The 44087-nt window shown below is 61.5% G+C and carries 42 protein-coding genes, 3 pseudogenes and 1 riboswitch; of the genes and pseudogenes, 27 read left to right on the forward strand and 18 right to left on the reverse strand.

Going from position 1 to position 44087, the window contains the following annotated elements:
• Positions 1-378: pseudogene (locus F3J24_RS24490) on the reverse strand (hypothetical protein); the annotation flags it as partial.
• A gap of 72 nt (positions 379-450) precedes the next feature.
• Positions 451-855: a hypothetical protein gene (locus F3J24_RS25250; RefSeq protein WP_167011467.1), complete on the reverse strand. Its 405-nt coding sequence runs from the start codon at positions 853-855 to the stop codon at positions 451-453.
• 58 nt (positions 856-913) lie between these two features.
• On the opposite strand from F3J24_RS25250, the gene F3J24_RS25255 reads away from it, so the two are divergent.
• The 3 genes from F3J24_RS25255 to F3J24_RS24510 all read left to right on the forward strand — a co-directional run bounded on the left by F3J24_RS25255 (position 914) and on the right by F3J24_RS24510 (position 3072).
• Complete coding sequence (locus F3J24_RS25255; RefSeq protein ID WP_370527776.1) at positions 914-1171, forward strand: hypothetical protein; 258 nt, start codon at positions 914-916, stop codon at positions 1169-1171.
• A 484-nt stretch (positions 1172-1655) separates the two neighbouring features.
• Positions 1656-2420 (forward strand): response regulator transcription factor, encoded by a 765-nt coding sequence (locus F3J24_RS24505; protein ID WP_167011469.1) that lies wholly within the window; start codon positions 1656-1658, stop codon positions 2418-2420.
• A 268-nt stretch (positions 2421-2688) separates the two neighbouring features.
• Positions 2689-3072, forward strand: a complete 384-nt coding sequence (locus F3J24_RS24510) for a hypothetical protein (RefSeq protein WP_167011471.1) — start codon at positions 2689-2691, stop codon at positions 3070-3072.
• Between the two features lie 87 nt (positions 3073-3159).
• Here the strand turns inward: F3J24_RS24510 and F3J24_RS24515 are convergent, their stop codons facing one another.
• Positions 3160-4104 (reverse strand): LysR family transcriptional regulator, encoded by a 945-nt coding sequence (locus tag F3J24_RS24515; RefSeq protein WP_167011473.1) that lies wholly within the window; start codon positions 4102-4104, stop codon positions 3160-3162.
• Positions 4105-4298: 194 nt separating this feature from the next.
• Between F3J24_RS24515 and F3J24_RS24520 the strand changes: the two genes are divergently transcribed.
• Both F3J24_RS24520 and F3J24_RS24525 read left to right on the forward strand, forming a co-directional pair.
• The gene (locus tag F3J24_RS24520; protein ID WP_043004262.1) at positions 4299-4916 is read left to right on the forward strand and encodes an FMN-dependent NADH-azoreductase; all 618 of its coding nucleotides are present in this window, start codon (positions 4299-4301) and stop codon (positions 4914-4916) included.
• 223 nt (positions 4917-5139) lie between these two features.
• A complete protein-coding gene (locus F3J24_RS24525) occupies positions 5140-5541 on the forward strand; it encodes a hypothetical protein (protein WP_167011475.1) in 402 nt (133 codons plus the stop codon).
• Positions 5542-5581: 40 nt separating this feature from the next.
• On the opposite strand, the gene F3J24_RS24530 is transcribed toward F3J24_RS24525, so the two are convergent.
• The 6 genes from F3J24_RS24530 to F3J24_RS24555 all read right to left on the reverse strand — a co-directional run bounded on the left by F3J24_RS24530 (position 5582) and on the right by F3J24_RS24555 (position 11662).
• Positions 5582-6379 (reverse strand): SDR family oxidoreductase, encoded by a 798-nt coding sequence (locus F3J24_RS24530; protein ID WP_167011477.1) that lies wholly within the window; start codon positions 6377-6379, stop codon positions 5582-5584.
• A 156-nt stretch (positions 6380-6535) separates the two neighbouring features.
• Positions 6536-7534, reverse strand: a complete 999-nt coding sequence (locus F3J24_RS24535; RefSeq protein WP_167011479.1) for an ABC transporter substrate-binding protein — start codon at positions 7532-7534, stop codon at positions 6536-6538.
• A gap of 22 nt (positions 7535-7556) precedes the next feature.
• The gene (locus F3J24_RS24540; RefSeq protein ID WP_167011481.1) at positions 7557-8345 is read right to left on the reverse strand and encodes an ABC transporter permease; all 789 of its coding nucleotides are present in this window, start codon (positions 8343-8345) and stop codon (positions 7557-7559) included.
• Positions 8342-9115 (reverse strand): ABC transporter ATP-binding protein, encoded by a 774-nt coding sequence (locus tag F3J24_RS24545; RefSeq protein WP_167011483.1) that lies wholly within the window; start codon positions 9113-9115, stop codon positions 8342-8344. Before F3J24_RS24545 ends, F3J24_RS24540 begins: the two co-directional genes overlap by 4 nt.
• Positions 9105-10571 (reverse strand): acyl-CoA reductase, encoded by a 1467-nt coding sequence (locus F3J24_RS24550; RefSeq protein WP_167011485.1) that lies wholly within the window; start codon positions 10569-10571, stop codon positions 9105-9107. Before F3J24_RS24550 ends, F3J24_RS24545 begins: the two co-directional genes overlap by 11 nt.
• Positions 10568-11662: a long-chain fatty acid--CoA ligase gene (locus F3J24_RS24555; protein WP_167011487.1), complete on the reverse strand. Its 1095-nt coding sequence runs from the start codon at positions 11660-11662 to the stop codon at positions 10568-10570. Before F3J24_RS24555 ends, F3J24_RS24550 begins: the two co-directional genes overlap by 4 nt.
• 70 nt (positions 11663-11732) lie before the next feature.
• A riboswitch (TPP riboswitch) is annotated at positions 11733-11824 on the reverse strand.
• Between the two features lie 311 nt (positions 11825-12135).
• On the opposite strand from F3J24_RS24555, the gene F3J24_RS24560 reads away from it, so the two are divergent.
• The 8 genes from F3J24_RS24560 to F3J24_RS24595 all read left to right on the forward strand — a co-directional run bounded on the left by F3J24_RS24560 (position 12136) and on the right by F3J24_RS24595 (position 20290).
• Entirely contained in the window at positions 12136-14265 is a 2130-nt protein-coding gene (locus tag F3J24_RS24560) for a TonB-dependent receptor (RefSeq protein WP_167011489.1), read from the forward strand.
• A gap of 55 nt (positions 14266-14320) precedes the next feature.
• Entirely contained in the window at positions 14321-14536 is a 216-nt protein-coding gene (locus tag F3J24_RS24565) for a hypothetical protein (protein ID WP_167011491.1), read from the forward strand.
• Positions 14537-14883: 347 nt separating this feature from the next.
• Positions 14884-15633: an energy-coupling factor ABC transporter ATP-binding protein gene (locus F3J24_RS24570; RefSeq protein ID WP_167011493.1), complete on the forward strand. Its 750-nt coding sequence runs from the start codon at positions 14884-14886 to the stop codon at positions 15631-15633.
• Positions 15626-16219 carry an energy-coupling factor transporter transmembrane protein EcfT gene (locus F3J24_RS24575; protein ID WP_167011495.1) on the forward strand — a complete coding sequence of 198 codons (594 nt, stop codon included), beginning with the start codon at positions 15626-15628 and terminating at the stop codon, positions 16217-16219. Before F3J24_RS24570 ends, F3J24_RS24575 begins: the two co-directional genes overlap by 8 nt.
• 10 nt (positions 16220-16229) lie before the next feature.
• Positions 16230-16823 carry a biotin transporter BioY gene (locus F3J24_RS24580; protein ID WP_167011497.1) on the forward strand — a complete coding sequence of 198 codons (594 nt, stop codon included), beginning with the start codon at positions 16230-16232 and terminating at the stop codon, positions 16821-16823.
• Positions 16820-18331, forward strand: a complete 1512-nt coding sequence (locus tag F3J24_RS24585; RefSeq protein ID WP_167011499.1) for an AMP-binding protein — start codon at positions 16820-16822, stop codon at positions 18329-18331. The genes F3J24_RS24580 and F3J24_RS24585 overlap by 4 nt, the downstream gene beginning before the upstream one ends.
• Before the next feature lie 5 nt (positions 18332-18336).
• Positions 18337-19551, forward strand: coding sequence for an acetyl-CoA C-acyltransferase (locus F3J24_RS24590; protein WP_167011501.1), 1215 nt, complete (start codon positions 18337-18339; stop codon positions 19549-19551).
• A gap of 25 nt (positions 19552-19576) precedes the next feature.
• Complete coding sequence (locus F3J24_RS24595; protein WP_370527777.1) at positions 19577-20290, forward strand: nitroreductase; 714 nt, start codon at positions 19577-19579, stop codon at positions 20288-20290.
• A gap of 229 nt (positions 20291-20519) precedes the next feature.
• On the opposite strand, the gene F3J24_RS24600 is transcribed toward F3J24_RS24595, so the two are convergent.
• The 4 genes from F3J24_RS24600 to F3J24_RS24615 form a co-directional block, all read right to left on the reverse strand.
• Positions 20520-21320, reverse strand: a complete 801-nt coding sequence (locus F3J24_RS24600; RefSeq protein ID WP_167011503.1) for a MetQ/NlpA family ABC transporter substrate-binding protein — start codon at positions 21318-21320, stop codon at positions 20520-20522.
• 205 nt (positions 21321-21525) lie between these two features.
• The gene (locus F3J24_RS24605; RefSeq protein WP_230629988.1) at positions 21526-21831 is read right to left on the reverse strand and encodes a single-stranded DNA-binding protein; all 306 of its coding nucleotides are present in this window, start codon (positions 21829-21831) and stop codon (positions 21526-21528) included.
• Between the two features lie 146 nt (positions 21832-21977).
• Entirely contained in the window at positions 21978-22643 is a 666-nt protein-coding gene (locus F3J24_RS24610; RefSeq protein WP_003055731.1) for a methionine ABC transporter permease, read from the reverse strand.
• A gap of 5 nt (positions 22644-22648) precedes the next feature.
• Positions 22649-23695: a methionine ABC transporter ATP-binding protein gene (locus F3J24_RS24615; RefSeq protein WP_167011505.1), complete on the reverse strand. Its 1047-nt coding sequence runs from the start codon at positions 23693-23695 to the stop codon at positions 22649-22651.
• Positions 23696-24023: 328 nt separating this feature from the next.
• Here F3J24_RS24615 and F3J24_RS24620 point away from each other — a divergent pair, with 328 nt between their 5' ends.
• From F3J24_RS24620 to F3J24_RS24635, 4 genes are all read left to right on the forward strand, one after another.
• Entirely contained in the window at positions 24024-24434 is a 411-nt protein-coding gene (locus tag F3J24_RS24620; RefSeq protein WP_167011541.1) for a hypothetical protein, read from the forward strand.
• A 420-nt stretch (positions 24435-24854) separates the two neighbouring features.
• Positions 24855-26240 carry a DUF1329 domain-containing protein gene (locus F3J24_RS24625; RefSeq protein WP_043004243.1) on the forward strand — a complete coding sequence of 462 codons (1386 nt, stop codon included), beginning with the start codon at positions 24855-24857 and terminating at the stop codon, positions 26238-26240.
• 123 nt (positions 26241-26363) lie between these two features.
• A complete protein-coding gene (locus F3J24_RS24630) occupies positions 26364-27761 on the forward strand; it encodes a DUF1254 domain-containing protein (RefSeq protein ID WP_167011507.1) in 1398 nt (465 codons plus the stop codon).
• Positions 27762-27778: 17 nt separating this feature from the next.
• Complete coding sequence (locus F3J24_RS24635; protein WP_240154469.1) at positions 27779-29260, forward strand: MBL fold metallo-hydrolase; 1482 nt, start codon at positions 27779-27781, stop codon at positions 29258-29260.
• On the opposite strand, the gene F3J24_RS24640 is transcribed toward F3J24_RS24635, so the two are convergent.
• Positions 29261-30166, reverse strand: a complete 906-nt coding sequence (locus F3J24_RS24640) for an MBL fold metallo-hydrolase (RefSeq protein WP_167011511.1) — start codon at positions 30164-30166, stop codon at positions 29261-29263.
• A gap of 94 nt (positions 30167-30260) precedes the next feature.
• On the opposite strand from F3J24_RS24640, the gene F3J24_RS24645 reads away from it, so the two are divergent.
• Genes F3J24_RS24645 through F3J24_RS24655 form a run of 3 tightly spaced genes read left to right on the forward strand, consistent with a single transcriptional unit; the run spans position 30261 to position 31484 of the window.
• Complete coding sequence (locus F3J24_RS24645; RefSeq protein WP_167011513.1) at positions 30261-30605, forward strand: helix-turn-helix transcriptional regulator; 345 nt, start codon at positions 30261-30263, stop codon at positions 30603-30605.
• On the forward strand, positions 30602-31045 hold the full coding sequence (locus F3J24_RS24650) for a YeeE/YedE family protein (RefSeq protein WP_167011515.1): 444 nt from the start codon (positions 30602-30604) through the stop codon (positions 31043-31045). Before F3J24_RS24645 ends, F3J24_RS24650 begins: the two co-directional genes overlap by 4 nt.
• 19 nt (positions 31046-31064) lie before the next feature.
• Positions 31065-31484 (forward strand): YeeE/YedE family protein, encoded by a 420-nt coding sequence (locus tag F3J24_RS24655; RefSeq protein WP_167011517.1) that lies wholly within the window; start codon positions 31065-31067, stop codon positions 31482-31484.
• A gap of 130 nt (positions 31485-31614) precedes the next feature.
• Here the strand turns inward: F3J24_RS24655 and F3J24_RS24660 are convergent, their stop codons facing one another.
• Positions 31615-32535, reverse strand: a complete 921-nt coding sequence (locus F3J24_RS24660) for a LysR family transcriptional regulator (protein ID WP_167011519.1) — start codon at positions 32533-32535, stop codon at positions 31615-31617.
• A gap of 175 nt (positions 32536-32710) precedes the next feature.
• On the opposite strand from F3J24_RS24660, the gene F3J24_RS24665 reads away from it, so the two are divergent.
• Together F3J24_RS24665 and F3J24_RS24670 are read left to right on the forward strand one after the other, a co-directional pair.
• The gene (locus F3J24_RS24665; RefSeq protein WP_167011521.1) at positions 32711-33382 is read left to right on the forward strand and encodes an orotate phosphoribosyltransferase; all 672 of its coding nucleotides are present in this window, start codon (positions 32711-32713) and stop codon (positions 33380-33382) included.
• Complete coding sequence (locus F3J24_RS24670) at positions 33379-34635, forward strand: hydantoinase/carbamoylase family amidase (protein WP_167011523.1); 1257 nt, start codon at positions 33379-33381, stop codon at positions 34633-34635. Before F3J24_RS24665 ends, F3J24_RS24670 begins: the two co-directional genes overlap by 4 nt.
• A gap of 160 nt (positions 34636-34795) precedes the next feature.
• Here the strand turns inward: F3J24_RS24670 and F3J24_RS24675 are convergent, their stop codons facing one another.
• Complete coding sequence (locus F3J24_RS24675) at positions 34796-36421, reverse strand: FAD-dependent monooxygenase (RefSeq protein WP_167011526.1); 1626 nt, start codon at positions 36419-36421, stop codon at positions 34796-34798.
• 24 nt (positions 36422-36445) lie between these two features.
• A complete protein-coding gene (locus tag F3J24_RS24680; protein ID WP_167011528.1) occupies positions 36446-37444 on the reverse strand; it encodes a tripartite tricarboxylate transporter substrate binding protein in 999 nt (332 codons plus the stop codon).
• Between the two features lie 68 nt (positions 37445-37512).
• On the opposite strand from F3J24_RS24680, the gene F3J24_RS24685 reads away from it, so the two are divergent.
• From F3J24_RS24685 to F3J24_RS24705, 5 genes and pseudogenes are all read left to right on the forward strand, one after another.
• Entirely contained in the window at positions 37513-38442 is a 930-nt protein-coding gene (locus F3J24_RS24685; protein WP_370527778.1) for a LysR family transcriptional regulator, read from the forward strand.
• Between the two features lie 199 nt (positions 38443-38641).
• Positions 38642-39121, forward strand: coding sequence for a sigma-70 family RNA polymerase sigma factor (locus F3J24_RS24690; protein ID WP_167011543.1), 480 nt, complete (start codon positions 38642-38644; stop codon positions 39119-39121).
• A gap of 1 nt (position 39122) precedes the next feature.
• Entirely contained in the window at positions 39123-40076 is a 954-nt protein-coding gene (locus F3J24_RS24695; protein WP_167011532.1) for a FecR domain-containing protein, read from the forward strand.
• Positions 40077-40216: 140 nt separating this feature from the next.
• A complete protein-coding gene (locus F3J24_RS24700) occupies positions 40217-42766 on the forward strand; it encodes a TonB-dependent receptor (protein WP_167011534.1) in 2550 nt (849 codons plus the stop codon).
• Positions 42767-43068: 302 nt separating this feature from the next.
• Positions 43069-43852, forward strand: a pseudogene (locus tag F3J24_RS24705) (IS5 family transposase).
• Here the strand turns inward: F3J24_RS24705 and F3J24_RS24710 are convergent.
• Positions 43849-44087, reverse strand: a pseudogene (locus F3J24_RS24710) (hypothetical protein); the annotation flags it as partial. The pseudogenes F3J24_RS24705 and F3J24_RS24710 overlap by 4 nt on opposite strands.

A 44087-nucleotide genomic window follows, 5' to 3' on the forward strand; every position in this document is an offset into this window, starting at 1 on the left:
GCCGCTGCTGCTGCCCATGCAGGTGTCGTTGCTGGTCGTGAGGTTGGGGCCGTTCACGCTGGGAACGTTCTTCATGGTGTAGGTGCCCGTGTACTCCACGATGTTCTTGGAAGTCCCGGACACCGTGTTGTTCAGATTCTGGGTTGTCGTTCCGTTCGTTGTAATGTTCTGGTCGGAGGTTGAAGTGGACCGACTCTCCATCGTGCCCGTAGAACGGCTCTCCACCGGCGCCACCACCGGATTGACAATGGTGACCGACTGATTTTGCTGTGCCCCCACGGAAGAGGCTTCGGTGGAGCTTTGCGCGCTGCTGCCGGCACTTTGCGCATAGCTGCACAAAGGAACGCAAAGACTTAACAGAGCTATTGAGAGTTTCATGCTTGGCTCCTATGTCGCCCGAGCCTGGCTGGCCAGGCCCGGGACAAACACAGCTATCTTGGGATAGCTTGCTTAGTTGGCATTGGCGGCAGAGCCTGCACCAGCAGTACCGGAAGTGCCTCCACCGTTGGAGAGGTAACCGGCATTACCCCATGCCCCGGCGTTCTGATGGACGGTACCTACAGAGCCCGCGTTCGATGTCGTATTGGTCAGTGCGCCCCAGGGTGAGGAAACGGCTCCCGATGTAGCGTTGTAGCCAGACGTGGTGCCCGCATTGCTGTTCACATAGGACAGTCCACCGCCAGGGCCGGCACCGGTTGCGACGACGTTGCCGGTGTGGGAAGTGGCTGCACCACCGGCGCTACCGCTGACGGGGCCGGCGTTATAGCCTGCTGCCGCTGCAGAACCTGCGTTGGCATTGGTCGCTGCGCCACCACCGGCAGCGGCATTGCCCGAAGTTGCCGAAAGGCTCTTCACGTTGCCGAAGGTAGTTGCGCTGCCACCGGCAGTTGCGCCACCGGCGCCGAAAGGTCCAATGGCGAAGCCACCACCAGATGCATTGGCATTGGAAGTCGCACCGGAGGTTGCGCTATTCGAACTCAGCGCGGCACCGTTGCCCGAGCTGGCTGCACCCGACACCGTGCCGGAAGATGCGCTCGACGTTGTGTTTGTGGCCGCAACGCTTGAGCTGCTCACTGCAGCAGATGCAACACCAGCCAACGCAATAACCGCCATGGCAATCAGAGACTTTTTCATGATCGTTCCTTTGAATAGCGAGTTTGAAGACAACTGAAGTATGTGAAAGAGACCTGTGCCAGGTATTAAGCAAAGGCCGGTTTTAACCGTCTTCAAGTTCTGGATTCAATTTTCACGGTCCACAACATGATTTCGGTAGCAGCAGTTTCAGAAAATGTCTGGGAAACAGTAATACCCTATTTGCAATTATTTTTCATCCACGAAGATAATTTCAGGGAATGATTAATACGCTGTGCCTGATGCAGGGTGTGCTATTGAAAAAATAGCATTGTGGAAGATCTCCTACAATGTTAAGAAAAGTAATCCATATTTCTATTTTTATTACTTCTCTTATGTTTCAAAAACAAAGGGTTTTCATCTAACTTTTACGGATGCTTTTCAATTCGCTACCCAATATTGAAGTGAATAAATGTAAAAATTTAAACCATATTTTTCGTTATGGATTTTTAATAGATTTTTGCAGGATGAAATTTTACTTTTCAGCAGATTTTTCAATTTCCATTACATAGATCGGGTGTCACATGTATCTCTCCGACTTGCCCAAGGGGCCATACTTTGATGCGGACAGCATCGAAGTCACATCCTCTGTCACGGGATACAGCTGGCCATCCGACATGAAAGGTCAGCAGAACCAGCCAGTTCGGGTTTTTCTGGCTGACGAAGACAGACACAGCAGGAGCGTGATCTCGCAGGAGCTCATGCGTGACCCTCGGACCATCCTGATCGGGCAGGCATCCTCCTACCGAGAAGCGCGCAAGGGCATCTTGGCCGAGGAGTTCGACGTGCTTCTCGTGGACCTGTCTCTTGGCGAAGGACAAGGAGCCGATTTGCTGGAGTTAGTCCAATTGAGAATGCCCACTGTATTGAGCATCGCCATTTCTTCCAGCGAAAAAGGCGATGCTGCCATGGATGCTTTCAAAAAAGGGGTGGTCGGATATCTATTAAAGAACTCATGGTTTGGAAGTTATTCCCAGGCAGTACTGGAAGTGGCCAATGGCGGAGCATCCATATCTCCGATTGTTGCGAAAAAAATTCTGCCGAAAATATTCCAATACTCTGCACCCAACGAAATTCCTCTTGAACACAAGAAATTCGAGAAACTGACGGATAGGGAAAAAGAAGTCTTACGATTGATTGCTCAAGGAAAAAGAACCCATGAGATCGGGGACTACATGGAAATAAGTGCATTGACTGTATCGACGCATGTGAAAAACATCTACCGAAAGATGCAGGTAAGGACCAGAGCACAGGCCGTCAGGTATGCAGTATTGAAAGGCATCATTTGAAAGCATCGAATATTCAAACGCTTTGGGTCGACAACAGCGCTTTGGCCTACAGAATGTACTTAACCTGTATTGGGATTTGAAATATTGGATGGGCCGCATTTTGATAAGCAATGCTCAACCGCACCGCTCGTTGTCCAACAACACCATGTGCCTCGAACCAGCGTCTGAGCCTCCTTCATCTGATTCCTGATTCGCCTGCTCGCAGGAAGACCACACGAAATTTCAACGGTGTCACACGCCTCTGTTACATTCATTCACAGGAGTGAACATGCAAACAACTGCCGTCGAACAGCCGATATCCAAGCCGCTCTCATTTCCTCATCATCTGACCGGCATGGGCATCGTGGCTTTGGCCAACCCGTTGATCTACTACAGCCACAATCCGACGCGTGCGTGGCTTGAGACTTGGCTGTCGCCTCTTGCAATGGCGCTTGCCGCATATGGTCTATACGCCCTGCTTGCGATCCATCGTGCAAAGAGTGCATGGCCCAAAGGCTTTCTGGTACTCGCCTGGCTTGTGCTTTCTCTGTCGGTAGCCAGTCCGTGGATCAACCCACCTCGCTCCAATCCGTATGCGACACAGGCCAAGCAACCTGCCCCCATCCCCGCAATCACCAGCCTTGGCACAGCAGCAGAAGACTCCGAGTGGTGAAAAGCGGCTTCACCCTTGGCGATTGGTCGAACCATCTGCTTAGCTACGGCTGATGACTCAATAGCCTGGTATCTGGAGATGCAGAAGCTAACTTGCCACCGGAACTGATGCAGCCGCCTTCTGCACCGCGGAAATGCTGCTGCCAGGCATGCGCTCCCCGAGAAAATCCAGAAAGTGCCTGACTGCCGGTGCCAGCCCGCGCCGCGAGGGGAACACCGCATGCACGATGCCGCGCGGGGGCGCCCATTGCGGCAATAACTGCACCAGCGTGCCCTGGTTCAAGGCATCCTGACACATATAGTCAGGCAGCCAGCACATGCCGCTGCCGGCCAATGCAGCAAATTTCAGGGTCAGCAAATCATCGACCACATAGCGCGGCTGCAGTTGCAGCCGGTGTTCCTTGCCTTCGGGTCCGACCAGCAGCAGGCTGGAATGGCCGTCGACCGCCGTCATTGCCATGCTGTCCAGCAGTTGCAAGTCCTCCAGGGTGCGGGGCGTCCCCTGGCGCTGCAGCAGATCGGGGCTGGCCACCAGGATCTGGCGCGAGCTGTCGAGTCGCTTGACGACCATGGAGCCGCTGTCCTCCAGCGTGGCACGTACGCGCAATGCGACATCCACACCCTCCTCGACCAGATTGACGGGGCGGTTGGTGACCTGCATCTCCACCTGTACCAGCGGGCAGCGCTTGAGAAACTCGGGCATCAGCTCACCCAGCACCGTCTGCGCCAGCGTCACCGGACAGGTCACGCGGATGGTGCCGCGCGGCTCGGTCTGGACTTCGGCCACGGCATCCGAGGCAGCCAGAGCGGCATCGCGCATGGCCTGACCATGACGCAGAAAGGTCTCTCCTACTTGGGTCAGAGACAGCTTTCGCGTGGTGCGCTGCAGCAAGCGCACGCCAAGATGGGCCTCCAGCTCGGCAACACGGCGCGAGAGGCGCGACTTGGGAATGCCCAGCGCCCGCCCCGCAGCAGCAAAGCCGCCACGCTCGACCACCTCGACGAAGTACAGCATGTCGTTGAGATCCACCATGCACATTTCCTTGGAATCGATTGAATTGATATTTGGAACGATCTATCGCATTTTTGCAGACTTATTGGCGAATCTAAACAAATCTACAATCTATTCCATTGCAATTCAAAACCAATCACTGTTTTGCCGCAACGCAGCATCGGGGCTGGGCAAGAAGTGTTTTCTGACTCATTTCTAGAGGTATAGATACCAACATGCAAATCCTGCACATCGACTCTTCCATCACTGGTTCCAATTCCGTGACCCGCGCCCTGACAGCCGATATCGTTGCCAGCCTCAAGCAGACCAATCCTGAAGCCAAGGTCGACTACCTGGATCTGGCCGTGAGCGCCCCCAGCCACCTGAGCGCGCAATCTCTGGGCTTTCGCACCGGCCAGGCCGCTGCCACCGAAATCGAACGCCAGGAAAATGCTGTCTCCGAAGCCCTGGTCAGCCAGTTCCTGGCCGCTGATGTGATCGTCGTGGGCGCCCCCTTCTACAACTTCACCATTCCCACGCAGCTCAAGGCCTGGCTGGATCGTATCGCCCAGGCTGGCCGTACCTTCAAGTACACCGCCACCGGCCCCGTGGGCCTGGCCGGCGACAAAAAGGTCATCGTGGCTTCCGCTCGCGGCGGTGCTTACTCCACCAGCGAAGCGGGCCAGGCCATGGAGCACCAGGAAAGCTATCTGAAGGTGATCTTCGGCTTCATGGGCGTGACCGACGTGACCATTGTTCGTGCTGAAGGCGTGGCCATGGGTCCCGACGCCAAGGCTGCAGCCATGGAAGCGGCCAAGGCTCAGATCGAGCAAGCACAAGCCGTCGCTGCCTGATAGCTATAGCTGACTGAGCTGCAAAAGCCGGTATCGCCCAGGGCGTACCGGCTTTTTTGCGCGACAAAATCGGGTCCCACCGAGGTTTCGGGCATTTCCGACTGAAGTTCTCGAAAAAAATGCCGATCTGGAGGCCTGAACCCGCTGTTTTTGATACGCTGAAAACAGTTAGATACTTATCAGGTCCCCGGTCACGTTTTCCCAGATGCCAGCTTCCCGTCCCATGCCCACCGCCGTCCGTCAATCGCCTCAGCGCTCCGACGAGAACCTCGTCGTCACCGCTATTGCCGTATTTCTGGTGGCAGCACTGATTCTGGGCACGGTCGCCTATCGATACCTCAAGCATTCTCAGCAGCAGCAGGAGCAGACTCGTAGCGAGCGTCAGGCCTACAAGCGCTATAACGACTATCTGGAATCCACCGAACAAGCAACTGCCAAGCCTGCCGCGAACCCGCCCTCCCCCGTGCAGGCCAGCGCGCCTGCCGCAGCGCCCAGCATGGCCGAGAAGCTGCTCAGCCACCCTGCAGTCACACCAGGCCCAGGCTTCAACGCTCCGGGCGTACAGCAGACCGGCGTGGCCATCATCGATGCGATGGACCACGCCCAGGCAACTGCCAAACAGTAAGCCCAGGCCGGCAGAAAAGCCCTGCTCGCCCCACGCCAGCTCAGCGCATCACCAGACCACCGTCCACCAGCAGCAGTTGCCCGGTCATGAAGCCACTGAGTTCCGAAGCCAGAAACAGCACCGGTCCCGCCACATCCTCGGGCCGCGCCAGCCGCCGCAGCGGTGTGGCCGCCATCAGCGATTCCCGGAAAGACTCCTTGCTGCCTTGCGTGCCCTGCGTGGGATAGACCAGACCGGGCGCCACGCAGTTGACGCGTATGCCCACAGGCCCCAGCTCGCTGGCCAGGTTGCGGCTGAAAGCCAGCAAGGCCCCTTTGGATGTCGTGTAGTCGTGATAGGCGACAACAGGCTGCTCCACCAGATTGCTGACGATGTTGACAATGCTGCCGCGCGCGCGCTGGCGCATCAGCGGTAGCACCGCACGGCAGACATTGAAGCTTGCACCTACGGCCCCGTCGAACTGGGCCTGATAGTCCGCCCATTGCAGATCGTCAAACCGGCTGCGGCGCTCCGGATCGAATGCATGGGGCCTGAAGGCATTGTTGACCACGATGTCTATGCCCCCCGCTTCGCGCACGATGCTGTCCACCATGCCCTGCACCGCCTCTGGCGAGCCCACATCGGCCTTGACCGCCCAGGCATCGCCGCCCGAGTCCTTGCCCGCAGCCAGGCAGGCATCCACAGCGCCGGTCGCAGCCTCGTCATTGGACAGGTAGTTGACGGCCACCGTCGCACCCTCGCGCGCAAACGCCAGGGCAATCGCCGCGCCAATGCCACGACTGGCTCCCGTCACCAGCACCACCTTGCCGCGCAGGCCCATTGAAGAAGACTGACTCATATTCACGATTTCCGCTCAAACACTGACAGGCCCCAAGCAGGAGACAGCCAGCAAGTGCCTTGGCAACACCGCCGCCACCGCAGCAATGCTGTAGTCCGCCTCCCCAGAGAAAGGGGAAGGCGCGGGCCCCCCAGGCAACGCGCCTCAGAGAGAGATTTACAGCGGCACAACCACATCCGCAACCTTGATCTGGCGCTGCACCATGCCCAGCGCACGATAGGCATCGGCACCTTTTTGCAGCGCAGCCATATCGAAGCTGCCCAGCGGCTGCCCCTGGACGGCGGGCAAGGAAGAGGCGTTACGCAGGCGTATCACATCCAGGTTGATGTCGCGGCGCGTGCCGTCGATGGCATATTTGCTGGCCAGCACCGAAGCCTCCTCGGGGTTCGCCATCATCCAGGCAGCGCTTTCGCGGTAGCCCTTGACGAAGGCCTTGAGCAAATCCTTCTTCTGCTGGAACACCTCTTCGCGCACCACAAACATGTCGCTTGACATATTGAGGTGGTCGCTGACCTGCATCACATTGACATCGCCGATGCCCTTGCGCAGACCCACGGTCAGACCGGTGTCCGTGGCGGCCGTGGCGTCAACCTGCCCTTGCATCAGGGGCGCAAAGTTCAGCAGGCCGGTCACGACAATGCTCACATCCGACTCCTTGAGGCCGGCCTGATGCAGCATCACCAGCAGGTTCTGGCGCGTGCCGCTGGCAAGGCTGTAGACGCCGATCTTCTTGCCCTTGAGGTCTGCGGGCTTGCGAATGCCCGAGGACTTCAGCGAGACCACGTTGAACACGTTCTGCGGATAGATGTCGTAGATCGCCACCAGCTTCTCGCCCTTGTCCAGCGCCATGAAGAACGAGCCGGGGTCGGTGAACGCCACGTCGGCCTGGCCGCTGAGGATGTTGCGGATCGCATCGCCGCCGCCCGCACCGGGAAGATAGGCCAGTTCCACGCCATTCGCCTTGAAAAAGCCTTTCTCGGGCTCGACCAGAATATTGGTGATCTCGCTGATGGGCTTGCTCCAGCCCGCCAGGCGAATCTTGCCCTGCAGAGGAACCGCCATGCTGGTGCCGGTCATGGCAAGGCCGCTCAGGCCTGCACAGGCGCCGAGCAGGCTGCGGCGGGAGATGAACGAAGTCTGGTTGCTGATGTGCATGACAAATGGTTTGAAGAAGCAGTCAGGCCCGGTTGCCGGACTGCGAGGTTGAAAAGTGATGGGAACGCAGCAAATAGCGCTCCAGAACAAGACAGGCCTGGTACAGCAGCAGGCCCATGGCGGCAATCAGCACCAGCGCCGCAAACATCAGCGTGGTGTCCATCATTCCCTGGGCGGCAATGACCACGGCCCCCAGGCCCTTGCTGGCGCCCATGAACTCGGCCACCACGGCTCCGACCAGCGCCAGCACCACGGCCACACGCAGCCCGGCCAGAATCGCGGGCAGCCCTGTCGGCAGCTTCAGGCGCAGCAGAGTCTGCAGTCTGGTAGCCCCCAGCATGCGAAACAGCTGCAGGCGCTGGGCATCCACCTGGCGCAGGCCCGTCAATGTGTTCTCCATCAGTGGGAAAAAGCAGATCAGCGCCGTGATCAGCACCGTCGGCAGCATGCCGAAGCCGAACCAGAGTACGAACAATGGCGCCAGAGCCAGCTTGGGCACGACCTGACTGACCACCACATAGGGCTTGAGCACGCGCTCCAGCAGTTCAGACTCGGCCAGTGCCATGCCGGCCAGCAGGCCCACGGCGCTGCCTATGAGCAGGCCCAGCAGCAAGGCCTGCAAGGTCGCCCAGAGATGCGGCCAGAAATAGCCGGACGCCAGACCCGACCACAGGGACAGCGCCACTGCCGAGGGTGCAGGCAAGACCAGCGCCGACAAGCCTAATTGCCTCGCAGCCATCTCCCACATTGCGATGACAGCTATCAAAAGCGAGGCAGACAGCCAGTGTGTTCTGTTCAGCAGGCCGCTCATGCGCCACCCCGGTCCATGGATGCGCGAATGCGCGCGCAATAGTCGTTGAACGCCGCGCCATGGCGCATGCTCTGCTGGCGCGGTTCTGCCAGCTCTATCAACCAGTCGTCCACGATGCGACCGCCATGCATGAGCGCAATGCGGTCACCCAGATAGACGGCCTCGTTGATGTCGTGGGTGACAAACAGCACCGTCGTGCCATGCCGATGGCAGGTACGCAGCAAATCATCCTGCAGCTCGGCGCGCGTGATGGCATCCAGTGCTGCAAAAGGCTCGTCGAGCAACAGCAGCGGCGGCTCCAGAATCAGGGCACGCGCCAGCGCCACGCGACTTTGCTGTCCGCCCGAGAGCTGGCGCGGATAGAGCGAAGCATGTTCGGCAAGACCCAGTTGCTCCAGCAACTGCATGGCCGCCTGTTGATCCTGCAGCCCGGGTTTGCGCTGCAGCGACACGGGCAGCAGCACGTTGTCGATCACCGTGTGCCAATCCAGCAAGGTCGGAGCCTGGAACATGAAGCCCAGCTGCGGCCCTGGCGCTGCCAGTTCGCTGCCGCGCAGCAAGACTTGCCCCGACTGAGGCCTGAGCAGGCCTGCCGCCAGCTTGAGCAGCGTGGTCTTGCCGCAGCCGCTGCGCCCCAGCAGGCAATGAAACTCTCCGGCCCCGATTTGCCAGTCCACACCATCCACCACGGGCGCTCGTCCCGGGTAGCTGTATCGGGCCTGCTTGAACTCCATGAATGCCACGGCGGTATCCACTCCCTCAGTCCGCATAAGAGGCCAGCGGCTGGGCCGCCAGCTCTGCCGACTGCTCGATCTCCGTCATGCGCACCAGATCCAGCAGGTTGAAGCGCCCGTCATGGTGCCAGCCCGCCTCGGGCATGCTCATGGAGCCGATGGCGCTGATACGCGTGACACCAACCGCACCCAACAGCCCCGCCAGGCGGTACAGCTCTTCGGGGCTGGCAGCAATGCCGGCGGTCTGCAGATAGTCACGCTGAGCGCCCACCACGGGCAGCACTGCATCGAGCCGGTCCACGGCCACCACCGCAATCGTGCGGTACAGCGCTGTCGGTGCCAGAGGCTGAAGACTCTCGCTGTAGGCCACGCTCCAGGACGCATCCACAGGCCCCAGCAGTTGGTGAGCTTCGCCGCCCCACTCCATGCTCTGCTGCCAGCGGGCCAGCGCCGCCGCTTCTTCCAGATCCAGCTCGCGGCGTGCGAAACGTCGCTGCAGATTGGCAAGCTCGGCCGCCAGATAGTCGGCAAAAGCACGCGGCGAAACCGGTGCCCCACGCTGCACATAGAACACATGGGGCGAGTAGCAGCCCTGCTGGTCGTAGCGCATCACGTCCCAGGCGGCCAGCCTTGCCATGCCAGGAGCCTTGAGCGTATCCAGCGCCTGCGCACCGATCAGGCCAAAGCCCAGCTTGTGGCCATGGGGCAAAAAGCGCGTCGTCACGGGCAGGCGACGGCGCAGCGCATCCAGAGTCTGGTTGCCACCGTAGGCCAGCACCGTATCGGCCTGGGCATAGAGCGCGTCGGCCTCCTCGCCGCCCGCGCCGCGCCACCAGACCACGGCCAGGCAATCGGCCAGCGGCGGATGCACCTCGGCAAGCAGGCGCGCAAACCAGCCTGCAAACAAGGGCTCGGCACTGGCCAGCTTGCCTATCGCAGGGGCCTTGACCAGCAAGCCGCAGACCAGGCTCCACAGCGACAGCGCAGGCACGTTGCCGGCCCAGCTATGCACCAGCAGGTCCGGGCCGAAAGCCCGTACGGCCCCGCCCTTGGCTGCCGGCTGAAAGCCGTCGAGCACTGCCGGGTTGGCAAAATCCTCGGCCACAAAGCGCTTGAGCTGCGCTGCACGAAAGGTCTTGAAAAACCCTGTCAGCCCCAGCCGCACCATATCGGCGTCATAGCCGCTGACCACAGGCAGCCAGGCTTCGGCCTGCTGGCGGTAGATGTCGTTGCGATCAAGCAGGCGGGCCATCGCACGATCGACGGCATCGATGATCTCGGCTACCGGCATGGGGCGTAGATGGATGGCCGCGGCCGCGCGCACGCGACCGGCCAGATCCCGCATCTGCTGCGCCGTCAGCACGGGCACACTGACTTCCAGCCTCTGGCCGTCCCGAGACTCGAAGTCCAGCGTCTGCCACTGCACTTCATCGTCGTTCAGGCCCGGCAGATAGCCTGCCTTGATACGCTTTAGCTTGCGCTGCTCGCTCATGCGCCGGCAGCTTTCACAAACTCTTCAACCGCCAGCGAGCATCCCTTGGCGGCAGCGCCCTCGGCGCGCCCCAGCAGCAAAAAGCCGTCTTTTTCCTGCTGGCCCGCCCACAGGCCCACATCCTCGGTCAGGATGGTGGTCACCGCGTTGTAGTTGGCCAGATCGCAATGCACCAGAATGCCGCGCTCACCAGCTGCCACGTCCCTGCCGGTGATCGGCTCGACCAGACGCGAACGGATCCAGTGCGGACCGGACTTGACCGAAGGCAGCGCCGCATTGCCATCGTCATAGAACTGGGTGCTCAGCTCCGTCATGCCATACATATTGAGGCACAGACTGCGCGGAACACCCAGCAGCTGCGAAAGCTCGGCATAGAACTCTTCAAGCGGCAGCTCGCGCGACTGCCCCTTGTAGCCGCCCGTATCCAGCACGCGGCTGCCCGCAGGCAAGCGGAAGCTGCGGCCCTGTTCACGCAGGGCATCCATGACATGGACCAGGCTGAAGCTCGCGCCCAGCAGGGCAAAGGGCTGGCCGCTGCGCTCGGACTCCTCCAGCGCTGCACACAGGGCCGGCATGTCCAGCCCTTCCGAGTTCAGGTAGTAGCGGCTGCCGGCCGAACCGAATTCGGAACAGGCCAGGGCCAGATAGTGGGCCAGCGAGGAATTGGGCATGGCCTGCTCATCGGGAAACAGAATGCCCATGGGCATGCGTTCCAGACCATGCATGAAACGTCGGGCGAAATAGCGCTTCATGGACAGGTCGTAGACATCGAGCTGCGGATGGAAATGACGTCCACGTGCGGCGCGGCCTGTGGTGCCGCTGGTCATGAATACACGCTCGGCGGGCGATGGCGGCTCGCTGCGCAGCTCCATCGCCTTGAAGGCATCGATGGGCACGGCCGGAACATCGCGCCAGCTCCTGACATTGCGCAGCGTGGCACCGCGTCGCTGGCAAAAGCTGCGAAACGGCGCATTGCATTCGTACTGATAGGCGAAAAGCCGCAGGGCGAGTTGGTTGAACTGGTCGTCGGTGCAGTCATCCATTGCGATGAAAGCAAGCAGATCGGCGACCAGCGAAGCGGCCTTGTCCATGAAATTCCTTCGAGAGCGGGGACGTCATGCTCCGAAGGCTTGCTGACCATGCGAGAACGCACTGCCCTGAGGTCAGCTTGCAAGCTCTTCTTCCGCCGGTATGAACCGGGTCAAGTTCGCGGGTGTAGATCTCAGCACTGGTGTGCACCCCGGAGCGCGGCGCCATCTTACCCCAACGGCGTCGCTGCACGGGGCCCGAGCTGCCGCATGAAAGTCGCGTCACTTGTAACCTGGGGTAAGGCTCCAGCACAGGTAGGAAGGACATCTACGGCAAAAACATCAAAACACTGCTGCCCAAATACAATCGACCCAGCACTGCAAGCTGCCTGGGACCTAACTTGCCACGGCGCCGACAATGGCGCATATGCGCCATGCCTGAAAGCGCGGCCTGTCGAGGTCATGGACTGTGTCAGCAGACGCTTGCAAATCATCCAGGGCACCGAACGCCCGCCCCAAGCCCCAGAGATATTTACATGCATTTTTCGCGCCTTTGCCATCTGGCAGGCTGGCCTGTGGCCGCCGCCGGACTGCTGCTGACGGCACAGTCCGCAATGGCCCAGCAAGCCGCCGCCCAGCCAGAGCTGCCCCAGCTGTCCGAAGTCACCGTGCGAAGCACCTTGCAGCAGTCTGCACTGGAGCAGACCCCGGCCTCCGTCACCGTGCTCGATGGCGAGCGCATGCGCGAGCGCAATCTGCAGGTCAATCTCTCGGAGTCCCTGAGCGCCGCTCCGGGCCTGCAGCTGCAGAACCGCCAGAACTACGCGCAAGACCTGCAGCTATCCATTCGCGGCTTTGGCGCGCGCTCCACCTTCGGCGTGCGCGGCATACAGATCTATGTGGACGGCATTCCCTCCACCATGCCGGATGGCCAGGGTCAGACCAACAATATCGATATCGCCTCGCTGGAGCGCGTGGAAGTGCTGCGCGGCCCCTACTCCGCGCTCTATGGCAACGCCTCTGGCGGCGTGATCAATGCCTATACCGAACGCGGCGAGGGAGCGCCCTCGGTGGAAAGCAGCTTTGCGCTGGGAAGCGACGGCCAGAAGCGACTGGGCCTCAAGGCTCAGGGCGAAGCCAACGGGATTGGCTATGTGCTTAGCGCCAGCCGTTTTCTGACCGACGGCTACCGGGCCCAGAGCGCAGCGGACAAAAACCTGTTCAACGCCCGCATCGATGTCAAGCCCGACGAATACAGTCAGCTGACCCTGGTGGCCAATCATGTGGACATAGATGCGAAGGACCCCGGTGGCATAGAGCCAATGAACTGGGCCAAGAATCCTAAGATGACCACGCCAAATGCGCTGACATACAACTCGCGCAAGAGCGTCAAGCAGACCCAAGCCGGCCTAACCTATGAACGCGAGTTGGGCGCAGGCCAGGCGCTGCGCTTCATGGCTTATGCCGGTCAACGTGAAATGATGCAGTTTCAGTCCACACCCAAGGCCTCACAGACTGGCTACAGAGGCGGAGTGATCGGCCTCAAGCGCGACTATGGCGGCATCGATGCACGCTGGAGCGGCAAATACGAACTGGGCAGCGGCAGCCTGAGCCTGATTGCCGGCCTGGCCGCCAATACCGTCAGGGAAGACCGCCAGGGCTACAAGAACTTTGTGGGCAACCAGCTGGGCGTGGTCGGCGATCTGGTGCGCGACGAGCGCAATACCCTCACCAGCATCGACCCCTATCTGCAAGCCTCCTGGGCCTTTGCGCCGCGCTGGAAGCTCGATGCAGGCCTGCGCTGGAGCAATGTGCAGTTCCAGTCGCGCGACCATTTCCTGGCCGACAAAGACGATAGCGGCAATGCCGGATTCCATAAGCTGCTACCGGTGGTTTCGCTGCAGCACGAGCTCAATCAGGACACCAATGTCTATGCCTCGCTGGGTCGCGGCATGGAAACACCGACCTTCAACGAGATCTCGTACCGCCCCGATCTGGTGGGCGGCCTGAACTTCGGCCTCAAACCTGCGGTATCGACCAGTGCCGAGCTGGGCATCAAGCAACGCTTCAATGTGGCCGGCCTGCGCGGCGACTGGTCTGCAGCGCTGTTCCAGACCAGTACCGACAATGAAATCGTGGTGGCCAGCAACGACAACGGCCGCACCTCTTATCAGAACGCAGGCAAAACACGCCGCCGCGGCATGGAGCTGAGCGGCACCACCTGGCTGATGCCCCAGCTGCGCCTGAACGGCGCGCTGACCGTGCTCGACGCCAGCCTGCGCAGCGGCTATTGCGACAGCAAGGGCCAGGACTGCATTCCCGCCGGCAACCGCATTGCCGGCACGGCCAGGCATCTGGGCTACCTGGGGCTGGAATGGCTTCCCGCCACCGACTGGCGCGTGGGTCTGGACTGGCGTCATGTGGGCCGAATTGCCGCCGACGACAAAAACCAGGTCTATGCCCCCAGCTACAACGTGGCCAGCCTGAGCGTGGGCTACACCCGGCGCCTGGGCGCCTGGAAGCTCAGTGCCTTTGCCCGCGTCGACAATCTGGCTGACAAGAACTATGTGGGCTCGGTCATCGTCAACGAAGGCAACGGACGCTATTACGAGCCGGCCCCAGGACGCCAATGGATGGCCGGGACCAGCCTTAGCTACCAGTTTTAGGCATGTCATCCGCGTTGACGGACAACAGCAAGCGGGCCTGGTGCCCGCTTTTTTCATGTCCGGACAGATCAAAGACGATTTTTCAGAAAAATATTTCGTGCGTACAAACTGCCTGTTCGAGCCCGAAAGCCGCCAATCCCGTGCCCGTTTTGCCTGCCTGGCGGCAGACGCCTGCAACAGGCTTGCGCTCATCAGCCCTGCAAGCCACGTCAAAACAAGGCTATTCACGGTCAATCTCGTGGATCCTCAAGCCGACGCTCATGCAGATTGAGCGGAGTTAGCCCCTGAAGCAGGCATGAACGGCGCACAGAAATCCTTCACTCTGCAACACGCTGCCATCAGGCGTGCAACTGCCACGAAATGCTGGGCAAACGGCAACAGGCGGCCACCCCTAGTAAAGAAATCATTTCTTATAGGAAATTCACATAAAAAGAGCTCAGATCGCAGACTTTTGAAAGCAAATTCACAGCGCTAGAATCCGCCACCAACGCTGCCTCGCATGTTTGAAGCCGGGGCAGGTTTCAGATTCCCCCGTATGTCAGCTCTTTTCGTTTTTTGCCATCCACATCCCAGCCAGGCGGCTTGCAGCCCTGCCGTTCCCGCAGCAGGAGCCGGCGCATGAGCGATGGTTTGCAGAGCCTGGCCCCGCAAGGCGTACAGCTGATCGACATACGGTTGCAGCGTGGCAAGACCCAGGTGTTCGACGGCCTGAACCTGAGCCTGGCGGAGAAGCGCATCGGCGTGATCGGCAACAACGGCGCGGGCAAGTCCAGCCTGTTCCGCCTGCTTTGCGGGCTCGATCTGCCTCAGGCAGGACAGGTACTGGTAGATGATGTGCCCTTGCTGCAGGCGCGCCAGAACCGGCCGGGCCTCGTCGGCCTGATGTTCCAGAACCCGGACGATCAGATCATCTTCCCCACCGTGGAGGAAGAACTGGCGCTGGGGCTGCGCCCCCAGGGCCTGAACAAGCAGCAGGCCAGAGCCAGGGCGCGTGAGCTGCTGGCCGCACGCGGTCTGGCCCACTGGGCCGAGCGAGCCGTCAGCAGCCTGAGCCAGGGCCAGCGCCAGCTCGTGTGCTGGCTCTCGCTGCTGATTGCCGCCCCCCAACTGCTGCTGCTGGACGAGCCCTTTGCCAGCCTGGACCTGCCTGGTCAGGCCCGTCTGGCCCAGGATATCGCCGCCGCACCGCAGCAGGTGCTGGTCTCCACCCATGTGCTCGATCATGTGCGCGACTTTGAACGCGTGATCTGGCTGGAGCAGGGCCGGCTGCGCGGCGACGGCCCGGGCCGCGACATCTGCAGCGCCTACGAGACTTCCGTGCGGGAGCAGCTGATGCAGGCAACCTCCCACGGAGACCTGCATGGGTAGCCTCTACAGCGAAGTTGCAACCTGGCTGCATCGCTGGTCGGCCGGCCTCAAGCTCCTGCTGCTGGCGGTTTTTGGCACGCTGCTGTTCCTGATAGCCAGCCCCTGGGTGCTTGCGGGCTGCGGCGCAACCTGCTTGCTACTCTGGATATCGCTGGGCCAAGCCACACAGGTGGCACGCCGGCTGATGCGCTCAGTCATCGTCGCAGCGCTGCTGGTGGCGGGCTTTCATGTCCTGATGGGCAATCCGGTGCTGGCGGCCGTCAGCAGCCTTCGGCTGGTCTGCGCCTCCACCCTGGGCATTGTGCTGACCGTGACCACGCGCCCCAGCGATCTGGTCGAGGTGCTGGAATGGCTGCTGGCCCCGCTGGCCCGCCTGGGCATCCCCACCGAGCGCGTGGCCATGCAGCTTGCGCTGATGCTGCGCTTTACCGAGCATTTCTTTGTGCAATGGAAGAAGCTGGACGAGGCATACCGGCTGCGCACCGGCAAAAGCGGCGGCCTGCGTCTGATTGCACCGCTGACGATTCATATGCTGCAGGCCACGCGCCGTGTGGCGGACGCCCTCTGGGCAAGACTGGGTTTCTAGGAGACTGTTGATGACCACCACTCCCTCTCACACCGTATCGCGCGGCGGTGCACGCTCCATGGCACAGGTATCGCTGTTCGCGGCGCTGATGGCCGTGATGGGCCTGATTCCCAAGATCGACCTGCCATTCGGCGTGCCCATCACCATCCAGTCGCTGGGCGTGATGCTGGCCGGCGTCATGCTCGGCCCCTGGCGTGGCATGCAATCCATGGCGCTGTTTCTCGCGGCCGTGGCCGTGGGCCTGCCACTGCTGTCGGGCGGCCGCGGCGGCATCGGCGTCTTCATGGCACCTTCTGCCGGCTATCTGATCGGCTATGCGCTGGCCGCCGCCGTGACAGGCGCCATCATGGCCGCCCTGCCGCAAAGCACGCCGCGCCGCACGGCACTGAGCGCTTTCATCGCCTCCGTGCTCGGCGGCCTGCTGTGCCTGCATGCCTTTGGCGTGCTGGGCCTGATGCTGATTGCCAAGATGAGCCTGAGCCAGGCTTTTGCCGTGACGCTGGCCTTTGTGCCAGGCGACTTCATCAAATGCATTCTCTGCGCACTGATTGTTCACACCGTGGCACGCGGTCTGCCTGACTGGCGCTTTGGCGGTCGCCGATGAAGGCGCTATCCGCTGCTGCGCCGCTGCAAGGCTTCTGGCAACTGGTGCATGGCCCGCTGGCCCATTGGGCACAGCACCGACCCGATGTGGTGGCCTTGCAGAGCGAGTCCGACTCCTGGACCTTTGGCCGGCTGCACGCGGAGGTTGAGCTGCGCTCGGCACGCCTGGTGGCGCAACGCGCGCCGCAGATGCTGCTGCTGGATGCCAGCCGCTCCACCCTGGAGCGACTGGTGGACTTTCTGGCCGTGATCCGCAGCGGCCGCTGCGCGGCGGTCGCCGACCCCGACTGGCAACCGGCCGTGCGCCAGCGCATTGAAAGCTGGCTGCCCGGGCAGGCCTGCGAGCTGGAATCGGCAACACCGACAGCCGCCTTCTATACCGGCTTTACCTCGGGCAGCACGGGCCTGCCCAAGGGCTTCAAGCGCCACCATCTGTCGTGGACGGAGAGCTTTCGCGTCGGCCTGCAGGATTTCGGCCCCGTCGTCGCCCAGCGCACGCTGGCACCGGGGCGCATCTCGCACTCGCTGTTTCTGTTCGGGGCCATGCAAGGCATCTGGTATGGCTGCGGCGCCGTCATGCAGGAAAAGTTCTCTGCCTCGCGCTGTCTCGCAACCCTGGCGGGCGGCGATACGCCCTGCCTTGTCGCCGTGCCCAGCCAGTTGCTGCTGATGCTGCAATGGGCGGAGCATAGACAGCTGGCACCGATTCCCGAGGTCGAACTGATCACCATCAGCGGCGCGCGCTGGATGCGCGCCCACACGCCGGCGCTGCGCGCCCTGTTCCCCAAGGCCCGCATCATCGAGTTCTACGGAGCCTCCGAGGCCAGTTTTGTGGCCTGGATGGATGCCGACGAAGCCAGCGGCCCGCAGGCCGTGGGCAGGCCATTCAGCAATGTGGAGCTATCCATTCGCCCCACTGGCAGCGATGCCGCCGAAAATGCACTGGCCGAGCATGGCACCAGCCACGCCAGCGACGGCCTGATCTATATCCGCAGCCCCATGCTGTTCATGGACTATGTGGGCGATGCCCATGACGCTACGGCCGTGCTGCGCGACGGCGACTGGCTGTCCGTGCGCGACATGGGCCATATCGACGAACGCGGCATGCTGTGCCTGGCAGGACGCCAGAGCCGCATGATCGTCACCCAAGGCAAGAACCTGTTTCCCGAGGAAGTGGAGAACCTGCTGGCCAGCCACCCGGCGATTGCCCAGGTCTCGCTGCACGGCCAGGCCGATGCGCTGCGCGGCCTGCAGGTACACGCGGTGCTGCAATGGAGGCACCAGACCAAAGTGCCTTCGGCCCTGGAGCTGAACCAGTGGCTGCGCGAGCGCACCGAAGCCTTCAAGGTGCCGCGCCAGTGGTGGATCTGCGAGCACTGGCCGCAGACAGCCAGCGGCAAGACCGACCACAGCCAGCTGGCCCAGGCCCTGCGCGCCCGGATGGCAGCGCCTGCCGATGCGGGCATATCCCCTGCCCAGCTCCCCGCATTGCGGCCGTGGCAGAGTTGAGGCCCATGCCAAGCAAGACCCCCATCATTGCCTGGGCCCGCAGCCCGCTGGCTCCGATCGGCTCGGCCCTGGCTCGGCTCAGTCCCCATGAACTGGGCCGGCCGCTGCTGCTGTCACTGCTGCAGCAAAGCGGCTTGCCGGCCCATACCGTGGACGCAGTCGTCATCGGCAACGCCCTGGGCGCCGGCGGCAACCCGGCGCGCATGCTGGCACTGGCCGCCGGCCTGCCCGACAATTGCGCCGCGCACACCATCGATACCCAGTGCTGCTCGGGCCTGGATGCGGTGGCCATGGCTGTGGGTCTGCTGCAATCGGGTCAGGCAGAGGTGGTGATTGCCGGAGGCATCGAGGCCTGGAGCCGCGCCCCTATTCGCCAGACCCGCCCGCTACACTCTGGCGAGCAACCCCAGGGCTACGAGCGCCCGCCATTTGCCCCCGATCCCGAGCGCGACCCCGATATGTTGCAATCGGCTGCCGACTATGCGCTTACGCATGGCTTCAGCCGCAGTCAGCAGGAGCAGTATGCGCTGCTGAGCCACAGCCGAGCCCTGGCCGCCCAGGCGCAACTCGCCCTCGAAATCGTGTCTGTGGCTGGGCTTGAGGCCGACGCCTATCCGCGCGCGCTGCAGCCCGCACGTGCCGCGCGCATGCCGGTGCTGGCCCGGGGCAGCTATGAGGGGGCGAGTGCCGACGAAATCGCCGCCCACGCCCTCAGCCCCCTGACCGTCTCTGCAAAGGCCGATGGTGCGGCCCTGCTTTTGCTGGCCACGCCCGAGGCCTGCGCCCGCTGGAATCTGCGGCCCCGCGCACAATGGCTGGCCAGCGCCAGCCTGGGCGCTGCGCCGGAAACACCGCTGCTTGCCGCGATTGCGGCAGCGCAGATGGCGCTGGCCAGAGGCAGCCATGCATTGGCAAGCCCACAGCTGAAGGCACAGGATCTGTCGGTGATCGAACTGCACGATGCCTTTGCCGTGCAAGGCCTGGCTTTTTGCGCTGCCATGGGCATTGCGCCCGAGCAGATCAACTGCGCGGGCGGCGGCCTGGCTCGCGGCCACCCGATCGGCGCGTCAGGTGCGATTGCACTGGTGCGCTGCCTGGCACAGCTTGAGCATCAGGCCCAGTCATCGACACCGGAGGCCGCATTCGGCCTGGCGGCCATTGCCGGAGCCGGTGGCATCGGCGCAGCAACCCTGGTGCAATGGCTGCAAGCCACCCCCTGAATTCATTATTGATAGTTACCACCCCATGTCCAGCAAAGGCTCCGCCGCTACACCACTTGAAAGCATCGACTTGCCAGCAGGCATGGCACTGATGCAGCAGCGCCGCTCCACACGTGCTTTCCTGCCCGATGCCGTGCCAGATGCGCTGCTGCATCAGTTGCTGCTGACGGCGCGCCAGGCGCCCAGCGGCGGCAATCTGCAGCCGGGCCAGCTGATCGCGGTGCGTGGCAAGCTGCGCGAGCAACTGACGGCCGCCCTGCTGCAGGACGTCGAAAGCCAGGTGCCCGAATGCGAGGACTACGCTTACTTTCCGCGCCCCATGCCCATGCAGCTGCGCAAGCGCCAGGTGGCTTCGGCCCAGGCGCTTTACGGCGCCCTGGGCGTGGCGCGCGACGACCGCGCCGGACGCGAAGCGCAGTTTGCGCGCAACTACCGCTTCTTCGATGCGCCCGTGGCGCTGGTCGTCACCATCGACGCCCATTACGGCCCCGGCGGCTATATGGACCTGGGCATGATGCTCTACGGCCTGCAACTGGCCGCCGCCGCCATGGGCCTGGGCAGCTGCGCCATCGGCGCCCTGGCCTCGTACCCTGCCACCGTGCGCCGCGTGCTGGGCCTGCCCGAGAGCAAGCACATCGTCTGCGGCCTGGCCCTGGGCTGGGCCGACGAGACCGCCCCCGTCAACCAGACGCGCACGACCCGTGCCCCTATCGCCGAGTGGTTTCAGACTCTTGAATAAAGGAGCTGCCAGCGCCAGCCAGCAAAGGCTTTCAGGTTATTTTCTACCTGAAACCTAATGAAAACATGCGCTAACAGCTATGTAATGGATAGCAATAAAAAAACGCTGCAAGTGCAGCGCTTGGCTCGATGCCCGACCGCCCCATCAAGGAGACAGCAAGCAAGCGCCGCAGCGCAGCAAGGCTGTCATCCCCCTAGGGGGCGCCGGCGCAAAGCGCCTCAGGAGGTCATCAGAACGCAGGGAAGACCGAGCCCTTGAACTCCTTGTCGATGAACTGGCGCACCTCGTCGGAGTGATAGGACTTGATCAGCTGGGCGACCCAGGGCTGGTTCTTGTCGGCATCGCGCACCACCATGATGTTCACATAGGGGTTCTTGGCCGATTCCAGCGCAATCGCATCCTTCTTGGGATTCAGACCGGCAGAGATCGCGAAATTGGTGTTGACGGTGGAGGCCTCCAGGTCGTCCAGCGAACGTGGCAGCTGGGCCGCATCCAGCTCGACAAACTTGAGCTTCTTGGGGTTGGAGACCACATCCAGAGGTGTGGCCTTCAGGCCCGCGCCCTCCTTGAGCTTGATCAGACCCTGGGTCTGCAACAGCAGCAGCGCGCGGCCGCCATTGGTGGGGTCGTTGGGAATACCGAACTTGGCGCCCGTGGACAGCTCGGACAAGGCCTTGATCTTCTTGGAATAGATGCCGATGGGGAAATTCACCGTGTCGGCCACCCAGCTGATCTTGTAGCCGCGATCCTTGATCTGGGCATCCAGATAGGGACGGTGCTGGTAGCTGTTGGCATCCAGATCGCCGGCGGCCAGTGCCGCATTGGGCTGGACATAGTCGCCGAACTCAATGACCTTGAGGTTCAGGCCGTTCCTGGCGGCGACCTTCTTCACCACTTCCATGATCTGCGCGTGAGGACCGGCAGTCACGCCAATCTTGATGGTCTTGTCCTGGGCCTGGGCGGCAAAGCCCAGCGTGGCCGCAGCAGCCACGGCCAATGTGGTGCGCAAAAGCGAGCGCTTGTTCAACATGCAGATTCCTTGTACGGAAGATTGAGAGTGGCTAAGACTGTAGCGCCAGTTTCAGCTGCCCGAGCGCTGTTTCTTAGACAGATTGCTCAGATGCAAACTACGGATTGGCCATGCAAGCCCGGATGCGTCGAATGCCGCGGGCCGAGCGCCCACAAAAAAGCCCGCTCCTTCACGGTAGCGGGCTTGTGTGGCGCGGTACAGGCCATCAGAGGTCGGACATCGAGGGCGCAGCCAGCACCTGCTGGGCCACCACGTCGAGCACGGCATGGGACTCGTCCTGCCTGTCGATCCAGACCTTGGGCGTGAAGCTGCCGCGCAGGGCAATCGCATCACCTTCGGAGAGACTGCGCAGCACGGCGCAAGGTGCATTGTCGAAAGCGACGATATTCACGGGAATCGAGGAGCCGTCGCCTGCGTTGGCCCGCATGCGGGCCACCATATAGGGGCGGCGGTTGCGGTCTACGCGACTCTCGGGAACGCCGGTGAGTCGGCCGGTTATCAAACCATCCATCATTTGCTGTTATCTACCCAGAAAAAATCATGGCCACCCTTGATCAAGAGCGGCCTTTCAAAAAATCTTGAACCTGCATTTTAGAGGGGGCAGCCTGTTTCCGGGCAGCACCCCTTTTCTTAATTTTTGGTAATGTGCACCGCAGCTCAGCGATGGCTCAGGCGTCGCACGGCCCAGTCGCCCAGGCTTTGAATGGCCTGCACAAAGAAGATCAGAATGATCACCACGACCAGCATCACGTCAGGCAAGAAGCGCTGGTAGCCGTAGCGGATACCCAGATCGCCCAGGCCGCCGCCGCCAATGGCGCCCGCCATGGCCGAGTAGCCGGTCAGGCTGACGAAGCTGATGGTCAGGCCCGCGACGATGCCCGGCAGCGCTTCGGGCAGCAGTACCTTCCAGACGATCTGACCGGTGGTTGCGCCCATGGACTGGGCCGCCTCGATCAGGCCGCCATCGACCTCGCGCAAGGCGGTTTCCACCAGACGGGCCACAAACGGCGCCGCCGCAATCGTCAGCGGCACCACGGCCGCCCAGGTGCCGATGGAGGAGCCCGTGATCAGACGCGTCAGCGGAATGATGGCCACCAGCAAGATGATGAAGGGGGTGGAGCGCAGCGCATTCACGATCCAACCGACAACCTTGTTGGCCGGGCCGTTCTGCAAGATGCCGCCATGGTCGGTCAGGCGCAGGAAGACGCCGAGGGGGATGCCGATCAGACCGCCGATCAGGCCCGAGATGCCGACCATGATCAGCGTCTCCCAGAAGGAATCCAGCAGCAGCTGGAGCATCATTTCCGAAAAATTCTCAAACATCGCTCTCAATCCTTGCTGGACACGATCTGTACCTGCACACCGCTGGTGCGCAGGTGCTCCACGGCCGCGTCAATCTTGGCGGCCTCGCCGCTGGCATAGACGGCCAGCGAGCCAAAAGTCTGCTCCTGGATCTCGTCGATCTGGCCGTGCAGAATCGACAGATCCAGACCCAGCTCGCGAATCAGGTGCGAAAGAATCGGCTGATAGGCGCTCTCGCCTGCATAGGACAAGCGCAGCAGCTGGCCTTGCTGGCCGGGCTGCAGCTGTGCGGCCAGCTGGTTCACGCGCTTCATCACCGACTCGGGCAGTTGCTGGGGCACGATTTCGTCAATCAGGCTCTTGGTGATCGTCTGCTGAGGGCGGGTGAAGACGTCGATCACAGGCCCCAGCTCGGCAATCTCGCCACCGTCGATCACGGCAACGCGGTCGGCAATCTGCTTGATCACCAGCATCTGGTGGGTGATCAGCACCACGGTCACGCCCAGCTCGCGGTTGACCTTGCGCAGCAGATCCAGAATGGAGCGCGTGGTTTCGGGATCCAGCGCCGAAGTGGCTTCGTCGCTGAGCAGCACCTTGGGGTTGCTGGCCAGCGCCCGGGCAATGCCCACGCGCTGTTTCTGGCCGCCGGAAATCTGGGCCGGATAGCGGTCGGCCAGATGGTCCAGGCCCACCAGCTCCAGCAGCGGCGTCACGCGCTGGTAAATCTCGTCCTTGGAAACACCGGCCAGCTCCAGCGGCAGGGCCACGTTGTCATACACGGTACGCGAGGACAGCAAATTGAAGTGCTGGAACACCATGCCAATGTCGCGGCGCGCGGCGCGCAACTCGCCATCGGACAGCTGCATGAGGTCACGTCCATTGACGATGACCTTGCCTTCCGTGGGGCGGTTGAGCAGATTCAGGCAACGCACCAGCGAGCTTTTGCCCGCGCCGGAGCGGCCGATGATGCCGAATACCTCGCCCGAAGCGATTTCCAGATTGATGCCACGCAAGGCGTGCACCGGGCCCTTGGGGCCTTGGTATGTCAGGGATAAATCCCGAATTTCTATCATGAAAAATATCGCGAATCACGCATGAAATATGCGTTTGACGCTATAAAAAGTGATTGTTCCCATCCCAGCAGCAGCGCTGCCGGGCAGCGGGCAATGCAGGCCTTCGTTCTGGTAGATGCCGGCAGATCAAGCCAGCCTACTTTTAGTAGTAACCCTCAATAATGCCTGAGTCTAGGCAAACCTGAGAGCAACTGGGACAAGTGAATTCACTTATGGCGCCGCCAGCAAGCTAGCAAATGCCGGCCTTGCCCAGGCCTGTCCCCACTGGCGGCAAGGCATTGCAGGCCTTAGCATGCTTGCATCTGTCCCCGGTTTTCTCTGCCACCCTATGCAGCCGCCACCTCTGCCCATCCGTGTTGAATGCCCGCCCGGTGCCTGCGACTGCCGGCGCGAGCAGTTGCTGAGCACGCCGGATGCGGATCTGCGCATTCTGCAGCTCACGCGCGAAGAAGAGAAAAAGCTGCTGCAGCGCCTTGAGAGCATCAGCAGCCTGGTCGATCTCGAGCATATGCAGCAGCGCATTCACGCGCTCCTGGGCCTTGAGATACGTATCACGCCCGGCAACAACGAGGTCCGCACCATGCGCGGCATCCAGATCGAGCTTGGCGACCTGCCGGGTCTATGCCGCAAAACACGTCAGAGCATTCCCGCCGCGATCCGCAAGGGGCTAGAGCGCAAGCCCGAGATTGCCTGGGCCCTGCTGGATGCGCATGACCTGTTTGGCATGCCCGACAGCTGATTCCAGCACCGGCAAGGCCTGACAACAAAGCAGGCACTTCGCCACCTGGGTCTTCAGACAACGCTAGTCCTTGCGGCCTACGTCGTCCGGCCCATGGCGGCCTTTCGCTTTCAAAAGCAATACGCCCGATACCCCTCAAGCGCATTTTCATCTTGGTTTTCCCGAGGCTGGATGCCACAGGTTTTCCCTTGCCAGAGCGAGTCGGCTCAGGGCTGGAGTGGCAGTCTGTCTCTGAGGTGACTTCGCTAGGCCCTACGGGCTAGTCCAAACGAGCGATGGTGAGCCGCAAAGCTCGCTTGAACATTGAATTCATCGACAGGCGTCAAGTCAGCGACTAGCTGACCTGGACTAGACCTTGGCCCGATTCGCGGGCAGATCGATAGTGCAAATGCTGCACACATACATCTTTGAGGATTCGTGATGGAAAGCAACCTGAGCTACCGCGCCCTGATCGCGCTGACCGTGACCAGCGTCATGGCTGGTGCAGCCGCCGCCAAAGGCAGCCCCGAAGAAATTGAAAAGCTGGGCAAGTCCTTGACCTGTATCGGTGCCGAAAAGGCCGGCACCGCCAGCGGCGTTCCCGAATACACGGGCAAATGGCTGGGAACGCCGCCTGGAATTCAGTACACGCCGCATGCGGGTCAGCACCCGGTGGACCCCTATGCCAATGAAAAGCCCCTGTTCTCCATCACGGCCGAGAATGTCGCCAAGTACGCCGCCAATCTGACCGAAGGCCAGAAGGCCATGTTTGCGCGCTACCCCAAGACTTTCAGCATTCCCGTCTATCCGGGCCACCGCGACTTCCGCTATCCGGACTTTGCCTGTGCCTCGGCCAAAGCCAATGCGCAGAACGCCGTGATCAGCGCCGACGGAATGGGTGCCGACAACGCAGTCAAGGGGGCCATACCGTTCCCCTTCCCCAAGACCGGCATGGAGCTGGCCTTCAACAACCTGTTTCCGCTGCGCTCGTTCACCGAACACACACTGCGTGACAACGCCTATGTGATGCAGGATGGCTCCACCGTCTTCGGCCGCGCCGACAACCGCAGCATGAGCTTGCTGAACTCCCCCGAGCAGGCCGGCAAGCCGCTGGAAGGCACCATGGCCCAGGGCATGAATGCGGTCAAGCTGCCCGAGCGCGAAAAAGGCGGGGTCAGCGTCAGCCGTGAGCCGGTCAACTTCGGCAAGGACAAGCGCCTGGGCTGGAGCTATGACCCGGGCACACGCCGGGTGCGCCAGATTCCCGAGTACGGCTTTGATCAGCCCATGGGGGGCGGCGTGGGCGCCAAGATGACGATTGACTCCGACCGTCTCTTCAATGGCTCGCCCGAGCGCTACAACTGGAAGAATCTGGGCAAGAAGGAAATCTACATTCCCGCCAATGCGTACAAGATTCACGCCAATACCGTGAAGTACGCCGATCTGCTCAAGCCCGGCCATGCCAACCCTGACTACATGCGCTATGAACTGCGCCGCGTCTGGGTGCTGGAAGCCACGCTCAAGGAAGGCTATCGCCATCTCTATGGCAAGCGCGTGCTATTCCTTGACGAAGACACCGGCCACGCCGTGATGAGCGACTTCTACGATGCACGCGGCAATCTGTGGCAGCAAGGCCTCATCAATTACTACTACGCGTTCGACTCCAACGCCTGGCACGCAGGCACGGCCTTCTACCACGACCTGATCGGCGGGGGCTATGTGGCCTACAACCTGTTCCAGGAGCGCCCCAAGGGCCCCGTGCTTAACAAGGGAGACATGAATCCCTCCATGTTCACCCCTGAAGCCACGCGCAACGCCGGCACCTGAGCGGCTTGCTCTGCCATTCGCCGCTGACACGCGCTGCATGCGGTGCTCGCCGCAGAGAGACCTGGGCCGGGACGGAAAAGCCACCGGCCCCGGTCATCACCACCACCACACCAATTCAATCACATGTCAAAGTCGAACCGCGCCGGGCTGCGCGCCATGGCGGCTGCGGCATTGGGCCTTTGCCTGGGCACGGCCCATGCCCAGACGCCCGCTGCCACCGAAGACCAGGCTCTGGACAGCCTGATCCGCGAGGCCATGCTCTATGCCTACCCCTATCAGGAATTCATGAAAATGCGGCATGAAGCCCTGGAGGTCAAGGACTCCCCCACCGCCACCACGCTCAACCACTTCCGCCACTCGCGCCACCTGGCCACGCCCAAGGACCGCTGGGCCAACGGCCCGATTCGCGACACCTTCTACTCCACCGCCTGGCTGGATCTCGAAAAGTCTCCCCTGGTGCTGTCCCTGCCCGAAACCCATGGCCGCTACTACGTGATCGCCATGATTGGCGCAGACCTCAATACTTTCTCCTACGTGGGCCGGCGCATTGGCGGCACCAAGGCACGCAAGATTGCCCTGGTCGGCCCGCGCTGGAGCGGCAAGATCCCTCAGGTCGACCAGATCGTGCGCGCGCCCACGCGGGATGTCTATCTGAATCTGCGTGTGCTGGTCACCGGTGAAGATGACCTCAAGAGCGCTCATGCCGTGCAGGACGGCTTTCGCATGGAGCCTGTGCTCAGGACCGGCGCAGACAGTCCACAGATCAAGCCGCAGGCCCAGGACTGGAGCCGCTTTGTCGGTGTGAGCAATGAGGCCCTGGCACGCAACCCACCGCCCGGCACGGAACACGCGCTGCTGCAGCGCTTTGCCAGCGTGGGCATCTGCGGCAAGGCCTGCAGCTGGGACAAGCTGCCCGAGGCCGTGCAGCAGCGCTGGCTGAGCCTGGCGCCCGAGATCGAGAAAAACGAACTCAAGAATCGCCTGAATGCCGATCGCAAGACGGCTGACCCCAGACGAAGAAACGGCTGGACCCCTTATCGCCTGCCGGACGGCTTTGGCAGTAACTACGCCATGCGTGCCCAGTCGGCAGCCATGTCGGGCGGCATCCTTGGCCTGGAGGCTGCGGAAGCCACCTACTTTGCCGCCAGCGTCGACGGCAGCGACCAGGCACTTGGCCGGGGCCGGGCCTATCGCCTGCATTTGCCCCAGGGTCGTCTGCCCGCAGATGCCTTCTGGTCCGTCTCGCTCTATGAATTCGTGACCGGCGGCCAATACATGGTGGACAACCCCATCAACCGCTACTCCATTGGAGACCGCACCAAGGGCATGAAGTTCAACGCCGACGGCAGCCTGGACATCTGGTTGCAACCCACGGACCCGGGCCCTGAAAAGCGTGCCAACTGGCTGCCCACGCCCGAGAAGAACCTGTTCTATCTGATGGCCCGCGCCTACCAGCCCTGGCCCGAGGTGCTGGATCCTTCGTGGATTCTGGAGCCGGTGCAACGGATCAACGTCCAATGAATGCAGTGATGGCAAACATGAGAAAAATATCTCGTCTCTATCGATACGCCTTTGCCGCGGCCCTGGCACTGGGCCAGCTCGGTACGGTCAACGCCCACGATCAGGATGACCGCGGCGGCTCGGGAGCGAAAAGCCCGGCCGTGCTTGCTGCCCGCGCCCAGGTGTTCAAGGCCAATCCGCAGATGGTCAAATCCATCATGGAAGGTGGTGGCTTTGGCACCGAGCTGTCGTATGCAGTGGCCAACAGCATGTACAGCCGAACCGACCAGAACGCCATTGCAGAGGCCCGAGCCAGACTCAAGGTCGAGGCCGTGGCTCCGCGTACCTGGCTGCTGCGCTTTCCCATCGTCAATGTGGTGGTCTTCGAGACCGACGAAGGCCTGGTCCTGGTCGATAGCGGCTACGCCCCCGCAGGCCCGGCCTTGGCCGAGACGCTGAAGCAGCTCAGCAACAAGCCGCTGCACACCGTCATCCTGACCCACTTTCATGCCGACCATGCCTTTGGCGCCTGGGCATTGATGGACCAGAAGCCGCGTGTGGTGACCGAGCAGCGCTTCATCGCCCAGATGGAGCTGGACATGCGCAGCAACGGTCTGATCGCGCGCAACAACCAGCAAAGCGTGGCCGACGTGCCGCGCACCTGGGCCGATGCAGTGCGCCCCACACAGACCTTCCAGGACAAGACCACGCTCACCATAGGCGGCGAAGACTTTGTGCTGACCCATGCGCGCGGCGAGACCGAAGACCAGATCTGGGTCGCTGTACCCGGTCGCGGCATTGTGGCCAGTGCCGACTACTTCCAGGGCTTTTTGCCCAATGCAGGCAATGGCAAGCGCCGCCAGCGCTACCCCGAGGAGTGGGCCCAGGCCCTGCGCGACATGGCAGCACTCAAACCCGAGCTGCTGCTGCCGGCGCATGGTCCGGCCATTGCCAGGCCCGAGGAAATCCAGGACCGCCTGCCGGCGCAGGCCCAGATGCTGGACAGCATCTCCAGGCAGGTGGTGGCGGGCCTGAACAGCGGCGAGCGTCGTGATCTGGTGATCGACAAAGTCGCACTGCCGCCGGAGCTGGCCAAGCGAAGCGATGCACGCGAGCTCTATGTCTCGGCCAGGGACATCGGCCGCATGGTGGTCAGCGAGTACAGCGGCTGGTGGGACGATATTCCATCGCACTGGCGCCCGGCGCCTCTGGCCAATGAGGCCAAAGAAATCGTGCAGCTAGCCGGCGGTGCCAGGCCGGTGATTCGGCGTGCAGTGGCGCTGGCAGACAGCAATCCGGAGCTGGCCTCTCACCTGGCCGACTGGGCCTGGTATGCGGATAGCGATGACCCCGAGGTGGCCCAAGGGGCGCTGAACGTCTATGCCCGCCGTGTCGCCAAGCCTCTGCCCACGCAGGAAGTGCTGGTCTATGCCGAGCACATGGTGCGCCTGCAGCTCAAGCTCAATGAACTGGCCAGCCAACGCACAGCCGATGCCGCTCGGCCCGGTCCAGCGCAGTAATCACTGCGACAGGCCCTGAGGCAGTTGCCCGTTCGCAGCAAAGGCGTTGATGGGTAACTGGATATAGGTACGGCCATCATCCTGTGCGGGCGGCAGCTTGCCCGCCCGCACATTGACCTGCACCGAGGGCAGAATCAACGTGGGCATCTCCAGCGTGGCGTCGCGTGCAGTGCGCATCTGCACGAACTCCGCCTCGCTGACGCCGTCATGCACATGGATATTGCCGCTGCGCTGGGCCTGCACCGTGGTCTGCCATTGCGGCTTGCGGCCCGCCGGCGGGTAGTCGTGACAGACAAAGAGGCGGGTCTGCTCAGGCAACGCCAGAATCTGCCTGATCGAACGATAGAGTGTCGCCGCATCGCCGCCGGGAAAGTCGGCACGTGCCGTGCCCACGTCGGGCATGAACAGGGTATCGCCCACAAACACGGTATCTTCCACCAGATAAGCCATATCGGCCGGGGTGTGGCCGGGCACATGCATGGCCAGCAGCTCCAGCTGACCCAGCGGCAGACGCTCGCCATGCTGCACCAGATGGTCGAACTGGCTGCCGTCGGGCAGGAAGCTGCGCTCGAAGTGATAGATCTTGCGAAACACGGCCTGTACATCGCAGATATGGGCACCGATGGCCACCTTGCCGCCCAGGTGGTGACGGATATGCTGGGCCGCCGAGAGATGATCCGCATGAGCATGGGTTTCCAGTATCCACTGCAGCTGCCAGCCTTTGCCGCGCACATAGTCGATCAGTGCGTCCGCTGAACGGCTGCTCAGTGTGCCCGACTTCGGTTCGAAATCCAGCACCGGGTCAATCACGGCAGCCTGAGCGTTGACCGTATCGGCCAGGACATAGCTCAGGGTGCCGGTAGCGGTATCAAAAAACGGCTCGATATGCATCACGCTGGCTGACATGGCAACTCCTTGAACGGCACAACTGAAATTTTTAAACTCGATAGTCAATATACTTTTTTATATAATATATGAAAATATTTTGACGAAAGAAGCCATGTCCTCATCAAGCTTTGACGAAGCACAAGCCGCGCTGGATCTGCAGGCCATGCGCGCCCATGCGGGCGAAGCCGTGGCCATGCTCAAGCTGCTCGGCAACGAAGACCGGCTGCTGCTGCTGTGCCAGCTCGCCCAGCAGGAGCGCACGGTCAGTGAGCTGGAGCAGCTGACCGGCGTGTCCCAGCCCACCTTGTCCCAGCAACTGGGCATTCTGCGCCGCGAGGGTCTGGTCAGCACGCGCCGCGAAGGCAAGTTCATCTGGTATCAGCTGGCCGATGCACGTGCCCTGCAGCTGATGCAGGCCCTCTATCAATTGTTCTGCCAACCGGGAGAGGCAGCATGAATATCTTGTGGAGCGAGTTCACGCCCTGGGCATCGCTGGCCGGCGGCCTGCTGATCGGCCTTTCTGCCGCCCTGCTCGTTGCCTTGCTGGGCCGGGTGGCCGGCATCAGCGGCATTGCCGGGGCATTGCTGCAGCTGCCGACCTGGTCGTCCGTCAAGCAGTGGGGCTGGCGCCTGGCCTTCATCCTGGGCATGGTCACCGCTCCGCTGCTCTGGTCGCTGTTTGCCCCTCTACCAGCCATGGAGTTGCCATCCAGCCCGGCGATCATCATCGCCGCAGGACTGCTGGTGGGCTTTGGCACGCGCATGGGCTCGGGCTGCACCAGCGGTCACGGGGTGTGCGGCCTGTCACGCCTGTCACTGCGCTCGCTGGCAGCCACGCTGTGCTTTATCGCCACGGGCGCCATCACCGTGTTCGTGATGCGCCATGTCATCGCTTGAGTCGCCACAAAGGAACATCATGATCCCCAGTATTGCAGCCCTGCTTTGCGGGCTTGTGTTCGGTCTGGGCCTGATTCTTTCGGGCATGGGTAATCCGACCAAGGTACAGAACTTTCTCGATTTTTTCGGTCGCTGGGATCCCTCTCTGGGCTTCGTCATGGGCGGCGCCATCGCGGTCGGCCTGATTGCCTTCACCTGGGCCAAGCGTCGCAGGACAGCCTTGCTGGGCGAACCCATGCAACTGCCCGCTAGCACCGTCATTGATCGCAAGCTGCTGACGGGCTCTGCCTTGTTCGGCATAGGCTGGGGACTGGCGGGCTTTTGCCCCGGCCCCGCTCTGATGAATCTGGCGACGCTCACACCTCAGGTCTGGCTGTTTGTCGCCGCCATGCTGGTCGGCATGTGGGCACATCAGCTGTGGGCGGCACAGAAAAACTGAGACTTGGCGGCCAACCGCTCGGGAGCCGTCTGCCTGCCGTGATGCCCGGGCCATGTCGGCAGCCTGCACCGCTTTCTCATCGCATCAAGGGCAAGCGGCGCGCGCGTCGCTTCATGCCATCCGCTCTGCATCAGTCCTTGGGCATCAGAGCCTGGGCGAAATGTCGGGCCGGCGCAGGCAGGTCGGCAAAGCTGTTGGCATACAGCTTTAGGCTGCGCTCCGCCCAGGCATCAGTCAGCGGCACCGCATGCAGAGCACGTGCCTCGCCCAGCCGCTGGTAGGCACCTTCGGGCATGACGCCCACGCCCAGTCCGCACTCAATCATTCGGCACATGGCACTCAGGCTGTCCACCTCGATGCGCTGTCGCAGCATGCGTCTGCCGGCACGAGCTTGCCGATTGAGCATCTCCTGAACGATGCTGCTGTCGCGCAAGCCGATCTGGGCATAGTCCAGCGCTTCTTCATAGGCCAGTTCCGGATGCCGGGCCAGAGCGTGATCACTGGGCATGATCAGCACCATGCGCTCGCGCCGATACGGCATGGACTCCAGCCCCTCGACTTCATCGCTGGGACTACAGACGCCAAGATCAGCCATGTGATCACGCACGGCGCGTGCCACCGAGCGGCTGGTCGCCTGGCGCAGATCGATGCGGATGTCGGGATGCTGTTTCACGAAGATCGCAATATCCTCGGGCAGAAACTGCTCCACGGCCGAAGCATTGGCACTGAGGCGCACAAGCCCGCGTATGCCGCGCGCATATTCGCCCAGGTCGTCGCGCAGATGTTCGACCCCCAGAAGAATCGTGCGGGCGTGCGCCAGCAGCAGCTCACCAGCCGGAGTCGGACGCACGCCGCGCGCATGGCGCAGCAGCAAGGGAGTGCGCGCCAGGGATTCCAGTTCGGCAACACGCTTGCTTACGGCTGACGCGACCATGCCGCCCTGTTCGGCCGCACGCGCAATGCTGCCGCATTCGCAAATCAGCACGAACAGATCCAGCGATGAGAGGTCGATCTGGCGCAGAAAGCTACGCGGCGAAGTGAAGTCGGACATGGTCAATGGCCGGCGGGCACTTGAAGGCACAGCCGGGGATTTCGGCAAAAGGTGCCCGGTCACGTCCAGGCACAAAGCACGAGCCATCTCATTTTGGAACGGCTCGAGGAATTTTAGCCACTTCTTGCTGCAGGCCTGGCTACTTAACATGCCCGCTTTGCAAACACACACTCACATGCTTCTTTCCGCTTCCGACGCGCCACGCGTTGCCCAGGCCCTTGTCGGCCTCGGTGCTGTACGCATTGCTTCGCATCAACCATTCATCTATACCTCGGGCTGGGCCAGCCCGGTCTATGTGGATGCGCAAGTCCTGATGTCCGATGTCGCACTGCGCGGCGAAATCATGGACATCGCAGCCCGCTGCATGCGCCCTCTGATTGCTGCACGCGGCATCAATGCCATCGTGGGAACCGAAAGCTCGGGCATTGCTTTTGCCGCATGGCTGGCCGAGCGCCTGGAGCTGCCCATGCTGTATCTGCGCAAGCGCCCTGTCGGCTGGGACATCACGGCCCAACTCGAAGGTCGCCTGCCCGACAACGCCAAGGTCCTGCTGGTGGATGACGTCACCACTGACGGCCGCTCCAAGGCCGGCACGGTTGCAGCCTTGCGCCGCGCCGGCCCCGTGATCGAGGATGTACTGGTGTTGCTCGACTATGCGCTCTATGCCCCCCAGGCAGGCACCCTGGTCGATCACGCCTTGTCCCTGCACGCACTGGCGACCTGGAATCAGCTGCACGAAGCACTGCTGGCGAGCGGACAGCTCAGTGCGGAGCAAAAAGCCACTTTGGCGGACTTCTCGGCCTCGCCTGTGGACTGGTCCATCCGCCACGGAGGTAGCGGAGCATGATGGCCTGCAACACCCTGACGGATACCAACGCACTGGCGCAAGCCCTGCTCTCCGAAATTCGCGAAGCCACCCGTGACGGCCTGGGCGTGACCCGGGAAAGCTATGGCGAAGGCGAGACTGCTGCGCTGCGCATACTTGAGGAACGGGCCGAAGATCTGGGCCTGAGCCATGAATGGGATAGAGCCGGCAACCTGTGGCTGAGACTGCCTGAAGAGAACCGTACCGAGCCCTTTGTCATGGTTGGCTCGCATGCCGACTCCGTGCCTCAGGGCGGTAACTTCGACGGGCTGGCAGGCATTGTCGCCGGCATGCTGATGCTGCTTAAACTGCGCGGCCGCCACGAACAGGCACCGCCGCTGCGCGTACTGGCACTGCGCGGCGAAGAAAGTGCCTGGTATGGCAAGGCCTATCTGGGCTCTCTGTCCCTGCTGGGCAAGCTGCCAGCTGCCACACTGAAGCGGCCTCACCGCGATGGCGTCGGCATCCTCGGTGAAGCCATGTCGCGCTGCGGAGCCGATGTCGATGCCATTGAGCGCGCCGAGCCGCTGCTCGATCTCGCGAATGTCTCAGCCTATCTGGAGCTGCATATCGAGCAGGGTCCGGTCATGGTCAATCGCGGCTGGCCGGTGGCCCTCGTCACCGGCATCCGCGGCAATGTCCGCCACAACCTGATTCGTTGCATCGGTGAAACTGGCCACTCGGGCGCCGTGCCGCGCTGGTTGCGCAAGGATGCATTGCTGGCGGTTGCCGAGTTGCTGTCGCGCATGGACGAACACTGGCGCGTGCTGCTGCAGATGGGCATGGACATGGTGATGACCACGGGCATCTGCTCCACCTCGGCACAATCGCATGCCGTTTCCGTCATTCCCGGCGAAGTGGCGTTCAGCTTTGAGGTGCGCAGCCAGGACACCCAGACCCTGGAGCGCTTCTACACCCTGATGCGCGAAGAGTGCCAGGCCATAGAGCGCGCCCGCGGCGTACATTTCGAGTTCGACGAGCGCCTGTTCACGGAACCAGCCACCATGGATACCGCTTGGCTGAACCGTCTGGAGGCAGCCGCCGGACAAGACAGGAAACTGGAGCGCATGGCAAGCGGCGCCGGCCATGATGCTGCAGTGTTTGCCAATGCCGGCGTGCCCTCGGCCATGGTCTTTATCCGCAACGAAAATGGCTCTCACAATCCGCATGAGGCCATGGACATAGACGATTTCCTGGCGGGAGTCGATCTGCTTACCCGCGCGCTGATTGACTGAACCCTGCCCGCTCTGGCAGGACACTTCCAGGTGCCTTGCAGGCCGGCAGCAATGATCGCGCTGCCGCCTGCTGCCGGAACGCGAGTCCTGGCAGCAGGCGGCCCCTCGTCCGTTTCTGGTTGCAACTAAGGCGAGAGGGCATCAAGCGGCCCTCTATCTTTCAGGCGACAGCCTTGAGCAGATTTTCCACATCCTCGTTCGACAGGAATTTCTCGCTATTCGTCCAGGCCACAAATGCATCCGGACGAATCAGTATCAGGTCAGATTCATAGCGCGCAAACTCATCCGTTTTGGTGGTTTCGACAATGGTCAGGGGCAGCCGCTTGATGTCAGCGATATAGCGGAACGTCTCGAGCGTTTGTGCGGGCGTATCGGCTGCCAGCAGCGTGTAGCCCTGCCCCAGATGCTCAAATATATTTCTGCCATCGCCGAGCGCGGCCGGAGCCAGGTGATGACCGGCACGTGCCGTGAATACATGTGAGCCCTTGGCACTGCAATTGCCGACGGCCGACGCCTGAGTACTGCGCACAATGGGAGAGCCCTCATAGTTGGGCTCGAAAGCATGCACCTCGCCTGCGGCCCCACTGGCCCTCTGACTCCAGGCGGCTTCAAAAGCACTCCTGTCCTTTTCCGGATCAAAGCCATCCAGAAACTGGTGATCAGTCTCTATGGACTTGGCAATAAAGTCGTCAATGGTGGATCTGAATACAGGGCGGCGTTCCTGGTCATAGGAGTTCAGCAATGTTTCGCTGCCCCAGCCTTTCAGCACAGCTGCCAGCTTCCACCCGAGATTGCGTGCATCTTCCAGGCCCGAATTCACGCCATAGCCGCCGTAGGGAGGATGGCTGTGCGCCGCATCGCCGGCGATGAAGACCCGGCCTGAGCGATAGCTGTCGGCAAGCATGAAGCGCAGATCCCAGAAGCCTATATGCTCGAACTCGACATCGAAAGGCGCTCCGACAGCATCTTCCAGATAGGCCTTGAAGTCGAAGTTGTCTGCCGTAGTTCCCGGTGGCACTGGCGCATGGAAGAACCAGGTATTGCCCAGATCGACGCGGCCGAAGAACTTCCAGTAGCCCTTGAGTTCAGGCTGAAGCACGTTGTAGTAAGACTTGCCGGGAAAGCGCTCAAGCAACTTGTGCAGTCCCTGTGAGCGAAACACGAGCAGTACCATGAGGCGATCATGGTCGGTCTTGGTCTGGGTGATGCCTGCTTGCTGACGCACGCCCGAGCGCGCTCCATCACAGCCCACGACATAGCTCGCACGTAGCGTCTTGACATCTGATCCGTTCTTTTCGGATACCGTGACGCTGACACCCTCGTCGTCCTGCTGCAAACTATCGAAATTCCAGCCGTAGAAGGTCTCAACAGATGGCAGCTCGGCGGCTCTATCCCGCAGAACCGCTTCCGTGGCGTACTGAGGCAGGCGCTCGTTCGCTGTGAAGTAGTAAGGCTTGACTAGATCGCGCTGGAGCCAGTCGTAGGAATAAGAGCCCAGCAATGTGTTGTAGGCCGTCAGGCCTCCTATGCCGTATTCGGGCGGAATGGTACGAGCAGCGCGAAGCTCCTTTTCAGCACCCCAGGCGTGGAAATGCTCCATGGTGCGCTGGGTCAGGTTCTGCCCCTTGGGAATCGGTTGCGGCTTGGCGTAACGCTCCACGACGATACAGCGAATGCCGCGCTGACCCAGCTCTATCGCCAGCCCCATGCCCACCGGGCCGCCGCCCACGATGATTACATCGGCATCCTTGTCTGGCGCTTGTGTCTGATTGACTTGCATATTCATTTGCTTTTCTTGTGATAGCCCGTATTACTCGGCAGTAATGCCCTGGGTCTTGATGAGATTGCCCCAGCGCTTGGCATCGGCTTCGATCAAGGCCTGGAAGGCTTGGGGAGTGCTGTGCTGGGGCGTCATGCCCTGGGACTCGAATGCTTTGGCCACTTCAGGCTGAGCAAGAATGCTCTTCAGGGCTTCGTTGATGCTGCGCACAAACTCGGGAGGCAGTCCTTTGGGGCCCAGCAAGCCATACCACATGTCCACATTCATATCGCCCAGGTTCAGACTCCTCAGCGAGGGCACCTGAGGCAGGAGCGGGGATGGCGTGTCTGAACTGATCGCAAGCGCACGGAGCTTGCCTGCCTTGATGTGCTGCAAGGCAACATGGATAGGGAGAAACATCAGATCAATCTGCCCTCCCAGCAAGTCCGTCAAGGCCGGGGCCGTGCCGCGATAGCTGACATGTGTGAGCGATATCCTGGCTTTGCTCTTGAGCAGCTCTGTTGCCAAGTGGTGGGGGGTTCCGGCTCCGGGCGAGCCATAGTTCAGAACGCCAGGGTTTTTCTGTGCATAGCCGATGAGTTCCTTCAGATCCGTGATCCGGGATTGAGAGCCCGTGACAAGCACCAATTGACCTACGCTGGTCTGGCTGATGGCGCTGAGATCGCGAACCGGGCTATATCCCATCTTGGGGTAGAGCTCGGTATTCATCACCAACGTATTCACGGTGACAAGCAAAGTCGTGCCGTCAGGGGTGGACCGGACTACCTCCAGGGTTCCGATATTGCCCGAGGCCCCTGGCTTGTTGTCCACGATGAAGGGGCGCTGAAAGCGCTCCGAGAGCTTGGGACCGATGACTCGGGCAATCAGATCGATGCCTGTGCCTGGCGTGAACGGCACAACCAGCCGCACGGGAGCTTGCGTATTCGCGAATGCCGAAAGCCCGGAAGAGCCCGTAGCTGCTGCGACAGCCACAGTGAGAAGAGCCTTGCGGCGGCTGAGGGGCAAGCCTCCTGCTGAAGGTGTAAGCATGGTGTCTCCTTGTGTTTTGTGCTGCAATTGCACCGCGTCCATTGATTTGAATCAAACGGGAATTTTTGGTGAATTCATCAGTAAAGCTGATTAATGTTGGGAGTCGTCAACTGCAGGCGTTTCTCGAGATATGCAAGTGCGGCAGCTTTGCTGCGGCCGCAGAGCGCATTCATCTGTCTCCGTCGGGAGTCAGCATGCTGGTCAAGGAACTGGAGCGTCAGTTGGGAGTCAGGCTATTCGAGCGAACCACACGCGCAGTGACATTGACCGACGCAGGCCGGCTGCTGCAGCCCTATGCCGAGAGGGTGGTGACGGAACTTCGGCAACTGGGTCTGGCCTTGCAAGGCAGCACCTCGGCCTCTCGGTCGCCCCTGACCATTGCTGCGACGCCTGTGATCGCCACCTGTCTATTACCGAAGGTTGTTGCCGAATTTGCACGCAAGCATCCCGAGGTGCGAATCCAGGTCATGGATGGCAGCCTCGACACCGTTCGGCAAGCCGTTCTGGAAGGACATGCCAATATGGGTATGGCCTTTTTTGTGAAACCTGCCGCAGGCCTGCTCAAAGAGTCGGTGTGCCGGTTCCGGCTCATGAGCATCAGCCCGGGAGAGAGGCGGCGCAGCAAACAGATCCAGAACCGCAGCTGGAAATCTCTGGATGGCCTGCCCATGATCGCTCTGCCGATCTCCAATCCGATTCAGGCCTTGATTGACAAGCACCTTCCCAGCGCCAAGGCCAGCCAGGATGAGCGGGCAGAAATGAATTTTCTGGGCACCATGATTGCCATGGTGAAAGCGGGTCTGGGCAACGCAGTCATACCCTCTTTCATGATGGAGGAATGCCAGCAGCACGGCTTGAACATTGCGATGCTGACCGAACCGGCCGTTCACCTCAACATGTACGTGGCGCTACGAAGGGGCGCAGACCGACAGCTTGCCGAGACCCAGTTCATAGAAGCCTTGAGAGCGCATATAGCCACGTCGGATGATCTGGCTTGACGCTACGCCCACGGCTTCATGCTCTGAGCCCATCCGTCGCCACCACTCGTCGGAACACTCAAACACCAGCCTCTGTTGGCCTGGCAAGCCCCAACAAATGAGAATAGGTATCATTTGTGTAAAATCAGCGGATTTCCAATCCCGAGAGATTCCTGTGTCATCTCCTGCCAGCAGCATCGCCAGTGACGCACTTGGCAGCATGTACACACTGCACAACCGCTGGCTGACCGCCTGGCTGCAGCGCAAGCTGGGCAATCGTCACGATGCAGCAGACATCGCTCAGGACACATTCACGCGCATCTGGGCGACTGCAAAATCGCAAGCCATCGAGGACATCCGCGAGCCCAAAGCCTATCTGACCACCGTCGCCAGGCGCTTGATGATCAACCACCTGGAACGCAGGTCGCTTGAGCAGGCCTATCTGGCATCCCTGCATCTGCTGCCCGAAGAAACAGCACTGTCTGCCGAGGCTCGCGCCATCCTGCTGGAGACTCTGGAGGAACTGGATCAGTTGCTCGGCGAGTTGCCGGCCAAAGTTCGCACGACATTTCTGCTTTCTCAGCTGGAGGGGCTCTCTTACGAAGAGATTGCATCGCATATGCAATTGAGTGTGCGCACGGTCACCCGCTATATGGCGCAGGGCTTCCGGCAATGCCTGCGTGTGATGCTGGATGCCTGAAATGCCCGCAACAGATACCCGCATACTGGATGAAGCAGCCCAATGGCTGGCTCGCCGACATGCCTCGGATTTCAGCGAAACGGAGAATGCCGAGCTTGCCCGCTGGCGCAAGCTAAGTGCAAGGCACGAGCAAATCTGGCAGCGCATAGAGCAGCTGCAATTTCGCATGGACAGCGTCCCCCCGGCAGTTGGCATGGCCGTACTCGATCGTCCACGCTCGGCCGGAAGCCGCCGGCATATGCTGCGCGCGACGACACTTGCATTGGCGACTCCCATGCTGGGCTGGTTCTCGTACCGCTATCTGCCATGGCAGATATGGCATGCGGACTTCAGGACAGCCACGGGCGAGACACGCGAGGTGACACTGGCCGACAACAGCCATGTACTGCTGAACACCGCCTCTGCCATCAGCGCACGGTTCGACAGCGAAGCACGTCGGCTTCATCACTACGCAGGTGAAATTCTGGTGGAGACCTCGCATACGAGCGCCTACCAGGCCCTGCCGTTCATCGTCCAAACAAGCGATGGTGAACTAAAGGCACTGGGCACCAGATTCATCGTACGCAAGCATGTGCAAAGCACGACGCTGTCCGTTCTGCAAGGAGCGGTCCAGGTGATGCCCAGCCACTCCACGCAGACTCTGGTGGTGCAAGCTGGCGAGCAGGTGACCTTCGATGTCCGCAATCCAGGCACCGTCACCCCGCTGCCATCCCATGCAGACGCCTGGACCCGAGGCGTCCTGCATGCGCACAGCATGCGCCTGGCCGACTTCCTGGCAGAGTTGCAACGCTACCGCCAAGGAGTCCTGCAATGCGACCCCGGCGTTGCCGAGCTACGCGTCTCCGGCGTATTCCAGCTACGAGACACGGACCGCATCCTGGAGCTGCTGACGCAGACCCTCCCCATACGCACCCAAGAGCGCACCGCTTACTGGGTGACGGTCACATCCCCCTGAGACGGCTCTGCTGCGCCGTCCGGTATCGATGGGTTCCAGACAGGGGCGCAAATATTTTTTCTCACCGCTGTCCGGTTTTTTCAGCTCGCCTGTCAAGCACATCAAGACCCATTCATTGACAGCCAACGAGGACTGAAACCATGCCTGCAACGCGCTCGCCGCACTCCCACACAAATTCTCCTGCGGTGCCGCTGCATCCGGTCACCCTTGCCGTCAAAGGCGCTCTGGTCGCTGCCCTTGGCACCGCGGCCCTGAGCCTGTACGCGCCTGCGACGTACGCAGCAGAGCCCATTGTCCGCCCCGCGCAGCAGACCTATCAGATCTCCGCCGGCCCGCTCGGTCCCGCCCTGATGGAGTTTGCCGCTCAGGCAGGCGTTAACCTCAGCATGGACCCGGACCTGCTCAAGAATCTGCGCACTGCCGGTCTGTCGGGCCCCCACACCATTGATAGCGGCTTTGCGCGCTTGCTGGAAAGCTCGGGGTTGCATGTCCGCCCGCTGGGCGCCAGCAACTACGCACTGGAAGCCGCACCGACTGCCAAGGCGGCCACTGCATCCACCACACCTCAGAGCGACGCCTCCACATTCGCAGAAAAGTCAGGCACACCGGAGCTTGCCGCCGTTACGGTGACGGCTCGTACCCAGAACAATCTCGTGGCCCCGGCACGTCAGATCAGCCTGCTCGAAGGCGAGGAAGTTCAGCAGCTTAGACAAGGCTCCGACAGCCTGGCCACCATGCTCAGCAAGGTGGTTCCGGGCATGGCCGACTCCAGCCACACCATTACGGACTATGGTCAGACACTGCGCGGGCGGAACATGCTGATTCTGGTCGACGGTGTTCCGCTGAACACCAACCGAGACTCCTCCCGAAACCTCGCCAACATCAATCCTGCCGACATCGAGCAGATCGAGGTGCTGCGCGGCAGCAGCGCCATCTATGGAAGTGGTGCCGCGGGCGGCATCGTCTCCGTACGCACCAAGCGCCCCTCGGGCGAGACCAAGGCAGAGACAGTGGTAACGGGATCGTCACCGCTGTTCAGGCCCAAGGCCGCAGGGCTTGGGGCCGAAATCCAGCACTACCTGTCGGGCGGCGGTGACGTCGTCGACTATTCGGTCAGCCTGGGCGCCAAACATGTAGGCGGCTCATTCGATGCCAAGGGAAACCGCATCGCCCCGGAGCCCAGCCAGGGAGACTTGTTCGACTCCAACATCTATAACGCATCGGCCAAGATTGGCTTCAAGCTGGATGCGAATCAACGGCTGCAGTTCTCGGCGAGCCACTACAACGCCAGCCAGGACACCGACTATGCATCCGACCCGTCGGTGGCCCGCCTGCCTGCCGGAACGGCTGCTGCCAGGCCGATCAAAGGCCTGGTGCTGGCAGACCAGAACCAGATCAAGAACACCATGCTGGGGCTTGACTACGAAAATCGCGATCTCGCAGGCAGCACCTTCGCGGCTCAGCTCTACTACCGGGATTTCTACACGCGCTTTGCGCCCTTCGACGCGCGAGCCGTCCCCGTCCGAGGAGCCAACATCGATCAATCGATGCAGAACTCCGATGTCTTCGGTGGACGCCTGACCATCAAGACGCCGCTGGGACAGGAGAAAAATTCCTTGCTGATCTGGGGCGCGGACTTCAATCACGAGCGCACCGACATGCCGATCGATATCTTTGATCCCAAAGCCTATGACGCCAGCAAAGGACTGGTGTTCAACAAGATCGGCCGCCTGATCTATATGCCGCCGGTCACCACGCGCAGCATTGGCGCATTTGCCCAATTGCAGCACAAATTCAGCGACAAGTGGTCCGTGGAAGGCGGCGCCCGCTATGACCGCGCCCAGGCCAGCTTCAGCGACTTCAGCCCTTTGTCGCAATCAAAGCTGCCGAGCCCCCAGTCCGTGGGTGGCGGTACCGTGAAATATGGCGCATGGACCTACAACCTGGGCACGGTTTTCACGCCGACCAAGGGACATGAACTCTATGCCTCATACAGCCAGGGTTTCGAGCTGCCGGACATCGGGGTCGTGGTGCGCAATGCCACTGCAGGCTTCAACATCGGCAACTCCAACCTGCAGGCCGTCAAAACCGACACCATAGAGATCGGCTGGCGCGGGAAGTTCTCGAATGTCATTACCAACCTGGGAGCCTTTCAATCGCAGTCCGACCTCGGCGCCGTGCAGAGCTTCAACAACGGCCTCACACTCCTGCGAACCAAGGAAAAGATCCATGGACTCGAAGCCAGCCTGGACTATTTCAGCGATGACGATCACTGGACCACTGGCGGGAGCTTCACCTGGATGAAAGGGCGCGAGCTCCCTCAGGGCGCAGGCTCCTATCAAAGCATGACGGGCTACCGCATTCCGCCTCTCAAACTGACGGCATACGTGGAATATCGCCCCAGTGCCAGCTGGAGCCACCGAGTCCAGGCCACCTCCTATGTTTCCAGAGACTATCGCCTGGACGGCAAGACAAGCTTCGGCCGCTACGACACCAAGGGATACACCACGTTGGATTTGATCAGCCAGTGGAAAATCGACCCGAAGAACCGCGTCTCACTGGGCGTGGAGAATTTGCTCAACCGCAACTACTTCCCGCTGTACAGCCAGCTGCTTCGAAGCAACAACAACACCAGCCGCCTTCCAGCGGCAGGCACCGTACTTCGAATCAGCTATGCGCACACCTGGTAGCAGTGCTTCATGCAGCCTGGGCAGGCTACAGCCACAGTGCTTGATCTGAAGGCATTGCCGCAGAGTCGGGCACAGGCTTCGCCGCTGAGTCTCAGCCGATATTTCAGTCAATCGGCCGGGGAAGTCTGCGGCCAGCCTGAGGCAGCGGCCCCGGGGTGGGCTGCTTCAGACCGCAGCCTCCGCGAGTCAATCGTGACTCAGCAGTTGAATGGTGAAGACCTACCGGACTTCCTATTTTTCGGCCTTTCTTCTCAAAGGCGTTATTGCATAAATCACCGGGCAGCCTCAGGTAGCCTCGGACGATGAGCCAGTCCCTGCATCCCAAGCCCCGCTACCACGCCACCAACTGGAAGCAATACAACGCAGCGCTCAGAGCGCGGGGCTCACTGACCATCTGGCTGGATAAGAACATGTCCTGGTTTGCCACGGCCAGCGGCAAACGCAGGCACAGCCCGCATTTCTCCGATTCAGCCATCCGGTTTTGCCTGACTATCAAGAACCTGTTCGGACTGGCCTTGTGGCAGACCTCAAGCTTTGTTCAGTCACTACTGACGTTGTCTGGATTGCTGTGGCCAGTCCCCGACTTCAGCACGCTGTGTCGTCGCCAGCGCAGTCTGGATGTCCAAGTGACATAACGCGCCAGCTCGGATGGCCTACATCTGCTGGTTGATTCCACAGGCATCAAGCTTCTGGGCGAAGGCGAGTGGAAATGCAAAAAGCACGGGGCGGAGCGTCGACGCCAATGCCACACCCAGCATTCTTCCGGGAAAGAATGCCTGGCTGCGCAAAGGCGATGCCTTTGCGCACCGCAATGCGGCGATTGCCACATTCAGGCGCTTCGGGCGCAAGCTCTGGAAAAACCGGAGTGGCTACCACCGACGCAGCCTAGTGGGGACCAAGATGCACTGCATCAAACGGTTGGGCGAACGGGTCATGTCACGCACGTTTGAGAGGCAGGTTAACGAGCTGTACATCCGAGCAGCCATCCTCAATCGATTTAGCGCGGACGGTGGCTGTGGCATAGCCACGTCTGGGGGTTGGGGCAGGTCTGGCCTGAGGCTGATTTATGCAACAGCACCCAATTAATTCAAACTGTCGCAGATAAAAGGTGTGTCAATCCAAACGGTGCTCTCGAAGTTTTGCTCATCTTTATTTCCGGCCTGGGACGCTGGCTCCTGGTCGGATAATCTGAAGACAGCCACCGCCTGCACCAAGGACTGCGCCTGATGGTTCAGACTGCTGGCAGCCGCGGCCATTTCCTCCACCAGCGCTGCATTTTGCTGCGTGGTCTGGTCCATCTGCGTCACGGCTTCACCGATCT

The organism is Comamonas sp. Tr-654 (assembly GCF_011752915.1).
In the GTDB taxonomy this organism is placed as follows: domain Bacteria; phylum Pseudomonadota; class Gammaproteobacteria; order Burkholderiales; family Burkholderiaceae_C; genus Comamonas.

Bases quoted from the DNA above. Each gene is read 5' to 3' on its own strand.
- F3J24_RS24595 (WP_370527777.1), top strand. From the start codon at position 19,577: ATGTCCAGCAAAGGCTCCGCCGCTACACCACTTGAAAGCATCGACTTG.
- F3J24_RS24605 (WP_230629988.1), bottom strand. From the start codon at position 21,831: ATGGATGGTTTGATAACCGGCCGACTCACCGGCGTTCCCGAGAGTCGC.
- F3J24_RS24665 (WP_167011521.1), top strand. From the start codon at position 32,711: ATGCTTCTTTCCGCTTCCGACGCGCCACGCGTTGCCCAGGCCCTTGTC.
- F3J24_RS24670 (WP_167011523.1), top strand. From the start codon at position 33,379: ATGATGGCCTGCAACACCCTGACGGATACCAACGCACTGGCGCAAGCC.
- F3J24_RS24570 (WP_167011493.1), top strand. From the start codon at position 14,884: ATGAGCGATGGTTTGCAGAGCCTGGCCCCGCAAGGCGTACAGCTGATC.
- F3J24_RS24660 (WP_167011519.1), bottom strand. From the start codon at position 32,535: ATGTCCGACTTCACTTCGCCGCGTAGCTTTCTGCGCCAGATCGACCTC.
- F3J24_RS24620 (WP_167011541.1), top strand. From the start codon at position 24,024: ATGCAGCCGCCACCTCTGCCCATCCGTGTTGAATGCCCGCCCGGTGCC.
- F3J24_RS24535 (WP_167011479.1), bottom strand. From the start codon at position 7,534: ATGCACATCAGCAACCAGACTTCGTTCATCTCCCGCCGCAGCCTGCTC.
- F3J24_RS24575 (WP_167011495.1), top strand. From the start codon at position 15,626: ATGGGTAGCCTCTACAGCGAAGTTGCAACCTGGCTGCATCGCTGGTCG.
- F3J24_RS24655 (WP_167011517.1), top strand. From the start codon at position 31,065: ATGATCCCCAGTATTGCAGCCCTGCTTTGCGGGCTTGTGTTCGGTCTG.
- F3J24_RS24615 (WP_167011505.1), bottom strand. From the start codon at position 23,695: ATGATAGAAATTCGGGATTTATCCCTGACATACCAAGGCCCCAAGGGC.
- F3J24_RS24700 (WP_167011534.1), top strand. From the start codon at position 40,217: ATGCCTGCAACGCGCTCGCCGCACTCCCACACAAATTCTCCTGCGGTG.
- F3J24_RS24510 (WP_167011471.1), top strand. From the start codon at position 2,689: ATGCAAACAACTGCCGTCGAACAGCCGATATCCAAGCCGCTCTCATTT.
- F3J24_RS24560 (WP_167011489.1), top strand. From the start codon at position 12,136: ATGCATTTTTCGCGCCTTTGCCATCTGGCAGGCTGGCCTGTGGCCGCC.
- F3J24_RS24625 (WP_043004243.1), top strand. From the start codon at position 24,855: ATGGAAAGCAACCTGAGCTACCGCGCCCTGATCGCGCTGACCGTGACC.
- F3J24_RS24555 (WP_167011487.1), bottom strand. From the start codon at position 11,662: ATGGACAAGGCCGCTTCGCTGGTCGCCGATCTGCTTGCTTTCATCGCA.
- F3J24_RS24675 (WP_167011526.1), bottom strand. From the start codon at position 36,421: ATGAATATGCAAGTCAATCAGACACAAGCGCCAGACAAGGATGCCGAT.
- F3J24_RS24695 (WP_167011532.1), top strand. From the start codon at position 39,123: ATGCCCGCAACAGATACCCGCATACTGGATGAAGCAGCCCAATGGCTG.
- F3J24_RS24680 (WP_167011528.1), bottom strand. From the start codon at position 37,444: ATGCTTACACCTTCAGCAGGAGGCTTGCCCCTCAGCCGCCGCAAGGCT.
- F3J24_RS24630 (WP_167011507.1), top strand. From the start codon at position 26,364: ATGTCAAAGTCGAACCGCGCCGGGCTGCGCGCCATGGCGGCTGCGGCA.
- F3J24_RS24530 (WP_167011477.1), bottom strand. From the start codon at position 6,379: ATGAGTCAGTCTTCTTCAATGGGCCTGCGCGGCAAGGTGGTGCTGGTG.
- F3J24_RS24645 (WP_167011513.1), top strand. From the start codon at position 30,261: ATGTCCTCATCAAGCTTTGACGAAGCACAAGCCGCGCTGGATCTGCAG.
- F3J24_RS24540 (WP_167011481.1), bottom strand. From the start codon at position 8,345: ATGAGCGGCCTGCTGAACAGAACACACTGGCTGTCTGCCTCGCTTTTG.
- F3J24_RS24520 (WP_043004262.1), top strand. From the start codon at position 4,299: ATGCAAATCCTGCACATCGACTCTTCCATCACTGGTTCCAATTCCGTG.
- F3J24_RS24635 (WP_240154469.1), top strand. From the start codon at position 27,779: ATGAGAAAAATATCTCGTCTCTATCGATACGCCTTTGCCGCGGCCCTG.
- F3J24_RS24580 (WP_167011497.1), top strand. From the start codon at position 16,230: ATGACCACCACTCCCTCTCACACCGTATCGCGCGGCGGTGCACGCTCC.
- F3J24_RS24505 (WP_167011469.1), top strand. From the start codon at position 1,656: ATGTATCTCTCCGACTTGCCCAAGGGGCCATACTTTGATGCGGACAGC.
- F3J24_RS24600 (WP_167011503.1), bottom strand. From the start codon at position 21,320: ATGTTGAACAAGCGCTCGCTTTTGCGCACCACATTGGCCGTGGCTGCT.
- F3J24_RS25255 (WP_370527776.1), top strand. From the start codon at position 914: ATGGCGAAGCCACCACCAGATGCATTGGCATTGGAAGTCGCACCGGAG.
- F3J24_RS24515 (WP_167011473.1), bottom strand. From the start codon at position 4,104: ATGGTGGATCTCAACGACATGCTGTACTTCGTCGAGGTGGTCGAGCGT.
- F3J24_RS24545 (WP_167011483.1), bottom strand. From the start codon at position 9,115: ATGCGGACTGAGGGAGTGGATACCGCCGTGGCATTCATGGAGTTCAAG.
- F3J24_RS24640 (WP_167011511.1), bottom strand. From the start codon at position 30,166: ATGTCAGCCAGCGTGATGCATATCGAGCCGTTTTTTGATACCGCTACC.
- F3J24_RS24610 (WP_003055731.1), bottom strand. From the start codon at position 22,643: ATGTTTGAGAATTTTTCGGAAATGATGCTCCAGCTGCTGCTGGATTCC.
- F3J24_RS24585 (WP_167011499.1), top strand. From the start codon at position 16,820: ATGAAGGCGCTATCCGCTGCTGCGCCGCTGCAAGGCTTCTGGCAACTG.
- F3J24_RS24590 (WP_167011501.1), top strand. From the start codon at position 18,337: ATGCCAAGCAAGACCCCCATCATTGCCTGGGCCCGCAGCCCGCTGGCT.
- F3J24_RS24650 (WP_167011515.1), top strand. From the start codon at position 30,602: ATGAATATCTTGTGGAGCGAGTTCACGCCCTGGGCATCGCTGGCCGGC.
- F3J24_RS24565 (WP_167011491.1), top strand. From the start codon at position 14,321: ATGTCCGGACAGATCAAAGACGATTTTTCAGAAAAATATTTCGTGCGT.
- F3J24_RS24690 (WP_167011543.1), top strand. From the start codon at position 38,642: ATGTACACACTGCACAACCGCTGGCTGACCGCCTGGCTGCAGCGCAAG.
- F3J24_RS24550 (WP_167011485.1), bottom strand. From the start codon at position 10,571: ATGAGCGAGCAGCGCAAGCTAAAGCGTATCAAGGCAGGCTATCTGCCG.
- F3J24_RS24525 (WP_167011475.1), top strand. From the start codon at position 5,140: ATGCCCACCGCCGTCCGTCAATCGCCTCAGCGCTCCGACGAGAACCTC.